The organism is Paramagnetospirillum sp. (assembly GCF_058402745.1).
Genome location: NZ_JBZVFI010000003.1, coordinates 446,914 through 503,204, shown reverse-complemented (window position 1 = coordinate 503,204; position 56,291 = coordinate 446,914). Strand labels below are relative to the sequence as shown.

General features: G+C 67.3%; 53 protein-coding genes and 2 tRNA genes (3 of these 55 cut by a window edge). 36 read left to right on the top strand and 19 right to left on the bottom strand.

All coding sequences use genetic code 11. The features are described from left to right. Positions 1-9 carry the 3' portion of a hypothetical protein gene (locus tag ACV4UZ_RS03330; protein ID WP_491599512.1) on the top strand. The gene continues 324 nt to the left of window position 1, outside the view, so only the last 9 of its 333 coding nucleotides appear in the window; its start codon lies off the left edge, out of view; its stop codon occupies positions 7-9. Here the strand turns inward: ACV4UZ_RS03330 and ACV4UZ_RS03325 are convergent. Both ACV4UZ_RS03325 and ACV4UZ_RS03320 read right to left on the bottom strand, forming a co-directional pair. Next, positions 1-442, bottom strand: partial view of a CinA family protein gene (locus ACV4UZ_RS03325; RefSeq protein ID WP_491599511.1) — the 5' portion only. The gene continues 50 nt to the left of window position 1, outside the view; only the first 442 of its 492 coding nucleotides appear in the window; the start codon lies at positions 440-442; the stop codon falls past the left edge of the window. The two genes, ACV4UZ_RS03330 and ACV4UZ_RS03325, sit on opposite strands and share 59 nt — an antisense overlap. A 2-nt stretch (positions 443-444) precedes the next feature. Continuing rightward, positions 445-927, bottom strand: coding sequence for a phosphatidylglycerophosphatase A family protein (locus ACV4UZ_RS03320; RefSeq protein WP_491599510.1), 483 nt, complete (start codon positions 925-927; stop codon positions 445-447). 384 nt (positions 928-1,311) lie between these two features. On the opposite strand from ACV4UZ_RS03320, the gene ACV4UZ_RS03315 reads away from it, so the two are divergent. Beyond that, a complete protein-coding gene (locus ACV4UZ_RS03315) occupies positions 1,312-3,780 on the top strand; it encodes a sensor histidine kinase (protein WP_491599509.1) in 2,469 nt (822 codons plus the stop codon). 9 nt (positions 3,781-3,789) lie between these two features. Here ACV4UZ_RS03315 and ACV4UZ_RS03310 read toward each other — a convergent pair whose 3' ends face one another. The 4 genes from ACV4UZ_RS03310 to dapA all read right to left on the bottom strand — a co-directional run bounded on the left by ACV4UZ_RS03310 (position 3,790) and on the right by dapA (position 7,193). Further along, a complete protein-coding gene (locus ACV4UZ_RS03310; RefSeq protein ID WP_491599508.1) occupies positions 3,790-4,440 on the bottom strand; it encodes a sulfite oxidase-like oxidoreductase in 651 nt (216 codons plus the stop codon). Positions 4,441-4,512: 72 nt separating this feature from the next. Next, positions 4,513-5,634, bottom strand: a complete 1,122-nt coding sequence (locus ACV4UZ_RS03305) for a T6SS phospholipase effector Tle1-like catalytic domain-containing protein (protein WP_491599507.1) — start codon at positions 5,632-5,634, stop codon at positions 4,513-4,515. Between the two features lie 87 nt (positions 5,635-5,721). After that, positions 5,722-6,183: an SsrA-binding protein SmpB gene (gene smpB, locus ACV4UZ_RS03300; RefSeq protein WP_068434920.1), complete on the bottom strand. Its 462-nt coding sequence runs from the start codon at positions 6,181-6,183 to the stop codon at positions 5,722-5,724. Positions 6,184-6,320: 137 nt separating this feature from the next. Next, complete coding sequence (gene dapA / locus ACV4UZ_RS03295; protein WP_491599506.1) at positions 6,321-7,193, bottom strand: 4-hydroxy-tetrahydrodipicolinate synthase; 873 nt, start codon at positions 7,191-7,193, stop codon at positions 6,321-6,323. Positions 7,194-7,348: 155 nt separating this feature from the next. Here dapA and ACV4UZ_RS03290 point away from each other — a divergent pair, with 155 nt between their 5' ends. From ACV4UZ_RS03290 to ACV4UZ_RS03265, 6 genes are read left to right on the top strand one after another with little or no spacing between them, the layout of a single operon-like run. Then, positions 7,349-9,310 (top strand): lytic transglycosylase domain-containing protein, encoded by a 1,962-nt coding sequence (locus tag ACV4UZ_RS03290; protein ID WP_491599505.1) that lies wholly within the window; start codon positions 7,349-7,351, stop codon positions 9,308-9,310. Next, positions 9,307-9,978 carry a haloacid dehalogenase type II gene (locus ACV4UZ_RS03285; RefSeq protein ID WP_491599504.1) on the top strand — a complete coding sequence of 224 codons (672 nt, stop codon included), beginning with the start codon at positions 9,307-9,309 and terminating at the stop codon, positions 9,976-9,978. The genes ACV4UZ_RS03290 and ACV4UZ_RS03285 overlap by 4 nt, the downstream gene beginning before the upstream one ends. 3 nt (positions 9,979-9,981) lie before the next feature. Beyond that, a complete protein-coding gene (locus ACV4UZ_RS03280; protein ID WP_491599503.1) occupies positions 9,982-10,311 on the top strand; it encodes a hypothetical protein in 330 nt (109 codons plus the stop codon). Positions 10,312-10,350: 39 nt separating this feature from the next. Further along, the gene (gene ilvD / locus ACV4UZ_RS03275; protein WP_491599502.1) at positions 10,351-12,201 is read left to right on the top strand and encodes a dihydroxy-acid dehydratase; all 1,851 of its coding nucleotides are present in this window, start codon (positions 10,351-10,353) and stop codon (positions 12,199-12,201) included. A gap of 15 nt (positions 12,202-12,216) precedes the next feature. Beyond that, entirely contained in the window at positions 12,217-13,062 is an 846-nt protein-coding gene (locus ACV4UZ_RS03270) for a bacteriohemerythrin (RefSeq protein WP_491599501.1), read from the top strand. Beyond that, a complete protein-coding gene (locus tag ACV4UZ_RS03265) occupies positions 13,059-14,186 on the top strand; it encodes a hypothetical protein (RefSeq protein ID WP_491599500.1) in 1,128 nt (375 codons plus the stop codon). The genes ACV4UZ_RS03270 and ACV4UZ_RS03265 overlap by 4 nt, the downstream gene beginning before the upstream one ends. Here ACV4UZ_RS03265 and xth read toward each other — a convergent pair. Beyond that, positions 14,156-14,959 (bottom strand): exodeoxyribonuclease III, encoded by an 804-nt coding sequence (gene xth / locus ACV4UZ_RS03260; RefSeq protein ID WP_491599499.1) that lies wholly within the window; start codon positions 14,957-14,959, stop codon positions 14,156-14,158. The genes ACV4UZ_RS03265 and xth overlap by 31 nt on opposite strands. A 146-nt stretch (positions 14,960-15,105) precedes the next feature. Here xth and ACV4UZ_RS03255 point away from each other — a divergent pair, with 146 nt between their 5' ends. Together ACV4UZ_RS03255 and ACV4UZ_RS03250 are read left to right on the top strand one after the other, a co-directional pair. After that, the gene (locus tag ACV4UZ_RS03255; protein ID WP_491599498.1) at positions 15,106-17,322 is read left to right on the top strand and encodes a PAS domain S-box protein; all 2,217 of its coding nucleotides are present in this window, start codon (positions 15,106-15,108) and stop codon (positions 17,320-17,322) included. Continuing rightward, positions 17,234-17,977, top strand: a complete 744-nt coding sequence (locus ACV4UZ_RS03250) for a hypothetical protein (protein WP_491599497.1) — start codon at positions 17,234-17,236, stop codon at positions 17,975-17,977. The genes ACV4UZ_RS03255 and ACV4UZ_RS03250 overlap by 89 nt, the downstream gene beginning before the upstream one ends. 97 nt (positions 17,978-18,074) lie before the next feature. Here ACV4UZ_RS03250 and erpA read toward each other — a convergent pair whose 3' ends face one another. Further along, on the bottom strand, positions 18,075-18,428 hold the full coding sequence (gene erpA, locus ACV4UZ_RS03245; protein ID WP_491599496.1) for an iron-sulfur cluster insertion protein ErpA: 354 nt from the start codon (positions 18,426-18,428) through the stop codon (positions 18,075-18,077). A 192-nt stretch (positions 18,429-18,620) separates the two neighbouring features. On the opposite strand from erpA, the gene ACV4UZ_RS03240 reads away from it, so the two are divergent. The 19 genes from ACV4UZ_RS03240 to ACV4UZ_RS03150 all read left to right on the top strand — a co-directional run bounded on the left by ACV4UZ_RS03240 (position 18,621) and on the right by ACV4UZ_RS03150 (position 38,356). After that, the gene (locus ACV4UZ_RS03240) at positions 18,621-19,772 is read left to right on the top strand and encodes a GGDEF domain-containing protein (RefSeq protein WP_491599540.1); all 1,152 of its coding nucleotides are present in this window, start codon (positions 18,621-18,623) and stop codon (positions 19,770-19,772) included. A gap of 54 nt (positions 19,773-19,826) precedes the next feature. Next, positions 19,827-21,020 carry a deoxyguanosinetriphosphate triphosphohydrolase gene (locus ACV4UZ_RS03235; protein ID WP_491599495.1) on the top strand — a complete coding sequence of 398 codons (1,194 nt, stop codon included), beginning with the start codon at positions 19,827-19,829 and terminating at the stop codon, positions 21,018-21,020. A gap of 5 nt (positions 21,021-21,025) precedes the next feature. Further along, positions 21,026-22,756, top strand: a complete 1,731-nt coding sequence (gene argS / locus ACV4UZ_RS03230; protein WP_491599494.1) for an arginine--tRNA ligase — start codon at positions 21,026-21,028, stop codon at positions 22,754-22,756. Between the two features lie 19 nt (positions 22,757-22,775). Further along, on the top strand, positions 22,776-23,741 hold the full coding sequence (locus ACV4UZ_RS03225) for an SPOR domain-containing protein (RefSeq protein ID WP_491599493.1): 966 nt from the start codon (positions 22,776-22,778) through the stop codon (positions 23,739-23,741). Further along, a complete protein-coding gene (gene nagZ / locus ACV4UZ_RS03220) occupies positions 23,728-24,747 on the top strand; it encodes a beta-N-acetylhexosaminidase (RefSeq protein WP_491599492.1) in 1,020 nt (339 codons plus the stop codon). Before ACV4UZ_RS03225 ends, nagZ begins: the two co-directional genes overlap by 14 nt. Beyond that, positions 24,744-25,430, top strand: coding sequence for a site-2 protease family protein (locus tag ACV4UZ_RS03215; RefSeq protein WP_491599491.1), 687 nt, complete (start codon positions 24,744-24,746; stop codon positions 25,428-25,430). The genes nagZ and ACV4UZ_RS03215 overlap by 4 nt, the downstream gene beginning before the upstream one ends. Then, a complete protein-coding gene (locus tag ACV4UZ_RS03210) occupies positions 25,427-26,239 on the top strand; it encodes a segregation and condensation protein A (protein WP_491599490.1) in 813 nt (270 codons plus the stop codon). Before ACV4UZ_RS03215 ends, ACV4UZ_RS03210 begins: the two co-directional genes overlap by 4 nt. Continuing rightward, entirely contained in the window at positions 26,236-26,886 is a 651-nt protein-coding gene (gene scpB, locus ACV4UZ_RS03205; protein ID WP_491599489.1) for an SMC-Scp complex subunit ScpB, read from the top strand. The genes ACV4UZ_RS03210 and scpB (ACV4UZ_RS03205) overlap by 4 nt, the downstream gene beginning before the upstream one ends. Positions 26,887-26,889: 3 nt before the next feature. Then, a complete protein-coding gene (locus tag ACV4UZ_RS03200) occupies positions 26,890-27,267 on the top strand; it encodes a YbaN family protein (RefSeq protein ID WP_491599488.1) in 378 nt (125 codons plus the stop codon). 93 nt (positions 27,268-27,360) lie between these two features. Beyond that, positions 27,361-27,624: a twin-arginine translocase TatA/TatE family subunit gene (locus ACV4UZ_RS03195; protein WP_491599487.1), complete on the top strand. Its 264-nt coding sequence runs from the start codon at positions 27,361-27,363 to the stop codon at positions 27,622-27,624. 6 nt (positions 27,625-27,630) lie between these two features. Then, entirely contained in the window at positions 27,631-28,035 is a 405-nt protein-coding gene (gene tatB / locus ACV4UZ_RS03190; RefSeq protein WP_491599486.1) for a Sec-independent protein translocase protein TatB, read from the top strand. Positions 28,036-28,045: 10 nt separating this feature from the next. Continuing rightward, positions 28,046-28,867, top strand: a complete 822-nt coding sequence (gene tatC, locus ACV4UZ_RS03185) for a twin-arginine translocase subunit TatC (RefSeq protein WP_491599485.1) — start codon at positions 28,046-28,048, stop codon at positions 28,865-28,867. Positions 28,868-28,933: 66 nt separating this feature from the next. Continuing rightward, positions 28,934-29,953 (top strand): hypothetical protein, encoded by a 1,020-nt coding sequence (locus ACV4UZ_RS03180; RefSeq protein ID WP_491599484.1) that lies wholly within the window; start codon positions 28,934-28,936, stop codon positions 29,951-29,953. Next, positions 29,934-32,192, top strand: coding sequence for a tetratricopeptide repeat protein (locus ACV4UZ_RS03175; RefSeq protein WP_491599483.1), 2,259 nt, complete (start codon positions 29,934-29,936; stop codon positions 32,190-32,192). Before ACV4UZ_RS03180 ends, ACV4UZ_RS03175 begins: the two co-directional genes overlap by 20 nt. A 67-nt stretch (positions 32,193-32,259) precedes the next feature. Continuing rightward, positions 32,260-33,528 carry a serine--tRNA ligase gene (gene serS / locus ACV4UZ_RS03170; protein WP_491599482.1) on the top strand — a complete coding sequence of 423 codons (1,269 nt, stop codon included), beginning with the start codon at positions 32,260-32,262 and terminating at the stop codon, positions 33,526-33,528. A gap of 1 nt (position 33,529) precedes the next feature. Further along, entirely contained in the window at positions 33,530-34,309 is a 780-nt protein-coding gene (gene surE / locus ACV4UZ_RS03165) for a 5'/3'-nucleotidase SurE (protein ID WP_491599481.1), read from the top strand. Next, positions 34,309-34,953, top strand: a complete 645-nt coding sequence (locus tag ACV4UZ_RS03160; RefSeq protein ID WP_491599480.1) for a protein-L-isoaspartate(D-aspartate) O-methyltransferase — start codon at positions 34,309-34,311, stop codon at positions 34,951-34,953. Before surE ends, ACV4UZ_RS03160 begins: the two co-directional genes overlap by 1 nt. A gap of 119 nt (positions 34,954-35,072) precedes the next feature. Further along, positions 35,073-36,122: a peptidoglycan DD-metalloendopeptidase family protein gene (locus ACV4UZ_RS03155; RefSeq protein ID WP_491599479.1), complete on the top strand. Its 1,050-nt coding sequence runs from the start codon at positions 35,073-35,075 to the stop codon at positions 36,120-36,122. An 89-nt stretch (positions 36,123-36,211) separates the two neighbouring features. After that, the gene (locus ACV4UZ_RS03150; protein ID WP_491599478.1) at positions 36,212-38,356 is read left to right on the top strand and encodes a protoglobin domain-containing protein; all 2,145 of its coding nucleotides are present in this window, start codon (positions 36,212-36,214) and stop codon (positions 38,354-38,356) included. A gap of 150 nt (positions 38,357-38,506) precedes the next feature. Here the strand turns inward: ACV4UZ_RS03150 and ACV4UZ_RS03145 are convergent, their stop codons facing one another. Continuing rightward, a complete protein-coding gene (locus ACV4UZ_RS03145) occupies positions 38,507-40,177 on the bottom strand; it encodes a trypsin-like peptidase domain-containing protein (RefSeq protein ID WP_491599477.1) in 1,671 nt (556 codons plus the stop codon). Positions 40,178-40,181: 4 nt separating this feature from the next. Further along, on the bottom strand, positions 40,182-40,589 hold the full coding sequence (locus ACV4UZ_RS03140; protein ID WP_491599476.1) for a methyl-accepting chemotaxis protein: 408 nt from the start codon (positions 40,587-40,589) through the stop codon (positions 40,182-40,184). Positions 40,590-40,625: 36 nt separating this feature from the next. Between ACV4UZ_RS03140 and scpB (ACV4UZ_RS03135) the strand changes: the two genes are divergently transcribed. Then, positions 40,626-41,405, top strand: coding sequence for a methylmalonyl-CoA decarboxylase (gene scpB / locus ACV4UZ_RS03135; protein ID WP_491599475.1), 780 nt, complete (start codon positions 40,626-40,628; stop codon positions 41,403-41,405). A gap of 30 nt (positions 41,406-41,435) precedes the next feature. On the opposite strand, the gene ACV4UZ_RS03130 is transcribed toward scpB (ACV4UZ_RS03135), so the two are convergent. The 6 genes from ACV4UZ_RS03130 to ACV4UZ_RS03105 all read right to left on the bottom strand — a co-directional run bounded on the left by ACV4UZ_RS03130 (position 41,436) and on the right by ACV4UZ_RS03105 (position 45,978). Further along, positions 41,436-42,314, bottom strand: a complete 879-nt coding sequence (locus tag ACV4UZ_RS03130; RefSeq protein ID WP_491599474.1) for a LysR substrate-binding domain-containing protein — start codon at positions 42,312-42,314, stop codon at positions 41,436-41,438. Between the two features lie 93 nt (positions 42,315-42,407). After that, positions 42,408-44,093 carry a crotonyl-CoA carboxylase/reductase gene (gene ccrA / locus ACV4UZ_RS03125; RefSeq protein ID WP_491599473.1) on the bottom strand — a complete coding sequence of 562 codons (1,686 nt, stop codon included), beginning with the start codon at positions 44,091-44,093 and terminating at the stop codon, positions 42,408-42,410. 83 nt (positions 44,094-44,176) lie between these two features. Beyond that, complete coding sequence (locus ACV4UZ_RS03120) at positions 44,177-44,479, bottom strand: P-II family nitrogen regulator (protein WP_491599472.1); 303 nt, start codon at positions 44,477-44,479, stop codon at positions 44,177-44,179. Continuing rightward, a complete protein-coding gene (locus ACV4UZ_RS03115; RefSeq protein WP_491599471.1) occupies positions 44,480-45,424 on the bottom strand; it encodes a sodium-dependent bicarbonate transport family permease in 945 nt (314 codons plus the stop codon). Positions 45,425-45,755: 331 nt separating this feature from the next. After that, positions 45,756-45,830, bottom strand: a tRNA-Asn gene (locus tag ACV4UZ_RS03110). A gap of 74 nt (positions 45,831-45,904) precedes the next feature. Then, positions 45,905-45,978, bottom strand: a tRNA-Cys gene (locus tag ACV4UZ_RS03105). Positions 45,979-46,181: 203 nt separating this feature from the next. Here ACV4UZ_RS03105 and ACV4UZ_RS03100 point away from each other — a divergent pair. The 5 genes from ACV4UZ_RS03100 (at position 46,182) to ACV4UZ_RS03080 (ending at position 54,042) form a co-directional block, all read left to right on the top strand. Beyond that, positions 46,182-46,838: a protein-L-isoaspartate O-methyltransferase family protein gene (locus ACV4UZ_RS03100; RefSeq protein ID WP_491599470.1), complete on the top strand. Its 657-nt coding sequence runs from the start codon at positions 46,182-46,184 to the stop codon at positions 46,836-46,838. Positions 46,839-46,999: 161 nt separating this feature from the next. Continuing rightward, positions 47,000-48,373, top strand: coding sequence for a TolC family outer membrane protein (locus ACV4UZ_RS03095; RefSeq protein ID WP_491599469.1), 1,374 nt, complete (start codon positions 47,000-47,002; stop codon positions 48,371-48,373). Between the two features lie 144 nt (positions 48,374-48,517). Further along, on the top strand, positions 48,518-49,243 hold the full coding sequence (locus tag ACV4UZ_RS03090) for a DUF2497 domain-containing protein (protein ID WP_491599468.1): 726 nt from the start codon (positions 48,518-48,520) through the stop codon (positions 49,241-49,243). 92 nt (positions 49,244-49,335) lie between these two features. Further along, positions 49,336-51,999, top strand: coding sequence for a valine--tRNA ligase (locus tag ACV4UZ_RS03085; RefSeq protein WP_491599539.1), 2,664 nt, complete (start codon positions 49,336-49,338; stop codon positions 51,997-51,999). 114 nt (positions 52,000-52,113) lie between these two features. Beyond that, entirely contained in the window at positions 52,114-54,042 is a 1,929-nt protein-coding gene (locus tag ACV4UZ_RS03080; protein WP_491599467.1) for a diguanylate cyclase domain-containing protein, read from the top strand. A gap of 173 nt (positions 54,043-54,215) precedes the next feature. Here the strand turns inward: ACV4UZ_RS03080 and ACV4UZ_RS03075 are convergent, their stop codons facing one another. The 3 genes from ACV4UZ_RS03075 to ACV4UZ_RS03065 all read right to left on the bottom strand — a co-directional run bounded on the left by ACV4UZ_RS03075 (position 54,216) and on the right by ACV4UZ_RS03065 (position 56,004). Then, positions 54,216-54,647, bottom strand: coding sequence for a bacteriohemerythrin (locus tag ACV4UZ_RS03075; RefSeq protein WP_491599466.1), 432 nt, complete (start codon positions 54,645-54,647; stop codon positions 54,216-54,218). 59 nt (positions 54,648-54,706) lie between these two features. Continuing rightward, the gene (locus ACV4UZ_RS03070; protein WP_491599465.1) at positions 54,707-55,342 is read right to left on the bottom strand and encodes a uracil-DNA glycosylase; all 636 of its coding nucleotides are present in this window, start codon (positions 55,340-55,342) and stop codon (positions 54,707-54,709) included. Between the two features lie 95 nt (positions 55,343-55,437). After that, on the bottom strand, positions 55,438-56,004 hold the full coding sequence (locus tag ACV4UZ_RS03065; protein WP_491599464.1) for a LabA-like NYN domain-containing protein: 567 nt from the start codon (positions 56,002-56,004) through the stop codon (positions 55,438-55,440). Positions 56,005-56,179: 175 nt separating this feature from the next. Between ACV4UZ_RS03065 and rpoZ the strand changes: the two genes are divergently transcribed. Then, positions 56,180-56,291, top strand: partial view of a DNA-directed RNA polymerase subunit omega gene (gene rpoZ / locus ACV4UZ_RS03060; RefSeq protein ID WP_491599463.1) — the start only. 269 nt of this gene lie beyond the right edge of the window; 112 of the gene's 381 nt are visible here — the first part of the coding sequence; its start codon is at positions 56,180-56,182; its stop codon lies off the right edge, out of view.

Below are 56,291 nucleotides of genomic sequence, written 5' to 3'. Positions count from 1 at the left end.
GCAGCCTGATCCCGTCGCGGTCGCCCTCGAAGCGGTGCTCGGCATGCCGGGTGGCTTCGCCCCGCCGCGCCAGGGCGAAATGCACCAGCCCCACCGGCTTGTCCGCCGAGCCGCCGCCCGGCCCGGCGATGCCGGTCACCGCAACGGCCGCATCCGCCTGGGAATGGGCCAGGGCGCCCTCGGCCATGGCGAGCGCCACCTCGCGGCTGACCGCGCCGCAGGCGGCGATCAAATGGGGGGGGACGCCCAGCATCTCGGCCTTGGCCTGGTTGGAATAGGTGACGAAGCCCCGGTCCACCACGCTGGACGAGCCGGGAATGGCGGTCAGCGCCGCCGCCACCAGCCCGCCGGTGCAGGATTCGGCGGTGGCGAGGCGTTGGCTCCGCTGCTCTGCATGGCGCAGAACCTGGGCGGCGAGGTCGGTCAGGACGGTGGGCAGCATGCTCAACTCCGCACGTGGTTGAGAAGGATCATCAGCCCCAGCCCGTAAGCTCCGGCCAGGATGTCGTCGAGCATGATGCCCAGCCCGCCGCCCACCCGGCGGTCGGCCCATCCCACCGGCCAGGGCTTCTTGATGTCGAACAGGCGGAACAGGGCGAATCCGGCCAGATAGGACAGGGGGTCGAGCGGCGCGGCCAGCAGCACCAGCCATTGCCCGGCCACCTCGTCGATCACCACCTCGCCCGGATCCTCCGCGCCGGTAAGCTTCACATAGACGGCCGAGGCCCACCAGCCGACCGCGAAGCAGGCCAGGGTGGCGGCCAGCAGCAAGACGGGTCCGCCCGCCGCCATCAACCCCCAGGCGAAGGGCAGGGCGGCGGCCGAGCCCCAGGTCCCCGGCGCCCTGGGCAGCAGGCCGGCCCCGAACCACGTGGCGGCCAAGGTGGCGGGATGCAGGATGGAAATGCCGGTCGGGCGATGGGGCAATGAAAGTCTCCGCGGAAGGGGCACCATACCATTGGATGTGATTGTCGCAAGTATCATTCTAACGACATAGATCAATGGGGTGAAACTATGGGAAATTTCGATGGAAAGCGTCATATATGGGCATGTAAGCATTACAATATTCAACCCGAGCGGGACTGGACAGAGTCTGGTGATTATGTGAGAATCCAATATATGCAAATGGATTTGAGATATATCGTTTGATTAACTAAATGGATGTCATCCATCATTGCCGTTCATACCTAAGATTAAAATCTATCCTATTGTTTTCTGCATCTCGACATAGCAGAGGCGGGAATGTCTGGGCCTCAGGGATCATGGCGGATTGGCGGACGCAGTCTCATGGTGAGGCTGGTGTTCTTTGGCATGGCCGCCTGCATCGTTCTTTGGGCCGGTCTTGAACTGGCGCATCAAAGAAGCCTCGCCAACGTGGTGGATGCCATCCTGACCGAGCGCCTGGAGCAGAAGGCGGGGCGTGACGCCTTGCGGATCGAGGCGCTGCTGCAATCCCATCAGTCCCTGGCCAATCTGGTCGGCCGTCTGGAAGGCGTCGGTGCCGAGGGCGAGCCCAACTGGCTGCCGGGTCGTGACGAAACCGGAGCGTTCCCTCCCGTCGACATCCTCGCCACCCTGGTTTCCGGCCAGGTCCGGACCTGGGCGCTGGAGGGACGGGCGGTTCCGCCCGGGCTGGTGGAGATGCTGTCCACCCTGCCGCCGGGGCGGGTCCAGCGTATCGCCACCCTGGGGCCGGCGGCCGTGCTGGTCTCGGCGGCGCCCCTGGCCGGGGGAGAGGGGCGGCGGCTGGCCGTGGTGTCGGTGATCGACGATGGTTTTCTGCGGGCGACCATGGGCTCCCATCTCGATCGCGGCTTCGCCATGGTGGCGAGCGAACCGGCCGGCGGCCGGGTGCTCGCCCGCGCCGGGGAGGATGGGAACGCCCTGGCGGTTCCGACCGTGGCCGATCTGCAGGCCGCGTTCCTGGTCGGTGGCGGCCGGGTGTTCGGGGCGGGCGAGGGGCATGCCGGGCTGGCCTTCTCCACCGTGCTGCCGCGCGACCGCCAGAAGGTGATGAGCGAGCCGCTGATCGCCCTGGAACGTTCCAGCCGCACCATCATGGGGGCCGGGCTGAGCGTGCTGTTCTTCGCCGCCCTGGTTTACGTGGCCTGGCGCATCCGCCGGTCGGCCCGGCGGGTGGCCACCATGACCCGTCAGGTCTTCGGTACCGAGAGCAAGGTGGCCGACATCGATGAACTGAGCCACCTGGAGAGCGAGGTGGAAACCCTGGTCGGCGAGGTCCGCCGCTCGCGCCAGGCCCTGCGCGGGGAAGAGGAGGCGCGGGTCGCCCTGCTGACCGAGCAGATGGCGTTGTCCACCGAGAACGAGCGCCTGCGGCTGCTGCATTCGGTGACCGACATCATGGGAATCGGCGTGATCCGCATCACCGACGAAGGGCCGCAGGCCGAGAACGACATCATGCGCGGATTCGCCGAGGCGGCCGGGGGCCTCGCTCCCTTCCTCGAGGCCCGCACCAGCGGCAGCGACGAGGTGCGCATCGGCGACGGCGCCGAGTGTCGCATTTTCGAGACCATGCTGGCCCGCGCCGTCGATGCCGGCCTGATCCTGGTCGAGGACGTCACGCGGCGGCGCAAGGCCGAGGAATCCATCGCCATCTTCGCCCAGTTCCCCTCCCAGGACCCCAATCCGGTGCTGCGGGTCACCGGCGAGGGCGTGGTGACCCACGCCAACCAGTCCGCCTCGCGGCTGCTGGAGTTCTGGGGCATCGATCTGGGCGGCGTGCTGCCCGACGACTGGAAGCTCAGCGTCGCCGATGCCCTTCACGGCGGCGTGCAGTCGGAAATGGAAGTCACCGTCCGCGACCGCATCCTGTCGCTGGTCTTCGTGCCGCTGCCCGGCGTGGGCGTGGTCAACGTCTATGGCAGCGACATCACCGGGCGCATCGCCGCCGAGCGCCTGCTGCACATGGTCAACGAAAGCCTGGAGCGCCGCGTCCATCAGCGCACCGAGGCGCTGAAGGCGGAAATCGCCGAACACATCCGCGCCGAGCGTGAACTGGTGGCCGCTAAGGAACAGGCCGATCTGGCCAACCGCGCCAAGACCGAGTTCCTGGCCAATGTCAGCCACGAATTGCGCACCCCGCTCAACGCCGTCATCGGCTTTTCCGAGGTGATGGCCGCCGAGATGTTCGGCCCCCTGGGCTCGAGCCGCTATTCCGGCTACGTCAACGACATCCTGGCCTCGGGCCGCCATCTGCTGGCGGTGATCAACGACATCCTGGACATCGCCAAGATCGAGGCCGGCCAGATGGAATTCGACATGGCGGCGGTGGAGCCGGCCGAGGTGGTGGCCGCCGCGGTGCGCATCGTCGAAAGCCGCGCCGATGCCGGCGGCCTGTTCCTCGGCACCCATGTGGCCGACGACGTCCCCACCCTGTGGGCCGACCGTCGCCGGCTGCTGCAGATTCTGGTCAACCTGCTGTCCAATGCCGTCAAGTTCACCCCGGAGGGCGGCTCGGTCGAGGTGTCGGTGGAGATGATGGGTGAGGAGGTGGGCTTCACCGTCGCCGACACCGGCATCGGCATGAGCGACGACGAAGTGGTGGTGGCCATGCTGCCCTTCCGCCAGGTGGACGGCAGCCTGTCGCGGCGTTACGACGGCACCGGCCTGGGCCTGCCGCTGGTGCGGGCCTTCGTCGAACTGCATGGCGGCCATCTGGACATCTCCAGCCGCAAGGGGGCGGGGACCAAGGTGACGGTGCGCCTGCCGCTCGGCCCCTATCCCGGGCGGTCGGGGCAGTTCCAGAACGCCGGGGAATAGCCTTTCCTGTCAGCCGTAGCGTTCTTCCTTCCACGGATCGCCTTCGCCGTGATAGCCGCGCAATTCCCAGTAGCCGGGCGTGTCGCGGTCGGAAAAGGTGATGTGCCGCAGCCACTTGGCGCTCTTCCAGAAGTACAGCTTGGGAATCACGGCGCGGACCGGCCCGCCGTGGTCGCGGGTGAGCGGTTGGCCCTGCCACGAATGGGCCAGCAGCACGTCGTCGTCGGCGAAGCGGGCCAGGGGAATGTTGGTGGTGTAGCCGTCGAAGCTGCGCAGCAGGAGGAAACGCGCCTCCTTGCGCGGCCTGACCATCCTCAGCAGATGGCGGGCCGCAACGCCCGTCCAGGCATTGTCGTAGCGCGACCAGGTGGTGACGCAATGAATGTCGCTGACCAGTTCGGTCTGTGGCTGGGCCATGAAGGTGTCCCAGTCCCAGCGGATGGGATTGTCCACCATGCCGCCGACGCTCAAGGACCAGTCGCGGGTGGAAAGGTTGGGCTGGTCGCCCAGGTCGAGGACCGGGAAATCAACGGTCTCGCGCTGGCCGGGCGGCAGGCGCCGGGGGGCGGGGATTGCGGTTTCGCCGCTCAGGCCGCGCCCCTCGCGCGCCCATTTTTCCTTGGCGGCGGTCAGTTTGTCCCGGTTCTTTTCCTCGGCCATGCTGCCTTGGCTCCGATCCATTGGGTGGACGTATCCGATAGATCGGGATGGTGCCGCAAATGGCAAGGGGCGTCAGTCTTCCTCCTCAATCCCGGGGAGACGGTTGCCGTCCGCATCCATGAAGACGCCCAGAAGGGGCTTGGGCTGATACCCGGGGTACCACCGCTCCCTGACCGATCTGTGAAGCTTCAGTCCCGAGGCCGGATCGAAGTGCCGCTCCGCCTGGGCCAGGGAGCTGGAATCCCATGGACGGTGGGCCGGCGCGCATGAATTCGGGGCGAAGCCGGGAATGGGGGCGTCGTTGAAGCGGACGCCGATTTTCGGAGCCTTCAACTTGCGGATCATCCAGTCCAGGGCGACGTCGGAAAGGCCGCTCTCGTGATCGATCTGGGGATAACCGCCGCCCACGTCGGCATGGGCTCCGGGAAACAGCACCTGGACCACCCGGTCGTCCTTGTCCCACAGCGACGGGCTGAAGGCCTGGCGCCGCTCATCGACCGATATGGCGTGGAAGCCGGCACGGGCCTTGGAACTGAGGTCGTTGTCGGCGAACTTGAAGCGGTCGATGTTTTCGTCGTCATGATAGTGGGGAATGCCCAGGGCGCCCACCGTGTCCCACACCCCGACCACCAGGCAGCCATCCGCCACGGGCTCGCGCCCGATGGTCTTCGGAAGCTTGCCGTCGGCCTCGAACCATCCGCGAATCTTCTCGATCACGCCGGCCCGATCCTCGCGGAAATCGCGCCACGTGGCGATTCCGGCGCGGTAGGCATCCTCGGTGCTCAGGCCTTCCGATTGCAGCACCCCCATGGCATTGATCATTCCGGCCAGGGCGCGGGCGGTATAGGCGCCGCGGCTGAATCCGGTCAGGACGATGGTGTCGCCGGCTTGATAGTGGCGGGAAACGAAGGTGTAGCCCCGCACGATGCGTCCGATGATTCCGGCGCCGAGGCCGCCGCCGGCCAGCTTGGCGAAAAAGTTCCGGCTGTCGCCGACGCCGTGGAGGTACTTGGCGACCTGGCCGTCGCCCTGTTTCTCCTGCTCGGGGGCATCCTCGTCGTCCGTGCCGGTTCCCGCCAGGGCCCGATAGAGCTTGAGAACGTTGGTGATGTCGGGAAGGCCGTCCTTGTTGTCGTCCTGATCCGGCCCGTTCCAGGTTCCATCGGCGCAAAAAACGATGGTCTTGCCGCTCATTGCTTCCCCCCATGTCTGATCGAATCCGCAACTTGGAGTCGATTACGACATAAAATGATCGGAAAAAGCAATGAATGAGAGAGGCGGTCAGCCCTTGTCGCGCATCAGGCGGGCCTTGTCGCGGTTCCAGTCCCGTTCCTTGATGGCCTCGCGCTTGTCGTGCAGCTTCTTGCCCTTGGCCAGGCCCAGCTGGACCTTGGCGATGCCCCTTTGGCCGAAATGGATGTCCAGCGGCACCAGGGTCATGCCGTCCTTGGTGATGGCGCTCATCAGCTTGGCCATCTCGCGCTTGTGCAGCAGCAGCTTCCTCGGCCGCCGCGTCTCGTGCGGGAAGGGCATCTTGGACTGGTATTCGGGGATATAGGCGTTGAACAGGTACAGCTCGCCCTGCATGGGACCGGCAAAGGCCTCGTTGATGTTGCCCTTGCCGACCCGGAGCGACTTGACCTCGGTGCCCACCAGCATGATGCCGGCTTCCACCTCGCTGATGATGAAGTACTCGTGGCGCGCCCGGCGGTTCTGAGCGGCGACGTGGCCGGGGAGCACCATGGTTTCAGTTCCTTTTATACAGGCCCCTCAGGCGGCGGGCGGGCGCTGTGCGCCCTTGCCTCCCGCGCCATCAGGCGCGCGGCCCCTTGGGCCTAGCCCAGTCCCAATGAGCCAGGCTCATCGGGACCGGGGGGGGGTCAGATCAGGCCGGCGGCCTTCATGGCCGCCTCGACCCGGTGGCGGGCGTTCTCGCTGGCCGGAACCAGCGGCAGACGCACGTCGGGGGTGGACTTGCCCAGCAGGCTGGCGGCGTACTTCACCGGGGCCGGGCTGGTCTCGCAGAACAGGGCGTCATGCAGCGGCATGAGCTTCTTGTTCAGCTCGTTGCAGGTGGCCAGATCGCCCCTGGCCCAGGCTTCCTGCATGCTGGCGCACAGCCTGGGCGCGATGTTGGAGGTCACCGAGATGCAGCCCACGCCGCCCTGGGCGTTGAAGGCGATGGCGGTGGCGTCCTCGCCCGACAGCTGGCACAGCCGGTCGCCCAGGGCGGCGCGGATGCGCAGGGGCCGGGCCAGGTCGGCGGTGGCGTCCTTGATGCCGGCGATGTTGGGCAGCGCCGACAGGCGCACGAAGGTCTCGACGCTGATGTCGATCACCGAGCGGCCGGGGATGTTGTAGACGATGATCGGAATGTCCACCGCCTTGGCGATGGCCTCGAAATGGCGGAACAGGCCTTCCTGGGTCGGCTTGTTGTAATAGGGCGCCACCACCAGGGCGGCATCGGCGCCGGCCTGCTTGGCATGCCGGGTCAGCGCGATGGCCTCGTCGGTGGAGTTGGAGCCGGTACCGGCGATGACCGGAACCTTGCCCTTGGCCACTTCCAGGCACAGCTCCACCACGCGGTGATGCTCCTCGTGCGACAGGGTGGGCGATTCGCCGGTGGTGCCGCAGGGGACCACGGCGTGGGTGCCCTCCGAGATCTGCCAGGCGACCAGATCCTGGAACGCTTTCTCGTTCACCTTTCCATCGAGGAAGGGAGTGATGAGAGCGGTGATGGATCCCTTGAACATGGCGGTCTTCCCGGAAATGGGTTGGTCGAAAGAGCTAGGGACATTAGCCGCAACCGCTTGCCGGAGCAAGACGAGGTGAAGGGTTCGGCTTGAAAGGTCGCGAGTGTGGCCTTTAGAATACGCCCCCCGTTGAACGATCCCACTGGATACGTCCGTTGAAGGTTCCGTCCGTCCTCGTCCTCGCCGCGCTCGCCGTCCTGAGCCTGCCTCAACCGGCCCGGGCCGAGGCTGACCCGGTGGCGCGCCAGGCGATCGCCGCCGCCAAGCGCGACCATTTCGACGAGGCCGCCCGGCTGGCCCGGCAGTCGCGCTCCAAGGTGCTGCCCCGGCTGGTCACCTGGATGGCCTATGTCTCGGGGCGTTCGGGGGCCGAGTTCGCCCAGCTCGCCGCCTTCATCCACGCCAATCCCGAATGGCCGATGATGAGTCAGATGACCAAGCGGGCCGAGGAATCCATCACCGCCGCCACCCCCACCGCCCAGGTGCTGGCCTGGTTCGATTCGCACCCGCCCACCACCGCCGACGGCGGCCAGGCCTATGCCCGCGCCCTGTTCGCCGCCGGGCGGACCGAGCAGGCGGTGCAGGTGATCCGCGACACCTGGGTCACCTTGAGCTTCGGGGCCTTGCAGGAAAAGCAGTACCTCAACCTCTTCGGCGAGCATCTGCGCTACGAGGACCATTGGCGCCGCCTCGACCGGCTGCTGTGGGACCGCCAGGAGACCTCGGTGCAGCGGATGATCATGAAGGTCGATTCCGGGCACCGCGCCGTGGCCCAGGCCCGCCTCGCGCTGCAATCGGGCAAGGCCAATCCCGAGCCGCTGATCAACGCCGTCCCGGCGTCGTTGCGCGACGATCCCGGCCTGATCTACGAGCGGGTGCGCTGGCGCCGCCAGAAGGACATGGACGAGGAGGCGCTGGACCTGCTGGCCCATCCGTCCCGCAACAAGATCCGTCCCGACCTGTGGTGGCAGGAACGCGCCATCCTGGCCCGCCGCGCCCTGCAGAAGGGCCTGGTGTCCAGGGCCTACCAGGCCGCCGCCGACCACGGGCTGGAAGGCGGAACCCAATACGTGGACGCCGAGTTCCTGGCCGGCTGGGTGGCGCTGCGCTTCCTCGACGACAAGACCACCGCCATCCACCATTTCACCCGCCTGCACGAATGGGCCAGCCATCCCATCTCGCGCGCCCGCGCCGCCTATTGGGCGGGGCGCGCCTTCGAGGCGGCGGGCGACGCCAAGGCACGGGACTGGTTCACCCGGGCGGCGCGTTATTCCACCACCTATTACGGCCAGCTGGGGGCGTCCCGGCTGGGCGACCATCACTGGCCGCTGCCCGACGAGCCGCAGCCGACGGCCGAGGACGTGGCGCGCTTCGAGGCCCGTGACGTGGTTGCCGCCGCGCGGCTGCTGATGCAGGCGGGCGAGAGCGAGCTGCTGCGCTCGTTCTTCATCCGTCTCAACGACACCGTCCAGACCCCGGGCGAGCGCACCCTGGTGGCCGGTCTGGCCACCCGCACCGGGCGGCACGACCTGGGCCTGACCGTGGCGCGGCGCTCGGACCGGGAAGGGGTCACCCTGGTGCAGGCCGGTTGGCCGGTTCCCCCCCTGTCCGCCGACGAGACCAATCCGGAGAAGGCCCTGGTCCTCGCGCTGATCCGCCAGGAAAGCGGCTTCGTCGCCGACATCGAGTCGCCGGCCGGGGCCAAGGGGCTGATGCAGCTGCTGCCGTCCACCGCCTCCAAGGTGGCCAAGTCCATCGGCCTCAAATACCACGTCAAGAAGCTGGACGACCCCGATTTCAACGTGGCGGTGGGCTCGGCCTATCTGCGCGATCTGGTGGGGGACTTCGAGGGCTCGTACATCCTGGCGCTCGCCTCCTACAACGCCGGGCCGGGCCGGGCCCGGCGCTGGATCCGCGAATACGGCGATCCCCGCGACCCCAGCGTCGACGTGGTGGACTGGGTGGAGATGATTCCGTTCGGCGAGACCCGCAACTACGTGCAGCGGGTGATGGAAAGCGTCGCGGTCTACCGCCGGCGCCTGGGCAAGCACGTCGGCCCCACCCTGGAGGCCGATCTGAAGCGTTGGGCCAGGCGCACGGCGGAGGCCCGTCAGTGACCCTTGCCGCGGCCAAGGTCTGCGTCTTCGACGCCTACGGAACCCTGTTCGACATCGGCAGCATCGCCAGGACGGTGCGGGACGAGTTGGGCGACAGGGCCGAGGCCCTGCTGCGGGTGTGGCGTCGCCGCCAGCTGGAGCTCAGCTGGCTGCCGCTCAGGGCCGGCACTTCGGCGGATTTCTGGCGGGTGACCGAGGAAGCCCTGGATTTCGCCATGGAGACCTTCAAGCTGGATGACGGCGGTCTGCGGTTGCGTCTGATGGAAGGCTGGCTGACGCCTGATCTTTACCCCGACGCGGTCGAGTCCCTGGCCCGCCTGCGCGCCATGGGCTGCCGTTCGGCCATTCTGTCCAACGGATCGGTCCGCATGCTGGAGGCGGCGACCGCAGGGCTGACGGAGCATCTCGACGCGGTGCTGTCGGCCCAGTCGGTCCAGCGCTTCAAGCCCGACCCGCTGGTCTATCAACTGGCGGCGACCCATTTCGGTGTGACGCCGGAAAGCGTATGCTTCGTATCGGCCAATGCCTGGGACGTCAGCGGCGCCGCCGCCTTCGGCTTCCAGGTGGTGTGGATCAACCGCGACAACGTTCCGCCGGAGAAGCTGCCGCTGGGAACCAAGGCGACGGTGGCCGGTCTGGCGGAGCTGCCGGCAATTCTGGGAGGTTGAGCCATGGACGAACTGGACGAGCTGCGTGCCGAGAACGAGGCGCTGCGCGCCGAACTCGAGGAGCTTCGCGCCGAGATCGAGGAATTGCACGGCGACGCCGACATCGATTCCTGCCACATCGCCGGGTTGACCGCCCAGATCAAGGCGCTGATCGCCGAGGGCGATTCCTGCCCCAACAAGGACGCGCATCCGCTGCTGGTGCGCGAGAAGTACACCCACGCGCGGACCGGGGAGGTGGTGACCAAGACCAGGGCCTTCCCCCTCTACCGCGAGGCTTTCGACGCCGAGGCCGAGCGCCTGGGCGTCGCCAACCCCGAGAAGATTCGGGGCTGATCTGATTCTCGTGTTTCCGTCAAACGAAGGTTGACACCCATGCCCGCTTATCGCTCCCGTACCTCCACCCACGGCCGCAACATGTCCGGCGCCCGCGGCCTGTGGCGCGCCACCGGCATGACCGACGCCGATTTCGGCAAGCCGATCATCGCCATCGCCAATTCCTTCACCCAGTTCGTGCCCGGCCACGTGCACCTCAAGGACCTGGGGCAGATGGTGGCGCGCGAGATCGAGAAGGCCGGCGGCGTGGCCAAGGAGTTCAACTGCATCGCCATCGACGACGGCATCGCCATGGGCCATGCCGGCATGCTGTATTCGCTGCCCTCGCGCGAGCTGATCGCCGACAGCGTCGAATACATGGTCAACGCCCATTGCGCCGACGCCATGGTCTGCATCTCCAATTGCGACAAGATCACCCCCGGCATGCTGATGGCGTCGCTTCGCCTCGACATCCCCACCATCTTCATCTCGGGCGGCCCCATGGAGGCCGGCAAGGTCACCTACAAGGGCGAGACCCATGCCGTGGACCTGATCGACGCCATGATCAAGGGCGCCGACCAGAACGTCTCCGACGAGGAGGCGCTGGCCTTCGAGAAGGAAAGCTGCCCCACCTGCGGCTCGTGCTCGGGCATGTTCACCGCCAATTCCATGAACTGCCTGATCGAGGCCCTGGGCCTCGGCCTGCCGGGCAACGGCACGGTGGTCGCCACCCATGCCGACCGCAAGGAGCTGTTCCTGGAGGCCGGGCGGCGCATCGTCGAGCTGGCCAAGCGCGCTTACGAGGGGGACGACGCGTCCGTGCTGCCGCGCTCCATCGCCACCTTCAAGGCCTTCGAGAACGCCATGACGCTGGACATCGCCATGGGCGGCTCCACCAACACCGTGCTGCATCTGCTGGCGGCGGCGCAGGAGGCGGGGGTCGCCTTCGGCATGGCCGACATCGACCGCCTGTCGCGCCGGGTGCCCTGCCTGTGCAAGGTCGCCCCCAACGTCCCCGACGTCCACATCGAGGACGTCCACCGGGCCGGCGGCATCATGGGCATCCTGGGCCAGCTGGACCGGGGCGGGCTGATCAACCGCGAGTGCGGCACCGTCCATTCCCGCACCCTGGCCGAGGCCCTGGACAAGTGGGACATCTCGCGGTCCAACGATCCGAAGGTGCATGAGTTCTACAAGGCCGCCCCCGGCGGGGTGCGCACCACCGAGGCCTTCAGCCAGTCCAAGCGCTGGGCCGAGGTGGACAAGGACCGGGTCAAGGGCGTCACCCGTTCGGTGGACACCGCCTTTTCCAAGGATGGCGGCCTGGCGGTGCTGTTCGGCAACCTGGCGCTGGACGGCTGCATCGTCAAGACGGCGGGCGTGGACGACAAGAACCTGACCTTCTCGGGCCCGGCGGTGATCTGTGAAAGCCAGGACGAGGCGGTGGCCAAGATCCTGGGCGGGCAGGTCAAGGCCGGCGACGTGGTGATCGTCCGCTACGAAGGCCCGCGCGGCGGGCCGGGCATGCAGGAAATGCTCTATCCCACCAGCTACCTGAAGAGCATGGGCCTGGGCAAGGAATGCGCGCTGATCACCGACGGCCGCTTCTCGGGCGGCACCTCGGGCCTGTCCATCGGCCACGTCTCTCCCGAGGCGGCGGAAGGCGGGGCCATCGGCCTGATCGAGCCCGGCGACATCATCGATATAGATATTCCAAATCGCAGTATTGCAATCCGGGTGTCCGATGCCGACCTGGAAAAGCGTCGTCAGGCCATGGTGGCCTTGGGGGCCAAGGCCTGGAAGCCGGTGGATCGCGACCGTCAGGTGTCGGCCGCGCTGAAGGCCTATGCCGCCATGACCACCAGCGCCGCCAGGGGCGCGGTGCGCGACGTGTCGCAGTTGGATCGCTGAGGAAGGATCGGGCCGATGGGGGTGACGTGGAGCGAGAGGATGAGCGTCGGCGTGCCGCTGCTCGATTCCGACCACAAGACTCTCATCGGCCTGATCAACAACCTGCACCGCTCCATCGGCGATGACGAGGAATATGCCGCGGTCGGCAGTGTCTTGCAGGCCCTGGAAGAGTATGTCGCCCATCATTTCGCCCGCGAGGAGAAGATGATGGAGGCCTGCCGCTATCCGCTGCTGTCCCAGCACCACGCCACCCATGCCAGCTTCGCCGGCCAGGTCGCCGCCCTGAAGGCGCGCTACACCGGGGACAAGACCGCCGTGCGCGCCCGCGAATGCCTGGCCTTCCTCAATTCCTGGCTGATCGACCACATCTGCACCACCGACATGAACTACCGCTCCTGGCTGATCGGCCATCCGGGTGCCGAGGCGGCGGCGCAACGGGTGACCCTGACCGGTGGCGGCAAGTCCGCCCAGGTGGATTGGGCGAATCTGCGGGTGCTGCTGGTGGACGACAACGTCAATTTCTGCGAGATCCTGCGCACCATTCTGGACAGCGTCGGCGTCACCAGGATTTCCACCGTCCACGACCTGGACTCGGCCAAGACGGTGATCGGCCTGGACCCCTTGGATATCGTGGTTTCCGACTGGCACGTGGGCGCCGAGAGCGGCCTGGATCTGGTCAAGTGGGTAAGGCGCGGCCCGCCGGGACAGGCCCGGTTGCCGGTGCTGATCCTGTCGGGCCATGAGCGCATGGCCAACCGCGACCTCGCCCTGCTGGCCGGGGCCGACGAATTCATGGAAAAGCCCATCTCGGCCCGCAACCTGCTGCTGGGCATGGCCCGGCTGGTGGGGAAGGCGGCATGAGCCGGCTGGTGGATGCCGATGGTTCGGTTCCGCGGACCGTCCATCCCCTGGCCGATCTGCTGCGCCTGTCGGCCGACCAGGTGCTGGACGCCTTCACCCTCAGCCAGCGCGAGGACTTCACCCGGGTGATCGCCCAGGTGGCCCAGCCGGGTTCGGCGCTCAACGGCGTGTTCCGGGACCTGGGGGCCGATGCGGGGCGGCTGGGCGATCTGTTCCTGGACCTGCACGCCCATGTGATGGACCATCCGGTGTGGCGCCACCCGTTCTTTTGCCGGGTGTTCGAGGGGCGGATCACGCCGTCCCAGGTCAAGGCTTTCGCGCTGCAGTACTTCAATCAGATCAAGAATACCCGCCAGTGCGTCGCCCTGGCCATCGGCCGCTTCCACGGCCTGGCCGCCACGTCGCGCGGCCAACTGGGCGAGCGCCGGTCCGAGCTGACCCAGGTGGCCCTGGCCCAGCTGGTGGCCGACGAATACGGGGTGGGCAGCCACGGCCTGGACGATTATCCCGAATTGGGGCGGCTGCTGGCCGCCAAGACCCACATCGTGATGTACCGCCAGCTGTTCGACGGGCTGGGCATCCCTGCCGCCGGGCAGGACGTGCCCATGCTGCCCCAGGTGGCGGACAACGTGCTGATTCAGCGGCTGGTGGCCGGACATCCGGCCTTCACCCCGCTGGAGGCGCTGGCCTCCGTGGGGCTGGGCATGGAATGGGGCGTGCCGGAATTCTTCAGCCTGCTGCTGGGCGGCCTGATCAGGGTGTCGGAGCGCGAAGGGCTGAATCTCAGCCCTCACCATCTGGAGGTCTTCATCGCCCATGTGCGCTACGACGTCCTTCACGCCATCTCGGTGATGCTGGTCACCTCGCTGCACATGGAGGGCGAGGGCGATCCGGCGGCGGTCAAGGGGGCCTGCAACATGCTGATGGGCGGCCGCTTCGCCATGATGACCGGCCTTTACGCCCATGTGTTCGGCGAGCAATGCCCGGTTCCGTCATTGGAGCCCCGCCACCGGGTCGCCGATATCCGCATCGCCGACGCATTGGCCGAGGCGCGGCGAAGCGTCGACCCGGCCCAGGTGATGGGCGGCGAGGCCTATTGCCGCTCGGCCGCCACGCCGTTCTGATCCAGCTCGATCCACACCGGCGTGTGGTCCGAGGCCTTTTCCCTGCCCCTCGGTCCCTTGTCGATGTCGCAGGCCCGCAGGCGGTCGGCGGCCTGGGGTGACAGCAGGAAGTGGTCGATGCGCAGGCCCTCGTCGCGCTGCCAGGCCCCCGCCTGGTAATCCCAGAAGGAATAGCGGCCTTTTTCATCGGGATGCAGGGCGCGGAAGGCCTCCGTCAGCCCAAGGTTGACGATGGCGCGGAAGGCGGCGCGGCTGTCGGGCCGGCAGAGCGCGTCGCCCCGCCAGTTGGGCGGGTCGTAGACGTCGTCGTCGGTGGGGCAGATGTTGAAATCGCCGCCCAGGACGAAGGGGACGCCCCGGACGAGCAGGGTTTCGGCGTGGCGCTTCAGTCGCGCCATCCACGCCAGCTTGTAATCGAATTTGTCGCCCGGTGCCGGGTTGCCGTTGGGCAGGTAGAGCGAGGCCAGACGCCAGCCGGCGATGGTGGCTTCGATGTAGCGGGCCTGTTCGTCGGCTTCGTCGCCGGGCAGGCGGCGGTCGATGTCGGTCATGGGCAGGCGGGACAGGATGGCGACGCCGTTATAGCTCTTCTGGCCGTGGACGGCGGCATGATAGCCGGCGGCCTCGATTTCCAGATAGGGGAAGTCCTGGTCCTGGCACTTGATCTCCTGCAGCAGGACCACGTCGGGGGCGAAGGCGTTCAGCCAGTCGAGCACGTTGCCCAGGCGGGCCCGCACCGAGTTGACGTTCCAGGTGGCGATGCGCAGGCCCATGTCTCCATCCGCTCCGGCAAGGTGTGGCAGGGCTCCGAGGATACAGGACCCGGTGGTTTCGGCAAGGCAGCCCAGCGTTATTGGGATTGTATGTAGAAGTACGGGAAGCGCATATTTACCTGGGGCGTGCAGGTTCGGGGGATTTGGTGGCCGGCGAGAACAATCTCAACTCCAGGTTCAGGCTGCTGCGGTATTATTCCATGGCCAGCGCGGTGGCGCTGACCATTACCGCCTCGGTGCTGGTGGCCCTTTACCGCAGCGATCAGGTGGACGAATTCCTGTCTTCGACCGAGGCGGAGAATACCCGGCTGGCGACCACCTTCGCCAACACGTTTTGGCGCCAGTTTCAGCCGTTTTTCATCATGGCATCCAATATTCCGGCCGAGGCGCTGAGGCGTCGCGGCGAGCTGCGCGCCCTGGACATCGCCTTCGAAAGCCTGTCCACCGGACTGCCCATCCTGAAGATCCGCGTCTATGACGGCCGGGGCCGGGCGGTCTATTCCTCCATCCGCGACGAGGTGGGCGAGGATTTCTCGATCAACCCAGGGGTGAGGCTGGCGGTGGAGCAGGGAACGACCTGGACGGCCATGAATTTCAACCCCCGGATGCCGGATCTGACCGGGGCGATCGCGGGCCGTTGGGTGGTGGAAACCTATATCCCGGTGACCGGGGAGCTGGGGCAGCCGGTCGGTGGGCTGGAGCTTTATTCCGACGCCACGCCGTCCATGGAACGGCTGAAATCCAACGTCTGGCGCCTGGGCGGGCTGGTCGCGGCGATTCTGGCGGGTCTCTATCTGATCCTGTTCCTGATCGTGCGGCGCGCCGACCGTATCATCCACAGCCAGCGCGAGCAGGTGGAGCAGGCGCGGGAGGCGCTGCGGGCCAAGGAGGAGCGCTTCCGCGCCATCGCCGACTACACCTTCGACTGGGAATCCTGGCTGGACCAGGACGGCCGGCTGCGCTGGGTCAATCCGGCGGTGGAGCGTCTGGCCGGCTATTCCATCGAGCAATGCCTGGGCATGGAAGACTATCCCCTGCCCATGATCTATGAAGCCGACCGGGCCGAGATCCGCCGCCTGCGGCAATCGGCGCTGGCCGGCAATTTCGAAAGCGGCGTCGAGTTCCGCCTGGTTTGCCGCAACGGCCTGATCAAGTGGGTGATGGCCAGCTTCCAGCCCATTTTCGACGACAGCGGGGCGATCATGGGCACCCGCTGGAGCATCCACGACATCACCGACCGCAAACGGGCCGAGCAGCGGCTGCGGGAATCCGAGGTCCGCTTCCGCTCGGTGACCCAGACCGCCGCCGATGCCATCATCTCGGTGAACGGGCGCGGAGACATCGTCTCGTGGAACGTGGGGGCCGAGCGCATCTTCGGCTACGCCGAGACCGAGGCGCTGGGACGCAACGTCACCATGATCCTGCCGGAGGGTTATCGCCAGCGGCACGAGGACGGCCTGCGCCGCGCCGTCGCCACGGGCGAGGCGCCGATCCTCGGTGTTCCGTCGCTGTTCGAGGGACTGCGGCGTGACGGACAGGTGTTTCCGGTGGAGCTGACCCTGTCGCGCTGGGACATGGACAACGGCGCCTTCTTCACCGCCATCCTGCGCGACGTCACCGAGCGGAAGATGGCCGAGCAGGAACTGGCCGAACGCACCGCCGAGCTGGAACGGTCCAATGCCGAGCTGCAGCAATTCGCCTATGTCGCCTCCCACGACCTGCAGGAGCCGCTGCGCACGGTGACCAGCTTCCTGCAATTGCTGCGCAGGCGCTACGACGCGTCTCTCGACGACAATGCCCGCGAATACATCCGCTTCGCCACCGACGGTGCGGCGCGCATGCACCGGCTGATCACCGACCTGCTGGTCTATTCCCGCGTCTCCACCCACGGCCGCAGCTTCGAGACGGTCAGGATGGAGGCGGTTCTCGACATGGTCCTGACCAATCTGGGCGCCGCCATCGAGGAATCCGGCGCCGAGATTTCCCATGATCCGCTGCCCGAGGTGGACGGCGACCAGATCCAGATGGTCAGTCTGTTGCAGAACCTGATCGGGAACGCCATAAAGTACAGGGCGCCCGGGACGGTTCCGCGCGTTCATGTCGGGGCGAAACGGGATGGCGACACCTGGGCGTTTTCGGTGCAAGACAACGGAATCGGCATCGATCCCAAGTATGCCGACCGTGTCTTCGTCATCTTCCAGCGCCTGCACGCCCGTGGCGAGTATGAAGGCACCGGCATCGGGCTGGCGGTGGCCAAGAAGATCGTCGAGCGCCATGGCGGGCGCATCTGGCTGGACTCCGAGCCGGGGCAGGGCAGCACCTTCCACTTCACCCTGCCGGTCCGCCATCCGCGCAAGAGCTAGCCTGCTGGCCTGCCTGCTGGTCGCCGCCGCGTCCTCCTCCGCCCTGGCCCAGTCCTGTCCGCCGGGCGGGGCCTATGTGCCGCAGCGCGTGGTGACCTTTTCCACCTGGATGGCCGATCCCACCTACAGCAGCGTCGAGAGCCGGGCCCGCATCACCGCCCTGTCGGGCAAGACCCGCCCCGATTCCAACGACTTCACCACCGGCCTGACGCGGACCACCACCAATCTGGAACTTCGGGTCCAGGGCTGGCAGATCGATCTGGGGCAGGGGAAGCGCTGCATGGGGCTCGCCCGGGTCGAGGCGATATGGAAGATTACCGAGATCAAGGTGGACATCGCCCGGGAATATCCGCCGGGCGGCTGTCAGTACCGGGTGATCCGCACCCACGAGGACGAGCACGTGGAGATCAGCCGGGACACGTTCCGCCGCTGGACGCCCCAGGCGGAATCGGTGCTGCGCAACGTGGCGGCGCGCATTCCGCCGCGCATCAGCACCGCCTCGGCCGACGCGGTGACCGGTGAGTTCAAGGACCAGCTGACCGCCGCCATGAAGCCCACCTTCGAGGCCTTCGCCAACGAGCTGAGAACGCGCAACGCCGCCATCGACACGCCGGGCAATTACCGCCGCGTCAACGGCCAGTGCCCGACGTGGTGAATGGGGCTGTCATTCTGAGCGAAGCGAAGAATCTTTCAGTCCCAGACGGCTTCGGTTGAAAGATGCTTCGCTGGCGCTCCGCATGCCAAAACCCGCATTACACCGAGAAGGAGCTGCCGCAGCCGCAGGTGGAGGTGGCGTTGGGATTCTTGATCTGGAACGACGAGCCGGCCAGATCCTCGACATAATCCACCACCGAGCCGTCCAGCATGTCCAGCGAGGTCTGGTCCACCACCACGGTGATGCCGTATTCGCTGAACAGGCGGTCCTCGTCGCCGACCTGGTCGTCGAGCGAGATGCCGTAGGAAAAGCCCGAACAGCCGCCGCCGGAAACGCCCAGGCGCAGCATCATGTTGGGCTTGCCCTCCATCTTGATCAGGGTCTGGACGCGCTCGGCGGCGCTTTCGGTGACGCTGATGCGGGCGGCGTAATTGTGTTCGACCTCGGCCATCGTGTCCTCTGCGGCAAGGATTGGAATTGTTCGAAGGGTAGCACCTTGCCCACCCTCTTTGGAAGCACCGTTCCCGCAATTTAGGTATTCCGATACCGAATTCAAGTCATGGTTCGTAGGTTGCGCATATGAGCCCCGGCTTATAGGCTCGGCCGTCGAATGGCTCTAACCTGGGGAAGGGGCCCCGTCTTGGTGCTTGATCTGCACACCATGCTGGTGGCGGTCGCGGTGGCGACCTCCTGCTGCGCCTTGGCCAGGATCGTCCTCTATTTCCTGCATCCCGGCATGGCCGGTCTCGGGCATTGGGCCTGGGCCAGCGTCATCGGCGCCTTGAGCTTCGCCGTGGCCGGAACCGGGGCGGGCCTGTCCGAAGGCTGGTCCCTGACCTTGGCCCACGGTCTGGTGGTTCTGGGATTCTGCCTCGTCTGGGACGGCTTCCGACGCTTCCTGGGGCGAGACGGTCTGCCGGCCCGGTTCTACCTCGGGCTCGGCGCCCTGGCCGTCATGCTGATCGTCGCCTCCCATTCGGTGGGATCGCTGTATCTGCGCGCCACCTTCAATTCGGCCCTGGTGGCGTTGATTTCCCTGGCCATCGCCCGGGAATTGCTGTGGCGGGCGCCGCCCCATCGCCTCGCCATGCGTCTGGCGGGCTGGGTCTATCTGGCCAATGCGCTGTTCTTTCTCGCCCGCGCCGCGTCCATCGGCCTGGATCTGGGCTTCACGGCCGGCACGATGTCCTATGGCCTGACCGTCGTTGCCACCATGTGGTGGCTGTGCGTCACCATCTCGGTGACCCTGTGCATGGTGCTGATGGCGGGCGAACGGCTGCAGGAGGAACTGAATTTTCAGGCCAGCCGCGACCCCCTGACCGGCGCCCTCAACCGCAGGGCCTTCGGCACCCTGGCGGAAAGGGAGGTGATCCGCGCCCGCCGCGCCGGGGCGCCGCTGTCGCTGCTGATGATCGACATGGACCATTTCAAGCAGATCAACGACCGGCTGGGGCATTCCGGCGGGGACGAGGCCCTGACCATGTTCGTGTCCCTTGCGGGGCGCATGCTGCGGGCCGAGGATCTGCTCTGCCGTTTCGGTGGCGAGGAATTCCTGGCCCTGCTGCCGGGCAGTTCCACCGACGAGGCCATGGGGGTGGCCGAGCGCCTGCGCACCGCCTTCACCGCCGAAGCCAAGGGATTGCAGGGAGAGAGTCATCTGCCCTTCGCCATGACCTTGAGCGCGGGGATAACGGCGCTGGCCGGGGGAGAGGGCATCGAGGCGGCCATCCGCCGTGCCGACACGGCCCTTTACCGCGCCAAGAGTCTGGGACGCGACCGCTGCGAATTGGCGTGAGCGCCGAGCCCCCGGTGGTTGCGTTCCCCGGGCTTGGGCGGTAGTGTCCCGGTCATGACCGAGTCCCGCTTCCATACCCTGGCGCCCTACGCCTGCCGGCCCGAGGAATCCCGCGGCCGCCTGCACGCGGAGGCGGACAGCCCGACCCGCTCGCCGTTCCAGCGCGACCGTGACCGCATCATCCATTCCGCCGCCTTCCGCCGCCTGCAATACAAGACCCAGGTGTTCGTCTATCACGAGGGCGACAATTTCAGGACGCGGCTGACCCATTCGCTGGAGGTGTCGCAGATCGCGCGGTCCATCGCCCGGGTGCTGGGCCTGGACGAGGATCTGGCCGAGGCGCTGGCCCTGGCCCACGATCTCGGCCACACCCCCTTCGGCCATGCGGGCGAGGACGCGCTGCAGGACGTGCTGGCCGAATACGGCGGCTTCGACCACAACGCCCAGAGCTTGCGCATCGTCACCAAGCTGGAACGCCGCTACGTGGAGTTCGAGGGCCTCAACCTCACCTGGGAGACCCTGGAGGGACTGGTCAAGCACAACGGCCCGCTGACCGGCCCGCTGGCGGTCAAGCCCGACCGGGTGCTGCCCGGGGCCATCGCCGAGTATGCCCAGTTGCACGATCTGCGCCTGGACAGCTTCGCCGGCATGGAGGCCCAGGTGGCGGCCCTGTCCGACGACATCGCCTACAACAACCACGACATCGACGACGGCTTGCGCGCCGGGCTGTTCACCATCGCCGACCTTCGGGACGTGCCCCTGGTCGGGCCGCTGTTCCATCAGGTGGGCAAGGATTATCCCGGGGCCGAACCCTCGTTGCACATCCACGAGGTGGTGCGCCGGATGATCGGCATCATGATCACCGACCTGATCGGGGAAACCCGGCGCCGCATCGAGGACTTCAAGCCCAGGACCGCCGACGACGTGCGGGCCCTGGGGCGCCCGCTGGCCGCCTTTTCCGACGAGATGCGCGCCAATGACGCGGCGCTGCGCCAGTTCCTGTTCACCAACATGTACCGCCACTTCAGCGTCAACCGCATGACCAGCAAGGGCAGGCGGGTGGTGAAGGACCTGTTCCGCCTGCTGTTCGCCGAGCCCGAATGCCTGCCGCCCGAATGGCGGCGTCTGGCCGACGGCAAGGGCACCGCCAAGACCGCCCGCGTGGTGGCCGATTACATCGCCGGCATGACCGACCGCTTCGCGCTCGACGAGCATCGCCGGCTGTTCGACCTGCAAGAGAAGCCTTGAGAAAAATGAACCTGTTCAAATACTTCCGTGAAGAAATCATCAAGTCGGTCGAGGCGATCGTTCCCGGCCTCGATACCTCCAAGGTGACGGCCGAGCCGCCGCGCGAGACCAGTCATGGCGACGTGGCCACCAACGCCGCCATGGTGCTGACCAAGGCGGCGGGCATGAAGCCCCGCGATCTGGCCGAGAAGATCGCGGCAGCCTTGCGCGCCCATCCGGCGGTGTCGGAGGTGGAGGTGGCCGGTCCCGGCTTCATCAACCTGCGGCTGGCCGATTCCTTCTGGTTCGAGCGTCTGGCCGAGGTTCTGGCCGCCGGAACCGCCTACGGCCAGTCGGACGTGGGCCAGGGCCGCAAGGTCAACGTGGAATACGTCTCCGCCAATCCCACCGGCCCCATGCATATCGGCCACGCGCGCGGCGCGGTGTTCGGCGACGCCCTGGCGCTGCTGCTGCAGAAGGCCGGCTACGACGTCACCCGCGAATACTACGTCAACGACGCCGGTTCCCAGGTGGACGTGCTGGCCCGCTCGGCCCACTTGCGCTACCGCGAGGCCCTGGGCGAGGAGATCGGCGAGATTCCCGAAGGCCTCTATCCCGGCGAGTACCTGAAGCCCACCGGCGCCGCCCTGGCGGCCAAGTACGGCGCTTCGCTGAAGGACAAGCCGGAGGAGGAGTGGCTGCCCCTGCTGCGCGGCTTCGCGGTGGAGTCCATGCTGGACATGATCAAGGACGATCTGGCCGGCCTGGGGGTCAAGCACGACGTCTTCGTCTCCGAGCGCGGGCTGGTGGAGGCGGGCAAGGTCCAGGACGCCCTGGACGCCCTGTCGGCCAAGGGCCTGATCTACGAAGGCGTGCTGGAGCCCCCCAAGGGCAAGCTGCCCGACGATTGGGAGGTGCGGCCGCAGACCCTGTTCAAGGCCACCGAATTCGGCGATGACGTGGACCGCCCCTTAAAGAAGTCGGACGGCTCGTGGACCTATTTCGCTTCCGACATCGCCTATCACCTGGACAAGTACCGCCGTGGCTTCGGGTCCATGATCGACGTGTGGGGCGCCGATCACGGCGGTTACGTCAAGCGCATGCAGGCGGCGGTCAAGGCGGTGAGCGAGGGCGGCGGCGATCTCGACGTCAAGCTCTGCCAGATGGTCAATCTCCTGAAGGGCGGCCAGCCCTACAAGATGAGCAAGCGGGCCGGCACCTTCGTCACGCTCAGGGATCTGGTCGAGGCGGTGGGCAAGGACGTGGTCCGCTTCATCATGCTGACCCGCAAGAACGACGCCCATCTGGACTTCGACCTGGACAAGGTGCTGGAGCAAAGCCGCGACAATCCGGTGTTCTACGTCCAGTACGCCCATGCCCGCTGCCATTCGGTGATGCGTCACGCCGCCACCATGTGGCCGGAGACGGCGGGGCAGGTTCCGGGCGTCGCGGTGCTGGCGCGCTTGACCGACCCGGCCGAGCTTGGTTTGATCAGGCTGCTGGCCGGCTGGCCGCGCCTGGTGGAAAGCGCGGCCGAGGCCCACGAGCCGCATCGTGTCGCGTTCTATCTCTATGATCTGGCCGCCGCCTTCCACGGGCTGTGGAACAAGGGCAAGGACGAGACGCGGCTGCGGTTCCTGATCGAGGACGACCGCGAACTGTCGCTGGCCCGCCTGGGCCTGCTGCGCGCGGTGGTGGGGGTGATCGCCTCGGGGCTCGGCATCTTCGGTGTCACGCCCGTGGAAGAGATGCGCTGAACAGGGGAGATGCGCTGACATGGCCAAACGTCCCGGCGACGATTACGAACGCGACCTGCTGGACATCATTCCCGAGCGCTACGACGCCGACGCCGATTCCCATCAGGCCCGGGCCGGCCACCGTTTGCGCAGCTGGGTGCTGATCGGCGGCGCGGTGATCGCGGTGGGGGCCATCGTCGCCGCCGGCCTGCACTTCGTGGGCGGGCGCAAGGGCGCGGGCCTGGGCGTGCCGGTGATCAAGGCCGACGACCGCCCCATCAAGACCCGCCCCGACGACCGGGGCGGCATGCAGGTGCCCAACCAGGACAAGCTGGTCTACGAGCGCATGGATTCCGCCGGCGAGAGCGAGCCCAAGGTGGAACGCCTGCTGCCCCAGCCCGAATCCGCCAAGGCGCCGCCCAAGACCATTTCCGTGCCGCCGCTGTCGGCCGAGCCCCCTCCGGCCAACATTCCCCCGGCGGTGGCCCAGCGGCCGGCCCCCATTCCGCCCAAGCCGGGCGAGCCGCCGGCCCCCAAGACCGCGCCCCAGGCCAAGGTGGCGGCCCAGCCCATGGATTCCTCGCCCATTCCACCCGCCGCCGCGCCGCTGCCGCCGGCCTATCAGCCGGTGCAGGAACGCGCTCCGGCTGCTGCGGCCCAGCCCGAGCACATGGCGCCCGCCGTGGTGGCCCAGGCGCCGCGCGCCGTGACTCCGCCGCCCGCTCCGGCGCCCGCCACCTCGGCCAAGGCTCCGGCCTCGGGCGAATTCGTGGTGCAGCTGGGCGCGGTGCGCGCCGCCGATCAGGCCGACAAGGAATGGCTGCGCATCCAGAAGGCCAATGCCGACCTGCTGGGCGCCTTGAAGCCCGACATCGTCCGCGTCGAGCTGGAGGGCAAGGGGACGTTCTGGCGGGTGCGCGCCGCGCCCCTGTCGGAACAGGCCGCCCGCCAGCTCTGCGCCGAGCTCACCGCCCGATCCCAGGGGTGCATCGTTGCCCGCCGTTAACGCCGCCATCTTCGGCTGCGCCGGTCTGGTCCTCACCCAGGCCGAGCGCGACTTCTTCCAGCGCGTCAACCCGCTGGGCTTCATCCTGTTCGCCCGCAACGTGGCCGATCCGGCCCAGGTCAAGGCGCTGGTGGACTCCTTGCGCGACTGCGTGGGCCGTGCCGACGCGCCGGTGCTGATCGACCAGGAAGGGGGCAGGGTGCAGCGCCTGAGGCCGCCCCACTGGCGAAGCGCCCCGCCCGGCGAGCCCTTCGCCGCCCTGGCCGAGCGCGATCTCGACGCCGCCCGCGAGGCTCTGCGCCTCAACTTCCGCCTGATCGGCGCCGAGCTGGCCGATCTGGGCATCGACGTGGATTGCGCCCCGGTTCTCGACGTGCCCATTCCCGGCGCCCACGACGTCATCGGCGACCGCGCACTGGGCCGCACCGCCCAGTCGGTGATCGATCTGGGCGGCGCGGTGATCGACGGCTTGCTGGACGAGGGCGTGCTGCCGGTGATCAAGCACATTCCCGGCCACGGCCGCGCCATGGTGGACAGCCATCTCGACCTGCCGGTGGTCGATACCCCGCTGGCCGAACTGGAGGTCCAGGACTTCCCGCCCTTCCACGCCTATCGTCACGCCCCCTGGGCCATGACGGCGCATGTGGTCTACACCGCCCTTGACGCGGCCCATCCCGCCACCACCTCCAGGGTGGTGATCGACAAGGTGATCCGTGGCGCCATCGGCTTCGACGGCCTGCTGATTTCCGACGATCTGTCCATGAAGGCGCTGGGCGGCACGTTCGAGGACCGCACCCGCGCCAGTCTGGAGGCGGGCTGCGACGTGGTGCTTCACTGCAACGGCGATATGGCCGAGATGGCCGCCATCGCGTCCGAACTGCGCCCGTTGAGCGCGGCGGCCGAGGTGCGGGTGGCCCGGGGGCTGGCGCAGAAGCGCACGCGGACACCCTTTGACCGCAAGGCTGCCGAAGAGCGGGTCGGATTGCTGCTCGGGCTCTCCCCATGATGGGCGAGCTGGGTGGGCTGCTGTTCGGCATCACCATCTGGGCGATTCCGCTGATCTTCGCCGTGACCCTGCACGAGGCCGCCCACGGCTATGCCGCCAAGGCCTGTGGCGACGACACCGCCGAGCGCCTGGGCCGCATCTCGCTCAATCCGTTCAAGCACATCGATCCGTTCGGCACCATCATCCTGCCCGGCCTGCTGCTGGCCATCGGCGGCGTGATGTTCGGCTGGGCCAAGCCGGTGCCGGTCAATTTCAACAATCTGCGCAACCCGCGCCGCGACATGGTGATCGTCGCGGCGGCCGGGCCGGCCATGAATCTGGCCCTGGCGGTGATCGCCGTGCTGGCGGTGCGTCTGGTGCCGGTGATGCCGGAAGCGGTGCGCGGCTGGTACTTCCTCAATTTGGACAACGCCATCTATTTCAACCTGCTGCTGGCGGTGTTCAACATGATCCCCATTCCGCCGCTGGACGGCGGGCGGGTGGCGGTGGGCATCCTGCCGCCGTTCCTGGCCTGGCATCTGGCGCGGCTGGAAAAGGCGGGGATGCTGATCCTGATCGCCGCTTTGTTCCTGTTTCCCCTGCTGGGCCGCCAGATCGGCATGGATCTGGACGTCTTCCGCTGGCTGATCCAGGGTCCGGTGGATACCATCGGCCGCTTCCTGGTGGAGATCCTGGGGCCGTGAGCCGCACGCCGACCTTCGCCTTCGAGGAGGACCGGCCGGAGCGGGCCCCGGCCGAGCGGCTGCTGCTCGACCTCGAGGTCTGGGAAGGCCCGCTGGACGTGCTGCTGCAGCTGGCCCGCGACCAGAAGGTGGATCTGGCCCGGATCTCCATCCTGAAGCTGGCCGACCAGTATCTGGACTTCGTCCGCAAGGTCGGGCGGGAACAGATCGACCTTGCCGCCGAATATCTGGTGATGGCGGCGTGGCTGGCCTATCTCAAGAGCCGCCTGCTGCTGCCCGAGCCGGAACCCGAGCCCGGCGAGGAACTGTCGCCCGCCGAGATGGCCGCCGCCCTGGCCTTCCGCCTGCAGCGCCTGGAAGCCATGCAGAAGGCCGGCGCCGCCCTGTTCACGCGGCGCCTGCTGGGCCGCGACGTCTTCGCCCGCGGCGCGCCCGAGGACATCGAGGTCAAGAGCCGCTCCATCTTCGACCTCGACCTCTACGACCTGCTGAAGGCCTATGCCGACCACGTGGTGCGCCATTCGGTGCGCACCCTGACGGTGGAGGCGCCCGATCTGTGGTCGGTGGAGCACGCCCTGGCCCGCCTGGAGGCCATGCTGGGCATCGGCAGCCTGCCCGACTGGTCGGTGCTGATGGCCTATCTTCCCGCCATCGAGGGCGACGAACTGAAGATGAAATCGGCGGTGGCCTCGACCTTCGTCGCCGCCCTGGAACTGGCCAAGCAGGGCAAGCTGGTGCTGCGCCAGGACGGCGCCGCCTATTCGCCCATCTACATCCGGGCCGGAGAGGGACAGGGGAGGGAGGATTGAGCAGCGATCCGCAGCACCTGCGCATCGTCGAGGCACTGATCTTCGCCTCCGCCGAGCCGGTTTCCGAACGGGCCATGGCCGAACGCCTGCCCGAGGGCGCCGACGTCCCTCAACTGCTGGCGGAGTTGGAGGCCCATTACGCCTCGCGCGGCTTCACCCTGGCGCGGCGCGGCGAGGGCTGGGCCTTCCGCACCGCCGACGATCTGGCCGAGGCGCTGAAGGTGGAGCGCACCCAGGAGCGCAAGCTGTCACGGGCGGCGGTGGAAACCCTGGCGATCATCGCCTACCACCAGCCGGTGACCCGGGCCGAGGTCGAGGAAATCAGGGGCGTGGCCCTGTCCAAGGGCACCATCGACATCCTGTTCGCCGCCGGCTGGATCCGGCCCAAGGGCCGCCGCCGCACCCCCGGCCGCCCGCTGACCTGGGCGACCACCGACGGCTTTCTCGATCATTTCGGCCTGGAATCCCTGGCCGACTTGCCCGGCGTCAAGGAGCTGGAGGCCGCCGGCCTGTTGGATGCCAGGGCCGCCGCCGGCGCCTACGGCAACCGCGCGGTGGAGGACACGCGGCTGGTGGACACGGCGGAAGAGGACGAGACCCAATTGGACCTGCTGGACGACGAAACCCTGCTGGGACTCGGGGAGTAGGCCTTGGACCGGGGCCGCAAGCTCGCCCTGATGATCATCGGCTGGGCCTTCGTGGCCCTGGGCGTGGTCGGCACCGTGCTGCCGGTGATGCCGACCACGCCGTTCATGCTGGTGGCGCTGTGGTGTTTCGCCAAGTCGTCCGACCGCTTCCACGGCTGGCTGTTCCACCATCCGGTGTTCGGACCGCCCCTGCGCGACTGGGAGATCAACCGGGTGATTCCCCTTTACGCCAAGGTCATCGCCCTTTCCAGCATGGCGGTCAGCATCGTCTACGTGGTGGGCTTCACCCGGGCTCCCTGGTGGGCCATGGCGATCATGGGCGCCACCTGCACGGCGGGCGCGGTGTTCATCCTCAGCAAACCAAGCCGCAAGCCCCTCTAATCCCCAAAGCCGCCATTGCGGTGTTGCTTTTCTTTTGCGATGATCCGCCGCCGGCCGGTTTGCCCGGCAATGACGTACGAGGAGTGTCGTGGCATGGGTAGCATGAGTATCGGTCATTGGCTCATCGTTCTGGTCATCGTGCTGCTGCTGTTCGGCGCCAACAAGATTCCGAAGCTGATGGGCGACATGGCCAAGGGCGTGAAGGCCTTCAAGCATGGGCTGAAGGACGAGGAGGAGCAGGCCGCCGCCGCCGCGCCGCCGCCCCAGGTGGCTCCCACCCCGGCACCGCCCTCCCAGGTCACGGAAGCCCAGGCCGCCAAGCCGGCCGCCACCCCCGATTCCGCCCCCAAGGTCTAAGACCGGATGTTCGACATCGGCTGGGACGAGATGGCGCTGATCGCCGTGATCAGCCTGATCGTCATCGGACCCAAGGACTTGCCCGTGGTCCTGCGCCAGATGGGGCGCTGGACCCGCAAGGCCCGCGAGATGGCGGCCGAGTTCCATCGCGGTGTCGATGACATGGTCCGCGAATCCGAGCTGGACGAACTGAAGAAGCAGGTGTCCAAGGTCTCCGACGTCAACCTGCTGCGTCAGGAGGTTGACAAGGCCATCGACCCCACCGGCGAGATGGCCAAGGCCATGGAGCTTCCCTCCCTCGACCTGAAGGGGGGAGAGGAGGTGCCGCCGCCGGCGCTTGCCTCGGTCAGCGATCCGGCCCCCGAAGAGATCAAGCCCGCCGAGGCGCCCGCCCGTCCGCCGGAACCCTAGAGGAAGCATCTTGAGCGAGTCCCACGACGACAAGACCATGCCGCTGCTCGAGCACCTGATCGAGCTGCGCCGGCGGCTGATCTGGTCGGCCGTCTCGTTCATCGTGGCCTTCGGGGTGTGCTACTACTTCTCCAACGAGATCTACGAATTCCTGCTGGAGCCCTATTCCAAGGCGGCCCTGGCCAAGGGCGGCAGCCGCCGCCTGATCTACACCGCGCCCACCGAGGCGTTCTTCACCTTCATGAAGGTGTCGGCCTTCGCCGGCGCGGCGCTGTGCTTCCCCATCTGGGCGGGGCAGCTGTGGGCCTTCGTGGCGCCCGGCCTCTACAAGCACGAGAAGCAGGCCTTCCTGCCCTTCCTGCTGGCCACCCCCATCCTGTTCGCCCTGGGCGCCGCCATGGTCTATTACCTGGTGCTGCCCAACCTCTACACCTATCTGCTGGGCTTCGAGAACCTGCTGGGCGGTCCCAGCACCCTGCCCATCCAGATGGAGGCCAAGGTCAACGAATCCCTGTCGTTGATCATGACCCTGATCTTCGCCTTCGGGCTGGCCTTCCAGATGCCGGTGCTGCTGACCCTGCTGGCCCGGGTCGGGCTGGTCACTGCCGACGGGCTGGCCGAGAAGCGCCGCTTCGCCATCGTCGGCAATTTCGTCTTCGCCGCCATCGTCACGCCGCCCGACGTGGTCAGCCAGCTGTCGCTGGCCATTCCCATGGTCGGTCTCTATGAAATCTCCATCCTCTCGGCGCGCTGGGCCGAGAAGAAGCGGGACGAGACCCAGGACGACGACGGCGACGACACACCCCATGACGAAACCGATTTCAATTCGTAGAATCGGCTGTTGACCTCTACCGTCAATAAGCGATAGTTGACCCGCGACAGTACGGGATGGTGGTTCATGGGCTTTGTGGAGGACGAGATCGGGCGATTGCGCGGCATGACCGGCCGCGACCTCGCCCTGGCCCATAACCTGATCCATGACGGGCGGCTGGCCGGGCCCCGCTACCAGGCTTGGACCGTCGCCCTGGATGCGCTCCAGGCCGGGGACCCGGCCATCACCGATCTGGAACAGGCCCAGTGGCGATATTTCGAGGACGGCAGTCCCCCGCTGCTGTCGGGACGTGCCGCCCGGGCCTTCACCGCCATCAACGCCGCCGCCTGCCAGGAGGCGCCGGGCAAGGGGACCATCCGTCTGGTCCGGCTGGAGAGAATCGACTGGATCCTGGACAAGGAGAAGCCGGACCTGGACGAGGCGGCCCGCATCAAACGTCTGGAGACGGCCCTGGCCAATGCCCGCGATCCGGCGGCCACTCCGCAGGCGAGGGCGGATGGCGAGGCGATCCTCGACGGCTTTGTCGAGGTGTGGAACAGCCTGCGCGACAATCGCGCGCTGTTCGGGGCCTATCACGACAGCCTGGACGAAGAATTGAAGTGCCCCAAGACCTGGCCCCGGGAGATGCGCAATCGCCTGGGGTTGGGCCATTATCCGCCGCCGGGCCGGTCACGGCTGCTGGTGGCGCTGATGGAGGTGACGGTAGAGGAGATCCTGGCGGCGGCGCCCCCGGCCGAACGCGGCATGGCCTTCGCCGCCCCCACCGCCATCGAGGGGCCGGGCCTGTCGGAATGGTTCTATCCAACCCCTTCCCCGGCGACGCCCGGCGGCGTAAGCTATGGCCGTGCCGTGGATCTGGCTGGCCGAGGCGACCGTCTGGTGGCGGAAATCCTCTTCCGGCCCTTTCCCTATGCGGCGAAGCATCTGAAGAGGATCGGCTGGATTGTGCGCCCCAACACCGATGCGCCGCTGGAGACCATGCGCGATACCCATCTCGGTCTGTTGCGGCGTGACTATCCGGGTTTCGCTGAAATGATGACACCGCCATCCTCTCCGAGCCCGCCCCATGCGCCAGCCCATCCATAGCTGGCTGGAAGACTTCGCCCGCGATGCCGCCGCCGCGCTGGATGCGCTGTTGCGCGGCCGGGTGGCGTTCGAGGGCTATGGCCCCATGGATGCCGAGGAGAGCCTGGGCTTGCTGTTCACCCGGGACGGGGCGGCGGCCGACCGTGCCGGCGACCTGGACCGGGGATTGTGCCTTTGGCTGGAGGCCCGGCTGGGGGAGGAAGTGGGGGCATGGCCCAGTCCGGCCCGCTTCGCCCGGGCCCTGGAACAGGCCTTCGGGCTGGTGCACCAGATGCGGCTGATGGAATGCGGCCGGCTGCTGTCCCGGCGGCGGGCCGAATGGGATTCCCTGGCCTGGATGCTGTCGGGGGACGGGCGCGATATCCGCTTCCGCCTGTGGGGGGCGCTGGCCGCCACCCAGGCTGACCGCCGGCTGCTGGGCCGCTGGCTGGAGCTGTGCGAGGCGGTGGGCAAGGGGGAATTGCCGGATTATCGCCTGCCCCTGGCCCTGCTGGGCCTCGACGCAATGCCGCGTCCGCCCGGCGCCCCCGATCTGGAACCGGCCTTGCTGATCGGTCTGGCCCGCTGGGCGCAGTTCCTGCCCGAGGCGGAGGAGGCGCGCCAGCTCTTCCTGCGCCGCTGGCGGGTGATCCGCGCCGACCATCCCCGCAGCCCCGACGATTGGGACAAGGCGGTCACCCCCCTGCTGAGCCGCTTCGCCCGCAAGCCCTTCGCCCGCTGGTGGGCCGAGGATCTGGGGCTGGCCGTCAGCCACCGCGAGGCGGCCAGGCCCGAGCGCGGCGATGACTTCCGCGACCGGGTGCGGGGCCTGAAGGGTCCGCAACTGGACGCCGAGGTGGCGGCCTTCCTAGCCGCCCATCTGGCCGAGGTGGAGCGCAGCGGTAATCGGGAGAATTTTGCCAAGGCTATGGACACGGCTGGCCGTCCACTGATTGACCGCGCCCCCCTGGCCGCCCTGTCCCTGGCTCGCGCGGCGGTGGACTGGCAGCCGGAGGAGCCGCGGCGCTGGGATCTGCTGGCCGAGAGTCTGGCGGCCTGCGGCCAGTGGCGGGAGGCGGAGGCGGTGCTGTGGCAGGCCCGCGCCCGCTTCGGCGACAACCCCTTTCCAGGCACCCAACTGGCCAAGCATCTGGCCAAGTGGCCGGAGCGGGCGGCGGAGGCCGAGGCCCTGTGCCGCGACACCCTGCGCCGCTTCAAGGGCGATGCCGTCGCCCTGGGCCTGCTGGGCCATCTGTTGGCCGAGCAGGGCATGGTCAAGGAGGCGGAAGCGCAGTTGCGCGCCGCCATGGCCGCCGATACCGAGGCTGAGAATCCGGAGCCTCGCACCAATCTCGCCCGCCTGCTGGCCGATACCGGGCGCTGGCCCGAGGCGCGGGAAGTGTTCGAACAGACCAACGCCGCCTTTCCCCGCAATGCCCATTCCCGTCTGGCCTATGGCATCGAACTGGTGTGGCGTGACGAGCCTGATCGCGCGGCCGAGTTGTTGGCCGAATTGCGGCGGATGAAGCATACCGGCGCTAATACCTTGGCCCATCACATCGGCCTCAAGGCCGAGGGCAAGCCCCGGTCACCGCGCAAGAAGAAGGAGGCCTTGCCTCCCCGTCTCGACCTGCCGGCCGATTACGTCCCCGCCGACGCGGCGTGGGAGGTGCTGCGCGCCCAGTTCCGCCTCACCGCCCTGCAACGCCCCGATCTGGTGCTGTGCACGCCGCAGGAGCGCCAGGCCTTGACGCGGGAGGCGGAGGAGACCCTGGACCGGCTGTGGCGCGATCACCCTCACCATCCGGTGGTGCGGCTGGTGGCGGCGCGGCGCCGCAAACTGGTAGCAATCTCGGCCAACGACTTTGCCGTCTCGCCGGCCCTGGAGCTGGAACTGGCGCGGCGGCACGGCGGCGGGGCCGGGCAGGTGGCCGCACGCCATCCCGCCCTGGCGCCGCTGTGCTGGCTGGCGGAGATGGAAGCGGGCGGCGACGGCGAGGGACGGGGGCTGAAGCAGCTGCTGGACTGGCTGGCCAAGCCGGCCTCCGCCGACCCGGCCACGGCCCATATCCATGCCCTGATGAAGGGCTGGGACAACATGCCGGGCATCCTCAACCGCCGCAATCTGCCGCCCGCCGTGCTCAAGGGCTTCCTGGGCGACCGCTTCGAGGAACTGGCCTCGGACCTGCTGGACATCGCCCTGCTGCGGCTGGCCGAGGTGGAGGCAGTCGAGGGCCGGCCCTTCGCCCTGGCGGCCTGAGCCCCCCTCGACAGGGGGGGCGCCAGGGCTTATAAGCCTTGCGTCTTCCATCTTGGACCGAGCCGCCATGCATGACCTGAAGTCCATTCGCGACAATCCCGAATCCTTCGATGCCGGCCTCGCGCGCCGGGGGTTGGAGCCGCGTTCGGCCGGGATTCTTGACCTGGATGCGCGCCGCCGGGCGGCCCAGACCGCCTTTCAGGAGATGCAGGCGCGGCGCAACGAGGCGTCGAAGCAGATCGGCGCCCTGAAGAAGAGCGGCGGCGACGCTCAAGGATTGATGGACGAGGTGGCGAGCCTGAAGGAGCGCATGCCGGCCGCCGAGGAGGAGGACAAGGCGCTGGGCGCCGAGATCGAGTCCATCCTGGCCTCCATCCCCAACCTGCCGGCCGCCGACGTGCCGGACGGCCCCGACGAGGAGCACAACGTCGAGCTGCGCAAGTGGGGGACGCCCAAGGAATTCGCCTTCACCGCCCTTGACCACGACGCCATCGGCGCCAGGCTGGGTTTGATGGATTTCGACGGCGCAGCCAAGCTGTCGGGGGCGCGTTTCGTGGTGCTGAAGGGGGCGCTGGCCCGGCTGCAGCGCGCCATCGGCCAGTTCATGCTCGACCTGCAGACCACCGAGCACGGCTATACCGAGATGGACCCGCCCTTGATGGTCAAGGACGGCGCCGCCTTCGGCACCGGCCAACTGCCCAAGTTCGGCGAGGACCTGTTCAAGACCAATACCGGCCACTGGCTGATTCCCACCGCCGAGGTGCCGCTGACCAATCTGGTGGGCGACGAGATTCTCGACGAGAAGGTGCTGCCCATCCGCATGACGGCGCTCACGCCTTGTTTCCGTTCGGAAGCCGGGGCGGCGGGCAAGGACACGCGGGGCATGATCCGCCAGCACCAGTTCCACAAGGTGGAAATGGTCTCCATCGCCCATCCCGACCGTTCCGCCGAGGAACACGAGCGCATGACCCGATGCGCCGAGACGGTGCTGCAGCGCCTGGGGCTCGCCTACCGCACCATCGTGCTGTGCACCGGCGACATGGGCTTTTCGGCGCAAAAGACCTACGACATCGAGGTGTGGCTGCCCGGCCAGCAGCGCTACCGGGAAATCTCGTCGTGCTCCAATTGCGGTGATTTCCAGGCCCGGCGCATGAAGGCCCGCTTCCGCCCCGAGGGCGAGAAGGGCACCCGCTTCGTCCATACCCTCAACGGCTCGGGCCTCGCCGTGGGCCGTACCCTGATCGCCGTGATGGAGAACTACCAGCGCGAGGACGGCTCCATCGAGGTGCCCGAGGTGCTGCGTCCCTATATGGGCGGGCTGGAGGTCATCGCCTGAGATGTTCGAGCCGGTCGCCGATCCCTCAAGCTTGCGCATCCTGATCTCCAACGACGACGGCATCAACGCCCCGGGCATCAAGGTGCTGGAGCGCATCGCCCGGACCATCTCCAAGGACGTCTGGGTGGTGGCGCCGGAAACCGAGCAGAGCGCGGCGGGCCATTCGCTGACCATCCGCCGCCCGCTGCGGGTCCGGAAGGTGTCGGCGCGGCGCTACGCCGTGGACGGCACCCCCACCGATTCGGTGCTGCTGGGTGTCAACCACGTGCTGAAGGGCAAGAAGCCCCATCTGGTGCTGTCGGGCATCAACCGGGGCTCCAATTTGGGCGAGGACGTCACCTATTCGGGCACGGTGGCGGCGGCCATGGAAGGCACCATCCTCGGCATTCCGGCCATCGCGCTGTCCCAGTTCATCAACCATCCCCACCCGGTGAAGTGGGGGACGGCCGAGCATTGGGCGCCCGGGATCATCCGCCGGCTGCTGGCCCGGGGCTGGAGCCGCAACGTGCTGATCAACGTCAACTTTCCCGACGTGATCGCGTCATCCGTCACCGGAATCGAGGTCACCCGCCAGGGCAAGCGCAAGATCGGCGACGAGATCGTCGAGCGCAAGGACCCGCGCGGCGAGGCCTATGTGTGGATCGGCGCGCAAAGGGCCGAGGACCGCTCGACGCCCGGCACCGACATCGAGGCGGTGTGCCGGGGCGCCGTTTCGGTGACGCCGCTGTGCTTCGACCTCACCCATCGGGACGACATGAAGGCGCTGGAGACGGCCTTTTGATGAGGAAGGCCGAGCCCCGAATCATCCGCCTGCTGATGGAATTGCGGCGGATGGGGGTGACCGATACCCGCGTGCTGTCGGCCATCGAGCGTATCCCCCGCGACCTGTTCGTCGCCGAGCCCTTCCTGGACCAGGCCTACGAGAACACGGCGCTGCCCATCGCCTGCGCCCAGACCATCAGCCAGCCCCTGGTGGTCGGCCTGATGAGCCAGGCCCTCGAGGTGGGCGAGCGCATGAAGGTGCTGGAAGTGGGCACCGGGTCGGGCTATCAGGCGGCGATCCTGGCCAAGCTGTGCCGCCGGCTCTATTCGGTCGAGCGCCACAAGGCGCTGCTGGCCGAGGCGGAAGCGCGCTTCAGGCATCTTCGCCTGCACAACATCACCTGCCGGGCCGGTGACGGCTCGCGCGGCTGGCCGGAACAGGCGCCCTTCGACCGCATCATGGTCACCGCCGCCGCTCCCGACATTCCCCCCGCTCTGGTCGAGCAGCTCAAGCCCGACGGCATCATGGTGCTGCCGCTCGGCGACGTGGGCGGCATCGACCAGGAACTGGTGCGCATCACCAGGACCGATCGCGGCATCGACATCCAGCCCTTCCTGCCGGTGCGCTTCGTGCCGCTGGTCGAGGGCATGCCCGAGGAATGAGTAGGGATGCGGGCGGGACGCCCACGCTCCACGAAGGGCATCGGCTCGGAGCGCGGGCGTCCCGCCCGCATCCCTACGGCATGATTGCCCCATGATCCCTCCGTGCTTATAGTGCGGGCATGAGGCACGCGCCACATCATCTGGTTATGGTCCTGGCCCTCGCCGCCGTGATGGCGGCGTGCTCCCCCAGTTACGATTCCAAGGTGCCGGTGTCGCGCGGCCCCGACGGCCCGCTGCAGGTGCAACGGCCGGCCGCCGTCACCGTCTATGCCGGCGATACCGTCTATTCCATCGCCCGGCGCTATTCCCTGGCGGTCCGCGACCTGATCGAGGCCAACAAGCTGCAGCCGCCCTACCAGCTGCAGCCCGGCATGGTGCTGCGCCTGCCCGGCGGCGGCTCCGATTACGTGGTGCAGCGGGGCGACACCCTGTCGGTGCTGGCGCGCCGCTTCAAGGTGGACTTCAACACCCTGGCCGCCACCAACGGCAAGCGGCCGCCCTATGTCCTGCATGTGGGCGAGCGCCTGACCATTCCCGGGGCCAAGGGCGGCACTCCCGCCGCGTCGCCGCCTTCGCCCGGCGGCAACATCGTGGTGGCTTCGCCCAACGCGCCGGGAGGAGGAGGGGGAGGCGGCAAGACCAATTCCGTCCGGACCGATCAGCCTCCCGCCTATGCCCGCGAGCAAGCCCACGCCGCTCCGCCCGCCGCCGCGCTGCCCGCCGCGCCGCCGGCCCGCGCCGGGTCCAGCTTCCTGTGGCCGGTCAAGGGCGAGGTGGTGGCCGAGTTCGGCCCGCTGCCCGGCAAGGGCCAGCACAACGACGGCATCAACATCGTCGCCGCCAAGGGCAGTGCGGTGCGCGCCGCCGAGAACGGCGTGGTCGCCTATGTGGGCAACGAACTGAAGGGCTTCGGCAACCTGCTGCTGATCAAGCACGCCGACAACTGGATGACCGCCTACGCCCACAATGAGAAGCTGCTGGTCAAGCGCGGCGATCAGGTGAAGCGCGGCCAGACCATCGCCACCCTGGGAGCCAGCGGCTCGGTCACCTCACCGCAATTGCATTTCGAGATCCGCCGGGGAACCGAGGCGGTCAATCCCATCGATTATCTGCAAGACAAGGTCGCATCGCCGGCAAAAGTGTATCACTTTGCTATGATTGCGTATTGACCCCGGCCCGCGAACGGACCACCCTGATCTCATATATGAATGACCGTTCGTATAGGACGGCGTGAGGGACGGCTTCCAAGGAGGGGCGCATGGCGAACGACAGCGATGCCGTGGCGAAGAATCGTGACCGGCTGAGGTTCCTGCGCCTGGACGACAAGGCGGTCTCCGCCATCAAGGCCGTCCGTCCCCTGGTCGAGGGCAGTCTTCCCGGCATCGCCGATTCCTTCTACGCCCATCTGATGGAATGGCCGAATCTGCAGTCGCTGCTGGGCGGCGGCGCCAGGATCGGCCACCTGAAGCAGACCCAGCAGGCCCATTGGAGTTCGCTGTTTTCCGGCCGCTTCGACGAGGATTACTTCCATCGCGCCGTCGCCATCGGCGCCACCCATGAGCGCATCGGCCTGGACGTCAACTGGTATCTGGGCGGCTATTGCTTCGTGCTGGAGAAGCTGATCGCCGAGCTGCATGCCAAGTGCGACAAGGCGCGCTTTCCCGACATCGCGGCGGCGGTGCTGCGCGCCGCCTTCCTGGACATGGACCTGGCCATCTCGACCTATATCGAGCACGGCGAGGCCGGCAAGATGAAACGCGAGATGCTGGCGCTGTCCGATACGGTGGACCGCGAGGTGGCGCTGACCGTGGGCGACATCGAGAAGCAGGTGAAGCGGCTGATCGAGGGCGCCCGGGAACTGACCGGGGTGGCCGCCGAGCTCAAATCCATGGCCGAGGCGGTGGCCGAGGCGGTCACCGTGACCAGCGACAACGTCCAGTCGGTGGCCGGCGCCACCGAGGCGCTGGAGGAGACCTCGCGGCAGATTTCCGCCAAGGTGCACGGCACCTCGCGCCTGACCGACGCCGCCCAGCAGAAGATGGAAACCGCCGCCGCCACCGTGGACGGGCTGAAGGACGCCACGGGCCGCATCCGCGACGTGGTGCGCCTGATCCAGTCCATTGCCGGCCAGACCCGCATGCTGGCCTTGAACGCCACCATCGAGGCGGCGCGCGCCGGCGAGATGGGCAAGGGCTTCGCCGTGGTGGCCGACGAGGTCAAGCGCCTCGCCAAGCTGACCGAGGACGGCATCCGGGGCGTCAACGCCCAGGCCCACGCCATCGGCCAGGCCACCGACGAGACGGTGGCCATGGTCGAGGAGGTGACGGCGTCCATCCAGGACATCAACACCATCGCCCAGGAAGTGAACCTCGCCAGCGAGATGCAGCTCTCCGCCACCGCCGACATCAAGGGCAACGCCGGCCAGGCCGCCGATCATACCGGCACCGTGCACGGCCATGCCCAGTCGGTGCTTCAGCAGGCCGAGCGCACCGGAATCACCGCCCAGCGGGTCAACGAGCTGTCCATGGTGGTCAACCGCGACGTCAGCGACCTGCAGCGCCGCCTCGGCATCATCCTGCGCTCGTCGGCGGCGGGCGACCGCCGTGCCGTGCCGCGCGTCGCCGTCGGGCTGGCCTTCTCGGGCCGGATCGGCACCAGGGAGGTCAAGGGCCATACCGGGGATCTCGCCAGCAAGGGCGTCGTCCTGGCCGGGCTCAACGATCCGTCACTGGTGGGGCAGGGCGGCACCCTGGACCTGGACGGCATCGGCCCGCTGCCCTGCGACGCGGTGGGGGCCAGCGTGCTCGGCCTGCACGTGCGCTTCCGCGAGGTTCCCCAGCAGGCGCTGGCGGCCATCGCCGCCGCTCAAGGAAAGGCCCGCGCCGAGGAGCGCCTCTACATCGATCTGGTCCAGGGCGTGGCGGGCGGCGTCACCTCGGCGTTCGAGGCGGCCCTGAAGGCCGGCGAGATCACCGAGGCCGACCTGTTCGACACCCATTACGAGCCCATCCCCGACACCTCGCCGCAGCAATTCATGGCACGGCACACCAGCCTGACCGACCGGGTGGTGCATCAGTTCACCGAGACGGTGCTGGACAAGGACCCGCGCATCGTCATCTGCTGCGTCGCCGACCGCAACGGCTATATCGGCACCCACAACAAGAAGTATTCCCAGCCGCAGAAGCCGGGCGAGACGGTGTGGAACACCGCCAATTCCCGCAATCGCCGCATCTTCGACGACCGTGCCGGGCTGGTGGCGGCGCGCAACGTCCAGCCCCATTTCGTCCAGACCTATCCCCGCGACATGGGGGGCGGCAATTTCGTGGTGCTGAAGGAATTCGACAGCCCCATCACCATCCGGGGCAAGCATTGGGGCGCGGTGCGCCTGGCCATCAAGCCGTAACTTAAAGCGTCGAGCGCTTAATCGGAAACAGTCTGTCACCCTGAGGCGGAGCCGAAGGGTCTTTCACCGGCAACGGCGGTCGCTTGCGGCTGAAAGATCCTTCGCTTGTGCTCAGGATGACAGCATGTCTCGCATTCAATGCTCTATGCTCTACTCGACCCGGCACTCGATGAACACGGTAACGCGCTTGATGCGCTCGCCCACGTCGGCGACCGACAGCTGGGCCGAGGAGGCCGCCGTCTGGTAGTTGACGCCGTTGCTGTCCAGATAGCTGCGCGCCAGATCGGCCTTGATGGCGAAATTGATGTTCTGGGGCAGGTCACCGGTGCGGTCGGCGATCTTCATGGCGTTCAGTTTCGAGGTGACGACGCCGACGATGTTGCCGCCCATGTCGATCAGCGGCCCGCCGGAATTTCCCTTCTGTACCGGAGCGGTGATCTGGTAGTGGCGGGGGTCGCCGCGCATGCCGTTGAGCGCGCTGACCACGCCGGCGGTGACGTTGGGTTCGCGCGACAGCAGCGACGACAGCGGGAAGCCGACCACAACCACCTCGTCTCCCGAGCGCAGCGGCCGGTCCTGGCGGAAGCGGGCGATTTCCGGCAGCCGCAGCGAGGTCTTGAGCAGGGCGAGGTCGTTGGCGCTGTCCTTGGCCTTCAGCGAGGCGATCTCGGCGGGGCCGTCCTGGGGCTTGACGGTGATGGTGCGGCATTGCTCCACCACATGGGCGTTGGTCATCACCACGCCGTCGGTGGACACCACGAAGCCCGAGCCCGTCGAGACCTTGCCGCCGGTGGGGCGGGGCGGGGCGGTGGCCGATTGCTGGGGCGCGGGCGGGGCCGAGGTGGCGGGCGCCGGGGCGGCATGGGTCACCTGCGGCGCCGAGGCGTTGCCGGGTCTCCACTGGGCGATGCGGGCGCGGGCCGTTTCCACCTCGGCCGGCGACAGGCGGGCGGCGGCGGAATCGCGTTCCTTCTCGTAATTGGCCTTCAGGTTGGCCGGAGCCCGCTGGGCGCCCAGCGCCATCCAGACATAGGCCTCCACCATGGATTTGGGAACGCCGTGGCCGTTGGCGTACATGACGCCGAGATTGTGCTGCGACTGGGGGTGGCCCAGGTCGGCGGCCTTGCGGAACCACGGGGCGGCCTTGGCCACGTCCTTCTCGACGCCGCCCTGGCCCAGCAGGTAGCCGAGGCCCAGGATGAACTGGGCGACGGGGCGCCCGGCCTCGGCGGCGATGCGGGCGTGCTCCAGGGCCTTGACCTTGTCGGTGGGCATGGCGCGGCCGTCCCAGCTGAGCGAGGCGAGGCGCTCGTGCGACGCGGCCCAGCCCTTCTCGGCGGCGCGCTTGAAATACTCGACGCCCCTGGCTTCATCCTTGTTGATGCCCAGGCCGTTGAAATGGATCTCGCCCATGGCGTGGATGGATTCCGGCTGGCCCTTGTCGGCGGCGCGGCCGAACCAGACCAGGGCCTGGGACACATCCTTGGGCACGGCGCGGCCGTTGAAATAGGCGCTGCCCAGCCAGTGCTGCGCCAGGGAATCGCCGGCCGAGGCGGCGGCGTTGAGCAGGCGCAGCGCCTCGACGTCGTCCTTGGTCCCGCCCAGTCCCTCGAACAGCATGTGGCCCAGCCTGGCCTGGGCGGCGGCGTTGCCCTGGGCGGCCAACGGCTTGAATTCGCGGATGGCGGCGGTCCAGTCGCGCTTCTGATAGGCGGCCAGCCCCTCGTCATAGCCGGCCATGGCGGAGCCGGCGCCCAGGCCCAGCATCAAGGCGAGGCCGAAAGAGGCGAGGGGGCGGCAGATCCTGCGGGGCGCGGTCATCGGATTATTCTGCGGCGTCGGCCCGCAGGCGGCTGGCCAGGCGGCCCAGTTCGTCCACGGCGGCGCCCATCTCGGCTTCCAGCGACTGGGTGATGCCGTCGATGCTTTCCGAGACGTTCTTCACCTCGCCGGCCACCACGGCGAAGCCCTTGCCCGCCTCGCCGGCGCGCGCCGCCTCGATCAGGGCGTTGAGCGCCAGGATGCGGGTGGTGCCGGTCACCTTCTTGATCTCCTCCACCTTGCGGGAGACCACGTCGGCAAGGGTGGCGGTCAGTTCGATGATGCGTTCCTGATCGGACATGGTGTCGGTTCCCGCAAGAGTGTTTGACGCAGTGTAAGGGCGGACCGCCCGGGGGGCAATCGCCGCCTTCTCGAAATCGTACGGCTTGGGGGCGGCGGCGGGCTGTGCCATTGTTCCGGCCGCCGGAATGGCCAAGGAGTAGCGATCGTGACGGGCACGCTTATTGAACTGGACGGCCCCCTGGCCGTCATCACCATGACCAACCAGCCCAAGCGCAACGTGCTGTCGGAGGCGATGATCGCCGGCATCATCGACGGGCTGGCCCAGGCGCAGCGGGCCAAGGCGCGGACGGTGATCCTGCGGGCCGAGCCGGGCTGCAAGGTGTGGTCGGCGGGCCACGACGTGTCGGAACTGCCCAGCGCCCACCGCGACCCCCTGGGCTGGAGCGACCCCCTGCGGGTGGTGATCCGCGCCATCGAGGAATTCCCGGCTCCGGTCATCGCCCTGATCGAGGGCGGCGTGTGGGGCGGGGCCTGCGAGATGGCGCTGGCCTGCGACATGGTGGTGGCGACGCCCGATTCCACCTTCGCCCTGACCCCGGCCAAGCTGGGCATTCCCTACAACGTCTCCGGCCTCTTGACCTTCATGAACGTCACCGGCATCCACGTGGTGCGCGAGATGGCCTTCACCGCCCGGCCGGTGGATGCGGCCCGCGCCCATGCGCTCGGCATCGTCAACCATCTGGTCGAAGCGGATGCCATCACCGGGTTCTGCGCCGACATGGCCGCCGACATCGCCCGGCTGGCGCCGCTGGCCATCGCGGTGATGAAGGAGGAGATGCGGGTGCTGGCCTCGGCCCATTCCATCACGCCGCGCATGTTCGAGCGGGTGCAGGGTCTGCGCCGCCAGGTCTACGACAGCCACGACTACCAGGAAGGGGTGAGGGCCTTCCGCGAGAAACGCCCGCCCTGCTTCACCGGGGAATGACGGCGAAAAGGCCGGGGGTGGGGCGTCGCCCTACCTGTCGTCGCGCAGGGGGGTTCCGAGAGACTTGACCAAGTCTTCGGCCAGCATTTCCGCAGCCTTGGGGCGGGAACCCGGAGCCCGCAGGAGGACGATCTCGGTGTCGGCCAGCTCGGGCAGGCCATGGTCGGGACCGATGACTGTCAGACCGGGCGTCACCATCTCCCTCGGCAGCACCGTCACCCCCAGCCCGCCGCTCACCGCGGCCTTGATGCCGGTGAAGCTGGGGCTGGTATAGATGACGCGCCATGTGCGGCCCGCGCTTTCCAGCGCGGCCAGCGCCCGGCGGCGGTAGATGTCCGGGTTGGGGGCCAGGACCAAGGGCAACGGCATGCCCTCGGTCAGGCGCAGGCGGTCGGACATCACCCAGACCAAGGGTTCCCGCCAGACCTTGATGCCATCGCCGGGACCCTGGGGTTCACGCTTGCACAAGACCAGATCGAATTGCCCCCGGGAAAATGCATCCAGCAAATTGGCGGTGAAGTCGCAGTGAACCTCCAGCGTGACCTGGGGGTGGGCCCGTGTGAAACGGGAAAGGACATCCGACAGATGGTAGGTGGCGAAGTCCTCGGGTGTGCCCAGGCGGACCGTTCCGCCCACATCCGGCTCCTGCAGCAACACCCGCGCCTCGTCGGCAATGTGCAGCAGGCGGCGCGCGTAGGTCAGCAGGATTTCCCCGGTCGCGGTGAGTTCCGGTTCCCGCCGGTCACGCAGGAACACCCGCTGTCCAAGGGCATCCTCCAGGCGCTTGATCTGGAGGCTGACCGCCGACTGGGTCCTGCCCAGCCGGCTGCCCGCCCGAGTGAATCCGCCGCTGTCTACGATGGCGACGAATGTACGCAACAGGTCGAAATCGAAAGGCGGCAGAGGCATGGGCATTGTCGGGCATCCTCCCATCCACTGTTTAACCTGTTGACGTGGGGGGAGAAAAGCCCCGGAGGCGGTGTGCCGCCTCCGGGGTGGGGATCATCCGTCGTTCCGCCCAACCATGGTGCGCACGATATCGCCCATGGTCACGATGCCCACCGGCTTGCCTGCCTCCATCACCACCAGGCGGTGGATGCGGCGGCCGGCCATGATGCTGATCGCTTCGGTCAGCGGCATGGAGGGGGAGCAGGTCACGCAACCCCGTCCCATCACCTCGTGAACGGGGCTTCGCAGGACCTCGGAGACGCTTCCCTGCTGGCGGGCCAAGGCGATGTCGGTATGGGAAATCATGCCCACCGGACTATCTCCATCCATCACCACCGCCGCCCCCACGTCGGTGTCGATCAGCATTTTCGCGACTTCCCCCAACGTCTGGTCCGGAGAACAGGAAACCAGCCCCCGGCTCATCACGTGCCTGACGGGGGCATCGTCGGACGAATCCATCTCGGCGTGGATGTGGCGGGGGACAGGGAAGGCGGCGGCCGGATCGGGATGGTGAATGGTCTCGGGTACCGGCAGGTGGTCGGCGAGATGGGGGTCTTCCGCGCTGGCGCCAAGCCCGAACCCGGGCGCTCCGACCAGCACCGCCATGTTGCCGTGGGGATGCCTGTTCTCGTACATCAGTTGATGAACGTGGGGTATCTGATCCCAGGTGAATGCCTTGGACAGGCAGGGATCGATCAGGCCCCTGACCACCATGTCGTTGAACGCCTCGCACTGGGCGTCATTGGCGAAATGCGAGCCCTGGACGCGCTTCTGACGCATCCACAGGTAACGGAGGTCCACCGTGGCGTTGTAGCCGGTGGTGCCGGCGCAGATCACCACCATGCCGCCGGTGTCGCAGACGAACAGCGAGGTGGGAATGGTCGTTTCACCGGGATGTTCGAAGATGATGCGGGGGTTCTTGCGCTCGCCGAGGACGTCCCAGACGGCTTTTCCGAACGAGCGCACGCCCTTCAGCCACCGGCTGTAGCCCACCTCGTCCTTCCAGTGGGGCAGCATGCCCCAGTGGTCGAAGCTGTTGCGGTTGATGCAGCCCTTGGCACCCAGGCTCCGGCAGTACTCCGCCTTGTCGTCGCTGGAGATGACGGCCACCGGGATGGCGCCGACGGCGCGGGCGATCTGAATCGCCATGGATCCCAAGCCGCCGGCGCCCCCCCAGATCAGTGTCACCTCGTCCTTCTTGAGGGCGTGTTCCTCCCACCCCAGCAGCATGCGGTATGCGGTAGCGCCCACCAGCATGTAGGCCGCCGCCGCCTCCCAACTCAGGTGCCTGGGCTTGGGCAGGCACTGGTGGGCCTGGACCCGGGTGAACTGGGCGAAACTGCCCCAGTTGGTCTCGTAGCCCCAGATACGGAAGGTGGGCGAGTACATCTGGTCGCCGCCCGCCCGGATATGCGGGCAATCCCTGTCATAGGTGGCGCAGTGGACAACCACCTCGTCGCCCACCTTGACGTTGGTGACGTTGCGGCCGACCTTGTAGACGATTCCGGACGCGTCCGAACCGCCGATATGGAAGCGCTCCGGCTCGCCGGCAGCGTTGCGGGCGGCAATGACGTCCAGCGGCACGCCCAGGCCCGCCCAGACATTATTGTAGTTGATGCCGGCAGCCATCACGTAGACCAGGACGTCGTCGTCGCCCAGTTCGGGGACATCGACCACCTCAACCTTGAAGGCATCGTCCGGCTGTCCGAACCGTTCCGGCCGGATCAGCCAAGCGTACATCTTGGACGGCACCTCGCCTAGGGGGGGGACGGTACCAATTTCATAGATATTCTGTGTCACGGCTTTCCCCTCTCTTGTGTTTGTTAGAATTTATCTGGTCTAAGTACATCGACATTGCAGATGAACAAAATAACCGCAAAATCTCGATAGTATTTACTCTCGACATGATGTATTATGGCGTCGGCCGTTCTGTCATCGCAGACAATCTCGACGCGAATGTTGGATGAGGCTTCCCAGGACCCCGCCCGTACGCCGCGGCTACCCTTGCCGCGCGCTTCGGTCACTGTGTAGCCGTGGGCGCCCAGTGTCCCCAACTCTTCGAGCAGCATGCTCTCCAGCGCGGCCTCGGCAATGATGGTGAGCAGTTTGCGGACCTGGCGGGGCATTCAGAATCCTCCTCCCAGCCGAACCGCCAACTGATGGTACAGGGGGATTCCGGCGAGAATGTTGAAGGGGAACGTCACTCCCAGCGATGCGGTCAGCGACAGCGTCGGATTGGCTTCGGGGACGATCAAGCGAAAGGCCGCCGGCACGGCGATGTAGGACGCGCTGGCCGCCAGGGTCGCCATCAGGATGGTGCCGCCCAGGGACAATTGGAGGGCCGAGCCCAGGACGGTGCCGATCACGGCCCCAAGAATGGGCATGCCAATGCCGAAGGCCAGAATGAACGACCCGTGGTGACGGAGGCAGCCGAGCTGGCTGGCGGCGATAAGGCCCATTTCCAGCAGGAACAGCGCCAGGAAGCCCTTGAAAAGGTCGAAGAACAGGAATCCGACCGGTTTCAGCCCTTCGGCGCCCACCGCCCAGCCGATCAGAAGTCCGCCGACCAGGAGGACTATGCTCTTGCCGAGCAAGACCTCATGGGTCATGCGCTTCCACTGGGTATCGCGCGTGATTCCGCGTGCCAGGGCCACGCCGACGATGATGGCCGGGATTTCCAGGATGACTACGAACACCGGCATGTACTCCTCGAAGCCGATGTCGCGATAGGTCAGGTAAGCCACCGCCACTGCGAAGGTTCCCACGCTGACCGAGCCGTAATGGGCGGCGATGGAAGCCGCGTCCACACGTTTCAGCCGCCCGATGAAACGCAGGACCGGAAAGGCGATGAGGGGCATCACCGTGCCCATGGCCGCCACTGCCAGCACTTGGGGCAGCAAGTCCGGCAGGGACTGCCTGGCCAGTTCGACCCCGCCCTTCAGGCCGATGGCCAGCAGCAGCAGCATGCTCAGGAACTCATAGACCGAGGCCGGAAGCCTGAGTTCAGAGCGCATCAGCCCGGCAGTCACGCCGAGGACGAAGAACAGGATGACCGGATCCAAGGCCGTCACGACGCCGCTCCGGCCGGCAGCGGCAAGTGCGACCGCCGGGCAAAGCCATCCGTGTCTTCTTGCCGGAGCCTCGGATTTCGGGCGACGAGCACTGACCGTCTCCTGGGTGGAAATGACGGTCAGACAGTAGGGTGCACTGCAACATATTTGAAATTAATAGAGTTAATGCATATCATTTCGGATGCTCATCTGAATGCCGCGCGTCCGGTCTTCGCTCCCGCTGGCGGCATGCGACGGCGCCCGACCCGTTGGGCGGGGTGGGGGAAAGGGGGCGGTTGAGGGCGGACTTGAAATGAAAAGGCCGCAGAAACCTGGCGTTTCTGCGGCCAATTGGCTCCGGAGGAGGGATTCGAACCCCCGACCAGCCGGTTAACAGCCGGCTGCTCTACCGCTGAGCTACTCCGGATCAACGGCCTGCCCAAGCGGTGCGGCAAGCCGAGGAATTCTGTTTCTCACATCCACACCCGGACCCGGGGACGGTGGAGGCCGAGGCCGGAATTGAACCGACGTACGCGGATTTGCAGTCCGCTGCATAGCCACTCTGCCACCCGGCCCAACCGGCCCAGCCGGCGGGTGCCGACGTGAGGACGCTGCTTATACGCGCTGTTCGATACCGGGTCAAGCGGCTGTTTCAGCCTTTTCGCAGCATTGTTTTCGCGGGCGGTCCCGCCTATAAATTCCACCCGTGGCTCTGCCCGAGTTCAAGGGGGGCGGGCCCGTCCTAGAGACCGACGATCAAGATGGGAGCCCGTGGGCCATGGATTACGCCAGCGCCAGATTCAATATGGTCGAGAACCAGATCCGCACCAACAAGGTGCATGATCTGAACGTGGCGGGGGCCATTTCCTCCACGCCGCGCGAGGCGTTCCTGCCCAAGGCCATGCGCGGCTTCGCCTATGTGGACGAGGACGTCGCCATCGGCGGCGGCCGCTTCCTGATCGAGCCGCTGGTGCTGGCCCGCCTGCTCCAGGCGGCTTCCGTGCAGCCCTCCGACGTGGTTCTGGTCATCGGCGACGCCACCGGCTGGGCCAGCGCCGTGCTGTCCCGGCTGGCCAGCACCGTGGTGGCGCTGGAAAGCGACGCCGACCTGGCCGCCCGCGCCACCCAGGCGCTGTCCGACCAGGGCATCGACAACGTGGCCTATGTGAGCGGCGACCTGGCCGCCGGCTACGCCGCCCAGGCTCCCTACGACGTCATCGTCTATGCCGGCGCGGTGGGCGAGATTCCCGCCGGCCTGTGCCGCCAGCTGAGCGATGGCGGCCGTCTGGCGGCGGTGGTGGATTCCGGGACCAGGGGCGCCGGCAAGGTGGTCCAGGTGGTCCGGGTGGGCGACACCTTCGGCCGCCGCGCGCTGTTCGACGGTTCCACCCCCTATCTGCCCGGCATGGCCCCCAAGTCCGGTTTCGTGTTCTGACGGCACCGCCCCGACGTTCGGGAAGACGGCATGGCCGTCCCCCGGACGCAAGGGTAGGGGGCTGGATTTGTCCTTGATCTTCCCCGTCCAAGGTCTAATGTTCTCGGGCGATATTAGGTCGTTCCGGGATGGGGACCCGCATTGCTGAACACAGGTGTTGAATGAGGAAGGTAAGCTGTCGGCTGATCGGCGCGGCGTGCATCGTCGTGGCCGCCTCGACCCCCGTTGCCGCCGAGACGCTGGAGGAGGTGCTGGCGTCCACCTATTCGTCCAACCCGACGCTGCTGGCCCGGCGCGCCAAGCTGCGCTCCACCGATGAAGGCGTTCCCCAGGCCCTGTCCAACTGGCGGCCCACCGTGTCGCTGTCCGGTTCCGTCGGCCGGGGCAGCTACGACAACAATACGCTGACCAAGTATTCCATGACCCGCACGCCCCGGACCGAGGCGCTGACCATCAGCCAGCCGCTGTTCCGTGGCGGCCGCACCCTGGCGGCCACCGCCCAGGCCGAGAACACCGTGCAGAGCGAGCGGGCCCTGCTGGCCTCCACCGAGCAGACCATCCTGCTGGCCGCCGCCACCGCCTATGTCAACGTGGTGCGCGACGAGGCGGTGCTGCGGCTGTCCATCAACAACGAGCAGGTGCTGCGCAAGCAGTACGAGGCGACCGAGGAGCGCTTCAAGGTCGGCGAGCTGACCCGCACCGACGTCAGCCAGGCCGAGGCCCGCCTGGCCAAGGCGACCGCCGACCGCGTCGCCGCCGAGGGCAACCTGCAAAGCTCGCGGGCCAATTACGTCAACAATGTCGGCCGCCCGCCCGAGGCGCTGACCACGCCGGCGGCGCCGCCGGTGCTGCCCGCCAGCCTGGAGGACGTCACCTCCCAGGCGCTGTCCGCCAATCCCAACGTCATTTCCGCCGATTTCACCCATGCGGCGGCCAAGGACGGCGTCGATCTGGTCTGGGGTGAGCTGCTGCCCACCGTGTCGCTGTCGGCCGACATCACCCGCGGACTGCAGAATTCGACCATGGAATCCTCGTACACCAACCGTCAGGTCCTGCTGAACGTCAGCGTGCCGCTGTACGAATCGGGCAGCGTCTATTCCCGGGTGCGCGCCTCCAAGCATACAGCCGGCCAGCGCCGCATCGAGGCCGACCAGGCCCGGCGCGATGCCGTCGAGACCGCCACCAAGGCGTGGGAAAGCCTGCAGGCCGCCCGTGCCCAGGCCAATTCCTATCAGGCGCAGATCAAGGCGTCGGAACTGGCCCTGGCCGGCGTGCGCGAGGAATCCAAGGTGGGATCGCGCACCATCCTCGACGTGCTGAACGCCGAGCAGGAGCTGTTCGATGCCCGCGTCAATCTGGTCAAGGCCAGCCGCGACGTGCTGGCCGCCTCCTATCAGGTCAAGTCGGCCCTGGGGCAAATGACCGCCCGGGGGCTCAATCTTCCCGTCGATGTCTATGATCCGACCAAGCACTATGACGACGTGCGCGGCCAGTGGATCGGCAATGGCATCGACAAGGACAAAGGATACGAGTAGAAATAGTGGGAACCGGGGCGCGGTCGAATGGCCGGCCCAGGTTTCTCTTGGGGACTCGTGGAATTTTAACCATTTGTTACCAGCCGTAAGTCACTATTACGGCAGGTCCCTTTCTTGGGCGCAGGCAGACAGAATAGCCGTGACATGAGCGACGACAAGGCCCAGCAAGAACCATCAATGGAGGATATCCTCGCCTCGATCCGACGAATCCTGTCGGAGGATGAGGCCGAGGATAAGCCCAAGGCGCCCGAGCCGGTCGCTCCCGAGCCGGAGCCCGAGCCCATGCCGCCGCCCGAGCCGGAACCCGAGCCGGAGCCCGAGCCCACCTTCGCCCAGGACGATATCGACTCGCTGTTCGATACGCCGGCCCCCGTGCCGGAGCCCGAGCCCGAACCCGAACCGCTGCCCATTCCCGAGCCCGAGCCGGAGATGGACGACGACGTCCTCGAACTGACCGACGACATGGTGATGGAGGAGGTGGCCGAGGAACCCGAGCCGGCTTTCGACATCAACGATTTCAAGGCCGATCTCGGCGATTTCGAGCCGGCCCCCGTGATGGCCGCCGCCAGCCGGGTGATGGACGATTACGAGCCCCCGCCGCCGCGCCGCGCTCCGCCGCCCGACGACGAGGGCCTGATGAGCCCGCCCAGCATCGACCACGGCGCCTCGCTGCTGACCAATCTGGCGCGCGAGATCGTGCGGCAGAAATCGTTCGGCCTGGGCAACAGCGCCATCACCCTGGAAGATCTGGTGCGCGAGCTGTTGAAGCCGATCCTGTCGGAATGGCTGGACCAGAACCTGCCCTACATGATCGAGCGCATCGTCAAGAAAGAGATCGAGAGGATGGTAAACCGCACCGGAGAGTACTAATCTCCGCCGGTTCGAAGCCATGGGGCGGCCCGGCAGGATCGGGCCGCCCCTTTCGTTTGTCCCCCTTTAAGTGAAGTGACAGTCCGATGGCCATGCTGGAAAAGACCTATAGCCCCGCCCAGGTGGAGCCGAAGCATTACGAGCGTTGGGAAGCCCAGGGCGCTTTCGCCGCCCACACCGAGTCCAACGCCCGGCCCTACACCATCATGATGCCGCCGCCCAACGTGACGGGCAGCCTGCACATGGGCCACGCGCTGACCTTCACCCTGCAGGACGTACTGATCCGCTATCGCCGCATGACCGGCCGGGACGCCCTGTGGCAGCCCGGCACCGACCATGCCGGCATCGCCACCCAGATGGTGGTGGAACGCCAGCTGGAGGCCCAGAAGGTCACCCGCCACGACCTGGGCCGCGACGACTTCATCAAGCGGGTCTGGGAGTGGAAGGCGGAATCGGGCGGTACCATCACGCGGCAGCTGCGCCGCCTGGGCGCCTCGCCCGACTGGGCCAAGGAGCGCTTCACCATGGACGAGGGCCTGTCGGCCGCCGTCCGCAAGGTGTTCGTCACCCTGCACCGCCAGGGCCTGATCTATCGCGCCAAGCGCCTGGTCAACTGGGACCCCAAGCTGCACACCGCCATTTCTGATCTGGAGGTTGAGCAGCGGGAGGTGAAGGGCCATATGTGGCACTTCAGGTATCCCGTCGAGGGCATTGAAAATACGTACATTACCGTCGCCACGACCCGCCCCGAGACCATGCTGGGCGATTCGGCGGTTGCCGTTCATCCTGAAGATGAGCGCTACACCGCCCTGGTGGGTAAGATGGTCCGTCTACCCATTTGTAATCGCTTGATTCCCATCGTCGCCGACGAGTATTCCGACCCCACCAAGGGCACCGGCGCGGTGAAGATCACCCCGGCCCACGATTTCAACGACTTTCAGGTGGGTGTCCGCCATTCCCTGGCCCAGATCAACATCTTCGACCGCGATGCGCGCACCAATGACGAGGTGCCCGAGGGCTATCGCGGCCTGGACCGCTACGACGCCCGCAAGAAGGTGGTGGCCGAGTTCGAGGCCCTGGGCCTGTTGGACAAGATCGAGCCCCACACCCACATGGTGCCCTATGGCGACCGCTCCGGCGTGGTGATCGAGCCCTGGCTGACCGACCAGTGGTTCGTGGACGCCGCGACTCTCGCCAAGCCCGCCATCGAGGCGGTGGAGACCGGCAAGACCCGCTTCGTGCCCAAGCACTGGGAGAACACCTATTTCGAGTGGATGCGCAACATCCAGCCGTGGTGCATCTCGCGCCAGATCTGGTGGGGCCATCAGGTGCCGGCGTGGTACGGCCCCGACGGGGCGTTCTTCGTCGAGGAGACGGAAGAGGAGGCCGCCGCCGCCGCTCTCAAGCATTACGGCAAGGCGGTGGAGCTGACCCGCGATTCCGACGTGCTCGACACCTGGTTCTCTTCGGCGCTGTGGCCGTTCTCGACGCTGGGCTGGCCGGAGCGGACTCCGGAACTGGCCCGCTACTATCCCGGCGACGTGCTGGTCACCGGCTTCGACATCATCTTCTTCTGGGTCGCCCGCATGATGATGATGGGCATCCACTTCATGGGCGACGTGCCCTTCCGGGACATCTACATCCACGCCCTGGTCCGCGACGAGAAGGGCCAGAAGATGTCCAAGTCCAAGGGCAACATCATCGATCCCCTGGACCTGATCGACAAATACGGCTGCGACGCGCTGCGCTTCACCCTGGCGGCGCTGGCCGCCCAGGGCCGCGACGTCAAGCTGGCCGAGAGCCGGGTGGAAGGCTACCGCAACTTCGCCACCAAGCTGTGGAACGCGGCGCGCTTCTGCCAGATGAACGAGTGCCGCCCGGTGGACGGCTTCGACCCCAAGGCGGTCAAGGAAACCGTCAACCGCTGGATCGTCGCCAAGACCGCCGAACTGGCCGCCAAGGTGGGCACCGCCATCGAGAACTACCGCTACGACGCGGCGGCCGGCGGCGCCTATCAGTTCGTCTGGGGCACCTTCTGCGACTGGTACCTGGAATTCGCCAAGCCCATCTTCAACGGCGGCGACGAGGGCGCCAAGGCCGAGACCCGGGCCACCGCCGCCTGGGTTCTGGACCAGACCCTGCACGTGCTCCATCCCCTGATGCCGTTCATCACCGAGGAATTGTGGACCCAGATCGCCACCCGCGACGGCGACCTGATGCTGCGTTCCTGGCCCGCCCTGGACGGCCTCGCCGCGCCGGAGGCCGAGGAGGAGATGGACTGGGTGGTGCGCATGATCTCCACCGTGCGCGGCGTGCGCTCGGAGATGAACGTGCCGCCCTCGGCCCAGGTGGACCTGCTGGTCTCCGGCCTGGCCGAGGCCAAGCGCGGCTGGGCCAGGACCCATGCCGATCTGATCACCCGGCTGGCGCGGCTCACCACCTTCGAGGCCCAGGCCGGCGCCGACCGTGTGGCTCAGGCGTCGTCCCACGGCGCCGCCCAGATGGTGGTGGACGAGGCCACCCTGGTGATGCCGCTGGGCGGCGTCATCGACGTGGACAAGGAGCGTGCCCGCCTGGACAAGGAGATCGCCCGTCTGGAGGGTGAGATCGCCAAGGTGGACAAGAAGCTGTCCAACGCCGACTTCATCGCCCGGGCGCCGGAAGAGGTGGTGGCCGAGCAGCGCGAGCGCCGCGACGACTGGGCGCAGGCGGTGGCGAGGCTGCGCGAAGCACTGGAGCGCCTGTCGGGGGCATAGACCGGCCGTCGTGCCATTCCCGGAATGCAGGCATGTCTCGGTGAGCGCGGCTCGCCGAGACATGGTTTCGCTTTGCCGCTATGATCAATCGCGGGGTATGCGGGAAATCTGGGGATGCCTGATCTTGGCGAGCGGATAACGCGGGAACTGACCACACGGTACGTCGCCGTCCTGGTGGTTCTGGGCGCGCTTGCCCTGATGTCCTTCGTCGCCCTGACCCGCATGATCGCCGATGCCGAAGGCAGCGCCGAACTGGTCAATCTGGCCGGGCGCCAGCGCATGCTGGTGCAGCGCGTCGCCTTCACCGCCAACCGGCTGGTCATCGCCGACGAGGCCGAGCACCCGGCCCTGGCCCGTCTGCTCGTCGAGACCCTGGACCAGATCGAGGAGCGCCATGGCCGGCTGATGCGTGGTGACAAGGCGCCGCCGCCGGTTCCGGTGCTGGAGGTGTTCGCCGGTCCACCCTGGTCCCTCGACCGCGACCTGCGCGCCTTCATCGCCAGGGGGCGGGCCATCGTGGCGGCGGGGGCCCGGCCGGCGGCCACCGACGCCGACCTTGCCGCCCTGTCGACGGGGGCGGGCGGGGCGCTGTTACGCTCCCTCGACGAGGTGACCATCCGCTACCAGCGGGTCAGCGAAGGGCAGATGGCCGAGCTGATGACGCTGCAGGCGGTGACGGTGGCCATCGCCGTCGGCCTGCTGGTGCTGTCGGCGGTGGGCGTCTTCCGTCCCATGGTCGAGCGGCTGAAGGCCGACATCGCCGAGCGCACGGCCAACGCGGTCCGGCTCAAGGAAAGCGAGGAGCGGCTGTGGCGCATCCTGGAGGAAAGCCCGGTCGGCGTCTCGGTGTCGCGGCGCCGCGACGGACGGGTGGTGTTCGCCAATTCCCGCTTCACCGACATCATCGGCATGAGCAAGGAGGAGTTCCTGGGCTCCAAGGCCCGCGACCATTACGTGGACGACGCCCAGCGGCAGGTGGTGCTGGCCCTTCTGCGCCGCGACGGGCGCCTGGACGATGCCGAGGTGGAGTTCCGCCGCAAGAACGGCACTCCGTTCTGGAGCCTGCTGACCATCCGTTCCCTGGATTTCGCCGGTGATCAGGTCAATCTGGCCTGGATCTACGACATCACCGAGCGCAAGGCGGCGGAGCAGCAGATCATGCTGGCGTCCAAGGTGCTGGAGACGGTCACCGAGGCGGTGGTCATCTCCGATGCCGACAACCGCATCATCTTCGTCAATCCCGCCTTCACCACCATCACCGAGTATTCCAAGGACGAGGTGCGGGGCAAGAATCCCAGTTTCCTGCGTTCCGGCCGGCACGAGCCGGAATTTTATGCCAACCTGTGGCGGATTCTGTCGGAGACCGGCCATTGGGAAGGCGAGATCTGGAACCGGCGCAAGTCGGGGGCCTTCTATGCCGAGTGGCTGTCCATCAACGCGTTGCGCGACGTCAGCGGCGCCATCACCCATTACGTGGCGGTGTTCTCCGACATCACCCACCGCAAGGAGGACGAGGAGCGGATCTGGCGCCAGGCCAATTACGACGCCCTGACCGGCCTGCCCAACCGCTCGCTGTTCCTCGACCGCCTCAATCAGGCGGTGCGCCAGTCCAAGCGGGAAAAGAAGCGCTTCGCCCTGATGTTCCTCGATCTGGACGGCTTCAAGGCCGTCAACGACACCCTGGGCCACGCCGCGGGCGATACCTTGCTGCAGCAGACCGCCTTCCGCCTGACGGAATGCGTGCGGGCCACCGATACCCTGGCCCGGCTGGCCGGCGACGAATTCGTGGTGATTCTGGACGGCATCCGTGGCCGCGAGGATCCCGCCCTGGTGGCCGGCAAGATCCTGTCGGCCCTGGCCCGGCCCTTTGGGCTTGAGGCTGGGACCGCCCATGTTCGCGGCTCCATCGGCGTGGCTCTTTATCCCGATGATGCCGAGGATGGGGCATGCCTGATCCGCCGCGCCGATGCCGCCATGTACGCGGTCAAGCGGGGCGGCAAGAACAGCTTCCTGTTCGCCGCCGACCTGCCGCCTGGGGATTAGGGGCTGTCCGACTTAGGTTGAAGCTGCTTCTCTCGTCGTCCCGGGCTCGACCCGGGACCCAGGACTCACCAACGATGACGTTTGAGGTTGTTCCTCCTGGACCCCGGCTCAAGGCCGGGGTGACGGACGTGGGAGCGGCATCGATTCAGCCAAACTCGGACAAACTCTAAGCCTCAGGTCAGCCGCATGACGTAGGGGCGGTAGGGGCGGTCTTCGGCGGTGATGTGATCCACCAGCCAGCGCTGCAGGAATCTGGCCGCTTCCAGGGTGAGGGCGCGGGCGGCCGCTTCGTCCGCCCCGGCATCGGCCTCCAGGGTGGTGAAGCGCTCGTAGAGCCGCTGGGCCTCCACCAGCAGGCGGGCATGCACCGATTTGTGGCCGGCCAGGCCGGGATAGGCGGCGCGGTCCAGCAGGGTTTCCTCGGCCTGGAAATGGATGCGGGTGCGCGCGATCAGCTCGCCCATGATGCGCGTCAGGCGGGGAAAGGGGGCGTGCCCGTCGGCGGCGGTCAGGAAGTCGTTGGTCAGGCGCAGAAGCTGGCGGTGCTCGGCGTCCATGGCCGGAACCCCCAGCTTCAACTCGTTGTTCCATTCGATGACGGTCATGCCGGTCACTCCCGCCGCATATACAGACGGAAGTATAGCATTATCAATTCAATGGAATATTAACGCAGCGCCGCCAGCAGACCGTCCAGCGCCCGGTGGAACATGGCCTCGGTCAGGCGGCCGGTATTGGTGTTGTAGCGCGAGCAGTGATAGCTGTCGCCCAGCACCAGGCCGCCCGGCAGGGCATGCAGGCGGGCATGGCCGAAGGGATGGGCCGCCTTGCGCAGGCCCAGGGTGGACAGCACCTGATCATGGGATTCGCGGCCCAGGCAGAAGATGCCCTCGAGGTTGGGCATGGCGGCGATCTCGGCGGCCAGGAAGGGGCGGCAGGCGGCGAATTCGGCGGGCAGGGGCTTGTTGGCGGGCGGCACGCAGCGCGCCGCGTTGGTGATGCGGCAATCCACCAGTTCCAGCCCGTCATCGGCCGATTGCCGGTATTCGCCCCGCGCCAGCCCGTATTTCAGCAAGGTGGCGTAGAGCAGGTCGCCGGCATAATCGCCGGTGAAGGGGCGCCCGGTGCGGTTGGCCCCCTTGAGGCCGGGGGCGAGTCCCACCACCAGCAGCCGGGCGTTCAGATCGCCGAAGGACGGCACGGGATCGTGATGCCAGCCGGGATACTGGACCCGGTTGGCGCGGCGGAACTCGGCCAGACGCGGGCACAGGCCGCAATCGGCCGCGGGGGTGGGGAAGCTCATATCAAACCCTTGTGCGAGGGTGCGGGCGGGACGCCCGCGCTCCGGAGGGGCGCCCTTTGCTGGAGCGCCGGCGTCCCGCCCGCATGAGGTGAAGGTCAGTCCGCCGGATAGGCGCGGTCGTCGCGGTGGGATTGCTGGGCGCGGGCGATCTGGCCTTCCAGGTCCTGCAGCTCGATGAACACGTCGGCCTGACGGCGCAGTTCGTCGGCCACCATGGGCGGCTGCGAGCGGATGGTGCTGACCACCGAGACGCGCACGCCCTTCCTTTGCACCGCCTCCACCAGCCGGCGGAAATCGCCGTCGCCGGAGAACAGCACCACATGGTCCAGGTACTGGCACATCTCCATCACGTCGATGGCCAGCTCGATGTCCATGTTGCCCTTGATCTTGCGCCGGCCCATGGCGTCGGTGAACTCCTTGGTCGGCTTGGTGACCATGGTGTAGCCGTTGTAGTCCAGCCAATCCACCAGCGGACGGATGGGGGAGTATTCCTGATCCTCCATCAGGGCGGTGTAGTAGAAGGCGCGGATCAGCCGTCCCTTGCCGGCGAACAGGTTCAGGAGCTTCTTGTAGTCGATGTCGAAGCCCAGCGCGCGGGCCGCCGAATAAAGGTTGGAACCGTCGATGAACAGGCCGAGTCGCTCGGCGGAATAGAACTGCATGGTGTTCTCGCTTGATCGAAATGTCTTGGCCCGCGACAGCGGGGAAGAATGTCCCTCAACGTAGGGGGTGACGGGCCTCGCCGCAAGGGGGGGATGGTATGGGGGCTTGCTTTCCGAGGGGAAGCGACGATATAAGCTGTTCCTTTCCGAGATTGCCTAAAGACAAGGATCTTCGATGGCGCGCGTTACGGTTGAAGACTGTGTACTGAAGGTTCCGAACCGCTTCGAGCTGGTGCTGATGGCCGGCCAGCGGGCGCGGGACATTTCCGCCGGAGCCAGGCTGACGG

What these genes read in the sequence shown, in the direction of transcription:
- ACV4UZ_RS03315 (WP_491599509.1), top strand. Translation starts at nt 1,312, where the DNA reads ATGGCCGCCTGCATCGTTCTTTGGGCCGGTCTTGAACTGGCGCATCAA.
- ACV4UZ_RS03310 (WP_491599508.1), bottom strand. Translation starts at nt 4,440, where the DNA reads ATGGCCGAGGAAAAGAACCGGGACAAACTGACCGCCGCCAAGGAAAAA.
- ACV4UZ_RS03305 (WP_491599507.1), bottom strand. Translation starts at nt 5,634, where the DNA reads ATGAGCGGCAAGACCATCGTTTTTTGCGCCGATGGAACCTGGAACGGG.
- smpB (WP_068434920.1), bottom strand. Translation starts at nt 6,183, where the DNA reads ATGGTGCTCCCCGGCCACGTCGCCGCTCAGAACCGCCGGGCGCGCCAC.
- dapA (WP_491599506.1), bottom strand. Translation starts at nt 7,193, where the DNA reads ATGTTCAAGGGATCCATCACCGCTCTCATCACTCCCTTCCTCGATGGA.
- ACV4UZ_RS03280 (WP_491599503.1), top strand. Translation starts at nt 9,982, where the DNA reads ATGGACGAACTGGACGAGCTGCGTGCCGAGAACGAGGCGCTGCGCGCC.
- ilvD (WP_491599502.1), top strand. Translation starts at nt 10,351, where the DNA reads ATGCCCGCTTATCGCTCCCGTACCTCCACCCACGGCCGCAACATGTCC.
- ACV4UZ_RS03270 (WP_491599501.1), top strand. Translation starts at nt 12,217, where the DNA reads ATGGGGGTGACGTGGAGCGAGAGGATGAGCGTCGGCGTGCCGCTGCTC.
- ACV4UZ_RS03265 (WP_491599500.1), top strand. Translation starts at nt 13,059, where the DNA reads ATGAGCCGGCTGGTGGATGCCGATGGTTCGGTTCCGCGGACCGTCCAT.
- xth (WP_491599499.1), bottom strand. Translation starts at nt 14,959, where the DNA reads ATGGGCCTGCGCATCGCCACCTGGAACGTCAACTCGGTGCGGGCCCGC.
- ACV4UZ_RS03250 (WP_491599497.1), top strand. Translation starts at nt 17,234, where the DNA reads ATGGCGGGCGCATCTGGCTGGACTCCGAGCCGGGGCAGGGCAGCACCT.
- erpA (WP_491599496.1), bottom strand. Translation starts at nt 18,428, where the DNA reads ATGGCCGAGGTCGAACACAATTACGCCGCCCGCATCAGCGTCACCGAA.
- ACV4UZ_RS03235 (WP_491599495.1), top strand. Translation starts at nt 19,827, where the DNA reads ATGACCGAGTCCCGCTTCCATACCCTGGCGCCCTACGCCTGCCGGCCC.
- argS (WP_491599494.1), top strand. Translation starts at nt 21,026, where the DNA reads ATGAACCTGTTCAAATACTTCCGTGAAGAAATCATCAAGTCGGTCGAG.
- ACV4UZ_RS03225 (WP_491599493.1), top strand. Translation starts at nt 22,776, where the DNA reads ATGGCCAAACGTCCCGGCGACGATTACGAACGCGACCTGCTGGACATC.
- ACV4UZ_RS03215 (WP_491599491.1), top strand. Translation starts at nt 24,744, where the DNA reads ATGATGGGCGAGCTGGGTGGGCTGCTGTTCGGCATCACCATCTGGGCG.
- ACV4UZ_RS03195 (WP_491599487.1), top strand. Translation starts at nt 27,361, where the DNA reads ATGGGTAGCATGAGTATCGGTCATTGGCTCATCGTTCTGGTCATCGTG.
- tatB (WP_491599486.1), top strand. Translation starts at nt 27,631, where the DNA reads ATGTTCGACATCGGCTGGGACGAGATGGCGCTGATCGCCGTGATCAGC.
- ACV4UZ_RS03180 (WP_491599484.1), top strand. Translation starts at nt 28,934, where the DNA reads ATGGGCTTTGTGGAGGACGAGATCGGGCGATTGCGCGGCATGACCGGC.
- ACV4UZ_RS03175 (WP_491599483.1), top strand. Translation starts at nt 29,934, where the DNA reads ATGCGCCAGCCCATCCATAGCTGGCTGGAAGACTTCGCCCGCGATGCC.
- serS (WP_491599482.1), top strand. Translation starts at nt 32,260, where the DNA reads ATGCATGACCTGAAGTCCATTCGCGACAATCCCGAATCCTTCGATGCC.
- surE (WP_491599481.1), top strand. Translation starts at nt 33,530, where the DNA reads ATGTTCGAGCCGGTCGCCGATCCCTCAAGCTTGCGCATCCTGATCTCC.
- ACV4UZ_RS03160 (WP_491599480.1), top strand. Translation starts at nt 34,309, where the DNA reads ATGAGGAAGGCCGAGCCCCGAATCATCCGCCTGCTGATGGAATTGCGG.
- ACV4UZ_RS03155 (WP_491599479.1), top strand. Translation starts at nt 35,073, where the DNA reads ATGAGGCACGCGCCACATCATCTGGTTATGGTCCTGGCCCTCGCCGCC.
- ACV4UZ_RS03150 (WP_491599478.1), top strand. Translation starts at nt 36,212, where the DNA reads ATGGCGAACGACAGCGATGCCGTGGCGAAGAATCGTGACCGGCTGAGG.
- ACV4UZ_RS03145 (WP_491599477.1), bottom strand. Translation starts at nt 40,177, where the DNA reads ATGACCGCGCCCCGCAGGATCTGCCGCCCCCTCGCCTCTTTCGGCCTC.
- ACV4UZ_RS03140 (WP_491599476.1), bottom strand. Translation starts at nt 40,589, where the DNA reads ATGGCACAGCCCGCCGCCGCCCCCAAGCCGTACGATTTCGAGAAGGCG.
- ACV4UZ_RS03130 (WP_491599474.1), bottom strand. Translation starts at nt 42,314, where the DNA reads ATGCCTCTGCCGCCTTTCGATTTCGACCTGTTGCGTACATTCGTCGCC.
- ccrA (WP_491599473.1), bottom strand. Translation starts at nt 44,093, where the DNA reads ATGTACGCTTGGCTGATCCGGCCGGAACGGTTCGGACAGCCGGACGAT.
- ACV4UZ_RS03120 (WP_491599472.1), bottom strand. Translation starts at nt 44,479, where the DNA reads ATGCCCCGCCAGGTCCGCAAACTGCTCACCATCATTGCCGAGGCCGCG.
- ACV4UZ_RS03100 (WP_491599470.1), top strand. Translation starts at nt 46,182, where the DNA reads ATGGATTACGCCAGCGCCAGATTCAATATGGTCGAGAACCAGATCCGC.
- ACV4UZ_RS03095 (WP_491599469.1), top strand. Translation starts at nt 47,000, where the DNA reads ATGAGGAAGGTAAGCTGTCGGCTGATCGGCGCGGCGTGCATCGTCGTG.
- ACV4UZ_RS03090 (WP_491599468.1), top strand. Translation starts at nt 48,518, where the DNA reads ATGAGCGACGACAAGGCCCAGCAAGAACCATCAATGGAGGATATCCTC.
- ACV4UZ_RS03085 (WP_491599539.1), top strand. Translation starts at nt 49,336, where the DNA reads ATGCTGGAAAAGACCTATAGCCCCGCCCAGGTGGAGCCGAAGCATTAC.
- ACV4UZ_RS03080 (WP_491599467.1), top strand. Translation starts at nt 52,114, where the DNA reads ATGCCTGATCTTGGCGAGCGGATAACGCGGGAACTGACCACACGGTAC.
- ACV4UZ_RS03075 (WP_491599466.1), bottom strand. Translation starts at nt 54,647, where the DNA reads ATGACCGTCATCGAATGGAACAACGAGTTGAAGCTGGGGGTTCCGGCC.
- ACV4UZ_RS03070 (WP_491599465.1), bottom strand. Translation starts at nt 55,342, where the DNA reads ATGAGCTTCCCCACCCCCGCGGCCGATTGCGGCCTGTGCCCGCGTCTG.
- ACV4UZ_RS03065 (WP_491599464.1), bottom strand. Translation starts at nt 56,004, where the DNA reads ATGCAGTTCTATTCCGCCGAGCGACTCGGCCTGTTCATCGACGGTTCC.